The organism is Craterilacuibacter sinensis, from assembly GCF_009831765.1.
Classification (GTDB): Bacteria; Pseudomonadota; Gammaproteobacteria; order Burkholderiales; family Chromobacteriaceae; genus Craterilacuibacter; species Craterilacuibacter sinensis.
Map to the genome: position 1 here is coordinate 1 of NZ_WSSB01000003.1, position 56,512 is coordinate 56,512.

Genomic DNA, 56,512 nt, shown 5'->3' on the forward strand with positions numbered 1-56,512 from the left:
CGTGGCACGAGCAAGTGAAACTCGCCAGACGTGGTAATCGCTGTTTTCTTGATGCAGATTCCCGATTTCTCATTTGGCAATCCCTCCGGAAATTAGCTGCGGTTAAAAGTAGAATTTTCCCCAATGCAGTCCGAGGGGGTTGCATGAAGATGTCACGCTCGGCGGCATGACCCTGAAACAGAAATTCGCACTGTTAACCAACTCTACTTCTCGCATTGCTAAAAATGGGGGGATTACCAAGAGGCTGCACTGTAAACCGGAGATAGATGCCTGATCCCTCGCTCAAGCGGGGCGCTAATGATTAGCCATGTGGCTCGCTTAGTCTTGGAAGGTAGTGCATCAGGCTTGGCCCAAATTGGCCATCCCGTTATGCTTTCTATGAGCAAAGGGTGCAGATTCTTGCAAGTCGTTGCACGTATAAGTACTTGTATTTGTTTGTTTTTCATTTGTAGTCAATGGGTTGCGAAACGGTCTGCCTGCACTGTGGCCTGGACGTGGCCCTGTCCTGGCAACAAGGGTATGCAGAGCTGGAAGACGTAGATGGCGAGACACTGCGCGAGTGTCTGCTGGCGCATATGCGCGGGTGCAGTCGGGCACCCGAGTTCAACTTTATGGTCCAAACCGACAGCGCTGCTCCTTGCCCGGTGCAGCACCTTTGCAAGATTAGTCCGGCCGACTATCAGACCGCCGCGCAGGCCATGGCCGATGACCAGCGGGCCTTGGGGTTTCTGGCCGGTTTCGCGACCGATACGGTAGTGGGTAACAAGGGTTTTGTCAGCCCAACAGCGTTCGATTTTTCTTCGGGCAACCAGAAACTGGCTCAGAAATTCTGCGGCTTGGCCGCTTTGCTGGATCCGGATAGCCGGCGGGGGCGAAAAGCACTTCCGACAGAGGTTTTGCTGGAAGCCGCGTTGTTGGGCGGGGTGTACGCACGCGATCAGCATAGTCTGGGCTGGGATCCGGTTATCTTGAAAAGCCATGGCTACGCAGGCAAGGCGCCGACCAACGATACCCAACTGTCCCAGCCTTGGCTGACGTGGCTGGCTGTCGAGTCCTTGCCGTGGCATCCACTGGTGCCGGACGGGAACAATCGTGCGGTGACCACCGGCTGGCGCAGGGGAGGTGCCTATCTGTGGCCGGAGTGGACCTGTCCGTTGACGGCCCCAGAGGTGCGGTTGCTGCGCGCGCGGCCTGTCGATACGCTGGGCTATCTGCCCGGCGTACAGGGGGTATGGCTGTCACGTCGTATCGGCGTCGGCGAGTTCAACTTTTTTGCCCCCGCAACGCGAACCTGAAGCGGCCATGTTTTGCCTGTCAGGTTCGCATACACCGTCAGCTCAAGTAGGAGAAGGCATTTGCCTGTTGCTGCGTAGCAAAGGAGAGTCCGAATGGTGGACTGCGCTTGGGTTCGCGCAATGGGCCGTTTTTACCCCATCTTTACAACGGGTTATCAGGGGTTGGGTGTTATCCGGCCGTGAGGCCGGACTTCGTTGAAGCATGCCCTGCCTTTGTGGTGGGTGAACTCGACTCACTAGCTAGTTGCGCAAGATGCGCTTGTAGCGGTGGCCAACGGTGATGATCTGTCCGCTGGTTGAAACCACAACGTATGCGTTGAGCTGGTTTTCCAACTGTTTAACATGGGATGCCCCGACATGCTTGCGCAGTTGGATACGGCGCGTCTTGTCGAAATAGCGGATCACGGCCCCTTTATGGTCATAAGCCTTGCGGCCCCATTCGATCAGGTAGTGGATGGTTGACCCGGTAATGGCCCGTTGCTTCATTTGAGTGAGTGCGTGATTGCTAATCTGCATGGCGATCCCCCGACAAGCTGTGGCGATGGCGTCAGTGTGCTGGATAGTATGGCTCATGGAATGAGCCACCTGCTGAAAATTTACGAGCTCGTTCCGTGAGCTAGTAAACGTGGTAAATTCCCCTTTCTGTCTTATGACAAGGGGGTTTCATGCAACGGATAGCCGGCGAGATTGTCCTATCGGCAAGCGATCTTTCAAATTTTTCCGAGTGTTCGCACCGGACATGGCTAGATCGCCTGCACCTGGATCATCCGATGGTTAAGGCTCAGGATGACGAACAGGCACTGCTTGTACAGGGGAAAGGCTATCAGCACGAAGAAGCCTTCTTTGGTCGGATAAAGGCCGAGGCAGACAGCTGGGTCAAGATCGAGACTGACTGGCCGCTCCCCAAAAAGCTGGCTGAAACCAGGGCGGCCATCCGCGACGGGGTAGCGGTGATCTATCAGGCGACGCTTAAGCGTGGCCGCCTGATGGGCCATGCAGATTTTCTGATCAGAACCCATCGTGGCAGCAAGGGGCAATGGCTGTACGAGGTGGCGGATACCAAGTTGGCCCGGTCGACCAAGGGCAAGTTTTTGCTCCAGCTTTGTTTCTATTCGGATCTGCTCTCCGACCTGACCGGTGAACTGCCTCAGCACATGCACGTGGAGTTGGGGGACGGGCAGCGCGAGAGCTTCAGGGTGGGTGACTACTTTCACTATTACCGTGCGCTGCAGACAAGCTTGCTCGATTATCTTGCCGCCTACCCCGATGAAACCCACGCTCCATACCCGAGCCCTTGCGACCATTGCAGTCTGTGCCCATGGCGGGAGCGTTGTGCTGACCGGCGGGTCGCCGACGACCATTTGTCTGCCGTTGCGGGCATTACGCGCCAACAGATTGCCCGACTCGAAGCTGCTGATATCCGTACGCTGGCCTCGCTCGGGACATTAGACGCAAGTCAGCGCATTCCCCAGTTCACTCCCCAGACCTTGCTGAAATTGCGTGAGCAGGCACGCCTGCAACTCATGGAACGGCAGACGGGCCAGCCGCTTGTCGAATTGCTTCCGGTGGAAGCGGATCTCGTACGAGGTTTTGCCCGGTTGCCCAAACCGGATAACGGGGATGTCTTCTTTGATATGGAAGGCGACCCGATGCAGGACGGCGGGCTCGAATACCTGTTCGGCCTGTACTACTTCGATGCGGGCAAACCGGTGTTCAAGGTTTTCTGGGCACATGACCGGGCTGAAGAGCGGCAAGCCTTCATCGATTTTATCGATTTTGTGATGGCTCGCCGCACTGCCTACCCCGGCATGCACGTCTATCACTATGCGCATTACGAGAACACGGCGATCAAGCGGTTGATGACGTTGCATGGGGTGCGCGAATCTGCCGTGGACCAGTTGCTGCGCGAGCACCGATTGGTGGATTTGTACAAGGTAGTACGGGAGGGAATCCGCGTCTCGAAGGACAGTTACTCGATCAAGGCGATTGAGACGTTTTATTCGGAAAAGCGAGCTTCCGATGTGAAGAAAGCGACCGACAGCATCGTCGTTTACGAGCAATGGCGCGAATCCCAGGATCCGAGCCTGCTCGAATCCATCCGCCAGTACAACGAGGAGGACTGTCGCTCGACCTGGAAGTTGCGCGACTGGTTACTTTCACTGCGTCCCGCAGATTTGGCGTGGTTCGCGGCAGGGGCTGCGACAGAGGCAACGACGACTGGGCGAAGCAAGTCCGATAAGACGCTTGAACACGAACAGAGGCTGGAGACTTTCCACCAGCGTCTGCTTGTACGCCCAGAAAATCCTTCGCTTGATCCGGAGTTGGCTAATTTGGTCGATTCGCTGCTTGATTTTCATCGCCGGGCGGCGAAGCCACAGTGGTGGGCGTTGTTCGAGCGCCAAGAGGCGGATCTATCCGACTTGATGGAGGAGCCTGAAGTCATCGCCGGACTGTATGGTCCCGAATATGTCGATGATGGCGAGCGGCACCCGATCTACCGTTACCACTATCCTGAGCAGGATTTCAAGGTCAGAGCTGGCGATCGCGCGGTTCGCCTCGACAACCTCAAGGAGCTTGTGGTTGCAAACATAAATGAAGAAGCCAATTTCGTCGAGCTGGAGATCCCCTTGGCCAAAGGCGAACTTACGCCTCCAGTGAACATTTCTATTTCGATCGGTGCCCCGGTCAATACGAGCACGATCCAGGCTGCCTTATTCGATTTCGCGGATGCCCTTATCCGTGGCGACGGCCGCTACAAAGCCGTTATCGCTTATTTGCAGAGGCAAGCACCAACGCTTGTGGGAGTGAAGCCCGGGCAGCCGATTGTCGGTGCGACCGTTACCCCCCTCACGGCAGCCATTGCTGCGGCTGAGCGGCTTGATTCATCCTACCTGTTTATTCAGGGCCCTCCTGGTACAGGCAAGACCTATACCGGCTCGCATCTGATAGCCGGTTTGTTGCAGGCAGGGAAACGCATTGCCGTTTCGTCGAACAGCCATAAGGCCATCAACAACTTGCTGGCAGCAGTAGATAAGCGAATGGAGGCGGCGGGCTGTTCCTATTACGGAATCAAGAAAATATCGAAGCCGGAACAGGCGATCGAGAGCCGGTTTATTGAGAACTATGACTCAGACGCAGCAATTCTGAAGGCCTCGCCCGTCCCGCAACTGGTGGGAGGAACAGCTTGGACACTTGCCAAGGCAGGTTTCAGGGAGGCGTTCGACTACCTGTTCATCGACGAGGCAGGGCAGGTTTCCTTGGCCAACACCATCGCAATGGGGATGTGTGCAAAAAACATCATCTTGCTCGGCGATCAGATGCAGCTTGGGCAGCCGATCCAGGGTAGCCATCCAGGCCGCAGCGGCGAGTCGGCATTGGAGTTTCTTCTGAATGGGGAGCCGACCATCTCTCCGGAAAAAGGCATTTTTCTGGACCTGAGCTATCGCATGCATCCCGACGTATGCCGGTTCATCTCGGATGCGATCTACGAGTCGCGACTGCGCTCGGCGGAAGTTGCGCTGGGCAGAAAGCTTGTCCTGAATAATTGCGCGCACCCGGCCCTCCGTGCGACCGGAATCCGGTACGTTCCAATCGCGCACAATGCCTGCTCGCAACGAAGCGAGGAGGAAGCGACAGCCGTGCGGGACATTGTTGAAAACCTTCTTTCCCAGCGTTACCTGGACGATGCGGGAAACGAACTTCCTTTCACGCTCGAGAACATCCTGGTTGTGGCTCCGTACAACATGCAGGTCAATTTGCTGAAGCGGAGGCTTCCGGAAGGAGCGAGGGTTGGAACGGTAGACAAATTTCAGGGGCAGGAAGCCGAGGTGGTCATCGTTTCGATGGCGACCTCGAGTGCAGAGCACCTTCCCCGGAACCTGGATTTCCTGTTCAGCAAGAACCGGATCAACGTGGCGGTCTCGCGGGCGAAGTGCCTCTCCATCGTCCTTTTCAGCCCGAAGCTGCTCAACCTGCGCTGCAAGTCTCCCGAGGAAATGGCGTTGGTCAATACATTTGCCTACTTGAAGGGGGTGAGCTGAGATGACGCAGGCTGCACGGCTACGCACCATCATGGCAATCCTCGAAACAAGCAGGCATCCGGTACACAAAGATGTATTTCTGAGCGAACTGGACGTATCGCCAGCAACATTCAAACGCGATCTCGATGTGCTGAGGGATCAGTTCCAGGCGCCGATCGCATGGATGCGGGGGGAGGCTGGTTTTCAGCGTGGCTACGTGCTTGAGGACAAGGAATGGTCTTCCGGAAAGTTGGGCCTGCCCAGAGCCTGGTTCACCGCGACAGAAATTTATGCGCTATTGATGATCGATACGCTGGCCAGTCACATTGCACCTGGTTTGCTGACGGAGCACTTGCAGCCACTTATCTCGCGCATTTCCCTTGCGCTTAGTGCAGCTGAAGACGCTCCCGAGGACATTCGCTCGCGTGTCCAGCTTCTGTCTTCGTCAGCGAGAAGGCGGGAGGCGCCCCAATTCGAGCATGTAGCCAGGGCGACGGTGCGCAGGTTGCGTCTGGAGATCTTGTACTTTACCAGAAGCCGGAATGAACGAAATATCCGCACCGTATCACCTCAACGCCTCATTCATTACAAGGAAAACTGGTACCTCGTTGCCTTGTGCCACCGTGCGGAGGCGTTACGGGTTTTCGCGTTGGACAGCATAGAGAACGCGAAAGTGTTGGAGACGCCGGCCAGCGAAGTGGATAAGAAGGCCATTGATGGTGTGATTGGCAAGGACTTCGGGATCTATGCGGGTGGCGACCGGAAGTGGGCGAAGCTGCGTTTCTCCGCACTCCAGGCTCGGTGGGTCGAGGCTGAGGTTTGGCATCCGGAACAGAAGGCATCCCGTCTGGACGGTGGTTCCCTGCTGCTCGAAGTGCCATACAGCGACCAGCGCGAGTTGCTGCTCGACGTCCTCAAGTTTGGTGCAGAGGTAGAGGTACTAGAACCACCGGAACTGCGCGCGGAGGTGCGGTCACGTCTACTGCGAGCTTTTTATCAGTATGAATGATCTAGTAGCTTACTCTGTGAGCCACTAGTAGGGATAGAATCCTGTATGTTGATAGTTTCAATGGTTTATTGAAATTTTAAATATCTTTGAGAGGTTTAAATTGGCTGACATTGTTTACTATTGGAAAAATCTTGAAGATGACCTTATTGCAGGTCGCATTGGTTATCTGCAAGGTGATAAAACTAGTTTAAAAAAACACAGTGAAGATCGCTTTTCAGAATATATCTGGATTGTTCGTAAGAGTAATGATCAATTATGGTTGCTCGGTAAGCTTAAAATCACGAATAAGAAACCGAAAAATTTTCCTGAAAAAAACAAAAAAGATCATATCTATTATGATGCATCTGAATCGTTCTTTTTTAGGGATGTATCTTTTGTGAGTGATTGTGTTAAGGATGAGCTCTCTAAAGCAACTGAAAGAATGCGGAAAAGTAATTTCAGAGGTAGCGGATCTGAAGACGTTCTTGAGCCAAAGTTTGAAGTTGATTTGATTGCTAAAACTAAAGATGCAGAAAAGATCTGTTTGAATGACTTTTTAAGGTTGTTTGAGAAAGATGAGGTGCAGATGCCGCCATATCGACGAGCCATAAATCGGAGGGAAGCCATCTCAATTAAAGATCATGATGGAACTTGTGCTGTTTTGAGGTTGAAAAATTCATCCGGAAATGCAATAGATTATTCTTCGCAAAATATAAAATTAAAAGACTCTGGCGAAGAGTTACTGGTTGCTAATCTGGGTGATGCTGTGTCGGCTATAGACGTAGATGAATGTAGAAGGGAGATTGACAAGGTTTTTTTGAATCTAGAGGGCCAAGATATCGATGCAGTCGTTAAGCGAAGAGTCGGGCAAGGTATTTTTAGGAAGTTACTCTTAAAATATTTCGGCGGTGTTTGTTGTGTGACGGGGTTGAGCAATATGAGCTTGCTTATTGCATCTCATATTGTCCCATGGTCTAAGTCGGAACCAGATCAGAAGCTTTGCCCAGACAATGGGTTGCTGCTTTCTGTCTCGATGGATGCTCTATTTGATAAGGGTTTGATCTCTTTTTCGAATGAAGGAGATCTCCTGCTTAGCAAGGAACTTGATATTGCGACAATTGAAGTCCTTGGTCTTGAACGAAATTTTTCCCTTTCAACGGGGTTGTTGACGGAAAGGCGAGTGAAAAACTTGGCGATACATAGGAAAAATAATGGATTTGATTGATTTAAAACAAAGTGATGATTTTGCTTGATGGTTGAATATTTTTTACAACCCTAGCAATTCAAGTCATTTTGATAATGACAGTGCGAGTTTAGTATGTCTGCTAATAAAGCTAGCAAGAAGGTTGTTAATAAATCAGCATCTTTTAATTATTTAAATTTTTCAAACTATCGCATTGGTAGAAATGAAAGTTGGTTGAATTCATTTGCGCTATCTTGGTTGATTCCTCTGGTTTGTGGTGAATTGCTTGCGAAGCACCTACTGAGGCTTCCATTTTCACCTATTAGGGCATTGCTTGGGCTTGTTTCATTGTTGTCTTCTATTTTTCTGGTTTTTGTTTATGGATTTTTTGGTTTTGTGTATTTGTCGAGTAGTGGTAGGACTTGAATGTTTTGCTGCTGTTATTTTTGTTGGGGTTTTGAAGGTTTAGATTTATTTGTGGCGGCCATTTGTTAATATTTTGATGGTTGTTGCCACTTGGGGTGCTACTAATAATGGTTTTTTGTCGGTGCTTGTTTTTTGTGGCGTGCAAAGATTTACCTGTTCAATTAATACTTGATGGGGAGTGATGTAAAATATCACAGAATGGTTGTGGGTTTGTGTGGAGGTTCTGATTTGCTATGCAATTTATAGTAATTGTATTTATGGAGGTTTGAGTGGAAAGTTTTAAGTTAAGCGGTCAAGAAGGTTTGATTGGTACAACAATTCAAATTGTAATTGATAAAGAGGCGTGGTTGACGAGAAATAAATTTGAGATTTCTTCAGATTTTGTTGGTTTTATTCCGAAGGATGCTCTTGGGGCTCGTGGGAAAGCTGATGAAGATAAGTACCCTGCTCGAGGTGTTCCTGTTGATTTTGATTATGGGATTGTGCAGAGTAAGTGCGATATTGCGACTCGATCAAGTGGGGTTATGAGGCCTAGAGATAACTCTGGAATGAGTAAATTTTTGAAGTATTCTAATGCAAAAATTGGTGATGTTGTGTGTATTACAAAAACAGGGGAGCGAAGCTTCAAAATTGCTCTTGTTAGGCGTTAATGTGAGTCAGCCGTTTTTTGATAAGGAGATGTCTTTTAGTCAAAAAATCTCTATTAATGAGATTAGAATTGGTGAGATTGATTTCAATCTTTTGTTTCTTTCGAAGATTGAGAGATTCAAAGTTGGGGAAAACTCTTATAAGACTATTACAAATGATGGTGTTGAATTTACAGTTGGATTGCGCGATGGGTTCCCCCCTAGGATTTATGGTGATGGATTGTTGAAATGGTTAACTGGGCGTGGTGTGGCGCCTGGTGATGGGTTGGAATTATTTTTTTCAGATCCAAATGCATTGGTTATTTTTTTGGGGTTTGGTGATGATCGAGAGAATTTTAAAAATTCCGTAGATGAGATGGTGCATGTGAAGAGTGTAGATAAATTTCCTTTGAATCAAATTATGTTTGGACCTCCAGGTACGGGCAAAACATATGATGTTGTTTATGCTTCGTTGCAGATTTTGGATCCTTATTCTGTTGAGTCTTATGAGGCTGCACTGAAAGTGGCTGGTGCTCATAAAGATAAGTCTAAGGCACGTGAGGTGTTGAGAGAACGATTCGATTTTTTTTGCGATAAAAAGCAAATTAGATTTGTTACTTTTCACCAGAGCTTCAGTTACGAGGACTTTGTAGAAGGCTTGCGTGCTGAGACAGACGAAAAGTCTGGACAGCTCCATTATAGGGTTGCGAACGGTATTTTCAAAACCATGTGCATTGATGCTAAGGTTGAAAGTAGGGCCGCTTTTGATTTTATCAACAACATGGATCTAAATGAAAATCATAAATCCTCTGATCCGAATTCTGAGGAAAAGCCATACGTCCTGATCATTGATGAGATTAATCGTGGAAATATTTCTCGCATCTTCGGCGAGCTGATCACCTTGATCGAACCGTCCAAGCGCGCCGGTGCCGATGAGGAATTATCAGTGACGTTACCATACTCGAAGGAGCGCTTCAGCGTACCGAGTAACGTTTACCTGATTGGAACCATGAACACTGCCGACCGCTCATTGGCTGGCTTGGACTTGGCGCTGCGTCGCCGTTTCACCTTTATTGAAAAACCACCCAAACCTGAGCTACTGGACGGGCTAAAGGTAACTGGCGTTGACATTGGCCGCATGCTGCGGGTGATGAATCAGCGAATTACGGTGCTGCTCAACGCCGACCACTGCTTGGGGCAGGCCTACTTCATGCCGCTGCTGCGAGACCCAACACTCTCGCAACTGTCCGCGATCTTCCGCCAATCCATTCTGCCGCTACTGCAGGAATATTTCTTCGAGGACTGGGAGCGCATTCGCTGGGTACTGAATGACCAGAGCAAGCCTGATCATGCGGCATTCATTGTGGCAGACAAGTCGCTTGATCTTTCCGCTTTGTTTCCGCAGGTGCACGACAAGCTGCGCCAGCGTTCTCAATGGTGTCTGAATAGCAAGGCTTTTGATCAGCCGGCCGCCTACGCGTGGATCATTGGCATCCCATCTGTGGCACAACAGACTACAGCTCTTGTAGAGGCCACTCCCGAGGCAGCAGAAGCTTGATGGATTCCCGCATAGTAGTCCGCGAGTATGCGCGGCTGACGACCGCCAAGCTACCGAGCAATACGCTTGACGAAGCTCAGGTCAGCCCGTCGGCCTTCGCATGGCTGTGCGAACTGATGGCGGGCTACCGCCGCTCGGGGGCCCAACTGATGCAGTTGGAGGGGCGGCAGTGCCTGCGGTTGGACAGCTACGTTGGTGTGCTGGAGAGCCCATGTGGGCAGGTGATCGAGATCCTGCCCAAGCACCACGAGGAGGGCGACTGCGAGGCGGCTTCCCGCCAATTGTTGTGCAAGTTGATCGCGAGCCTACTGGATACGGACAGCCGGGAAGTGGACGAGGCCGGGCTGCAGCTCTACCAGGCGCCACTTGCGGAATGGGTGATGCGCCAGTTTCTGAGGGCGCTGGAGCAACTGTTCAAGCGCGGCCTGCGTTTTGACTACCAGCGCATCGAGGAGGAACAACGCTTTCTGCGCGGCCAGCTTGACGTGGTTCGGCAGATGCGGCAGCCCCCGGGGCGCGACCATTACTTCCAGATCCGCCACGACGTTTTCCTTCCCGATCGCCCAGAAAATCGCCTGCTAAAGAGCGCGCTGCAATTGGTATGTGAGGCCACACAGGACAGCGACAACTGGCGTCTCGCCCACGCGCTGGCCAACCTGCTGCATGAGCTGCCTGCGAGCCGAAACACCGAAGCGGACTTCAGGCAATGGCGGGACGACCGGCTGATGGCGCACTACCAGGTAGTGAAATCCTGGTGCGAGTTGATCCTTTACCGCCACATGCCACTGGCCGTCGCTGGCGACTACCGTGGCATCAGCCTGCTGTTTCCTATGGAGAAACTGTTCGAGGACTACGTTACTCGATGCCTGCGCGCAAGCTTGCAAGCAGGCGCACACCTGACTGCCCAAGTGAGCCGTCACTCCTTGTGTGTACACCAAGGCAAGCCAATGTTTAAGCTGCAGCCGGATTTGCTGATCGAGCAAGGCAACTCGTGCTGGGTGTTAGATACTAAATGGAAAAAACTCGACAGCAGCGACCGTGAGGGCAAGTATGGTCTCAGTCAGGCTGATTTTTACCAGTTGTTCGCCTACGGACAACGTTACTTGGGCGGAAAGGGGGAGCTTGTGCTGATCTATCCTGTATCCCGAAATTTTACATGTGCCTTGCTGCCATTTGAGTTCGATTCTGCACTTCGTTTGCATGTAGTGCCGTTCGATCTTGACAAGGAACAATTGTTGTTGGCAGATAGTAGCTTGCCGATTAATTCCTTAGTGCCAGCGTTAGCATGACATGCCCTTTGAGGGCGGTGCGCTCTCAAGAGTTAGTGTGTCGTCGAAGCCCGAGCACCGTCTCGGATTATGCAGGTAGTTGATGCCTTGGATCGCAGCAGAAGAAGGGCGTTAACTGTCTGGTGAGTGATTGGCCCAAATTGGCCATCCTGTTATGCTTTCTATGTGCAAAGGGTGCAGATTCTTGCAAGTCGTTGCGCGTATAAGTACTTGTATTTGTTTGATTTCCCTTTGTGGTCAACGGGTTGCGAAACGGCCTGCCTGCACTGTTAATCCGCAGGTCGCAGGTTCGAGCCCTGCTCGGGGAGCCAAGCATTACAAGGACTTAGTCGTTTTTCGACTAAGTCCTTTTTGCGTTTTGGCCCAGTTTTGCCCCAATGCATGGGCAAATGGCCTTCCGAGCAGGCGGTATAAAACCGGTCACTACACATGACTCCAACACAATTATAGAGTTGGGGCATATTTTGGGCTGGCTTCGGCAAGTTGTGCATCTGCCTTGTGCGTCGGCTGGATACGCACGACACCCCGTTCAAATTGGCTTTTTCCCTGATGTGCTTGCGCCTTGTCGACCGGTTTTGTTAGCTGCTATCGATTGCCTGTCTCGTATTCGGCCAACGGGAAGTGCCATTTGTGCGTACTATCTGGGCTTGTCATCAAGTTAAAGCCATCTGTACATGCAAACAGAAGTCAAAGAGAAGCCCCGTTACGCCCTGGTGGCATCGGTCCAGTTGCCGGATGTCAGTGATGTCGAGTTCGAGGCCTCGCTCGCCGAACTGAGCGAACTGGCCAAGACGCTGGGTTTTCAGGTGGTGCAGACCTTTGTGCAAAAGCGCAGCAGTTTCGACCGCACGGCGTATCTGGGAGTGGGCAAGCTGGAAGAAATCAGCATGTTCGTCAATCGCGGTGTCCGTAGCGACGAGCGGGACGCCGGTTCGCCAGCGCTGGACGCCGACACCGTCGAGTTCGATGTTTTGCTGGTGGACCACGAAATCTCCCCGTCGCAAGCGCGCAATCTGGAACTGGCCGTGGGTTGCCCGGTGATGGACCGCACCATGGTTATTCTGGAAATTTTTCATCGCAATGCCCGCTCGCGCGCGGCACGCGCGCAGGTGGAAATCGCCCGCCTTGGCTATATGGCGCCGCGCCTGCGCGAAGCGGCCAAACTGGCCGGTCCACAAGGGCGGCAGCGTAGCGGCATGGGGGGGCGTGGTGCCGGTGAATCGCATACCGAACTGGACCGTCGCAAGGTACGTGACCGCATCGCCGAGCTGCAACGCGAAATCATCGCCATGGAACTGGAGCGCAAGACCCAGCGCGCACGCCGTCTGGAACGTCAGGGCCTGGGGCTGGGCGGGGTGTCGCTGGTGGGGTATACCAATGCCGGAAAGTCTACGCTGATGCGGGCGCTGACCGGCAGCGAGGTGCTGGTGGCCAACAAGCTGTTCGCCACGCTGGACACCACGGTGCGTGCCCTCTATCCGGAAAGCGTGCCACGCGTGCTGGTCAGCGATACGGTCGGTTTTATCAAGAACCTGCCTCACGGACTGGTGGCCTCTTTCAAGTCCACGCTGGAAGAAGCGCTGGATGCGGCGCTGTTGCTGCATGTGATTGATGCCAGTGATCCCGGTTTCCAGCGCCAGCTGGAAGTGACCGACGAAGTGCTGCAGGACATCGGCGCCGACGAAGTGCCGCGCATTCGCGTGTTCAACAAGATCGACCATGTCGGTGATGAAGCCGAGCAGGCTGCCTGGACTGCCGAACTGCAGCAGCGCTATCCGGGCTGTGTGGTGATGAGTGCGCGCCGCCCGCAGGAAGTGGCCAGCCTGCATGCGATCATCGTCTCCTTCTTCCAGCAGGATCTGGTGGAGGAAGAGCTGCTGCTGCCATGGTCGGCACAACAACTACGCGGTGACATTTTTGGCCACTGCCAGGTGCTGGAAGAGCGTGCCGAGGAAGAGGGCAGCTGGTTCCGGGTGCGTGGCGAGCCGGAAAAACTGCGCAGTCTGCGTGAGCAGCTTAATCCGGGTGCGCAGGGCAGGGTAAAGGAAGACTGGGAAGTCTGAGGTGCGATCGCAGCATGGGCTGAGCTAAACCAGCCTTGCTGCACCAATCGGATTCAGCGTGCAAAGCCTCTTCCCTCCGGGACATGCCGGATGTGAGAGGCGTGACTTGCCAGCCAGTTGACACTCCCGCGCTGAACTGCGAACCTTCCCGATTCAATTTATTTGCATTGCCTGCCATGAAAATCACCCAAAACACTGCCGTCACGCTGCGCATGAAAGTCACAGACAACCGTGGTCTGGTCTACGAGGATGGCAAGACCCCGGTCTCCTACCTGCACGGCGATTACGATAACCTCTTCCCAAAAGTGGAAGCCGCACTTGAAGGTCAGGAAGCCGGCTTTCAAACCACGCTGGAACTCGCTACCGAAGACACCTTCGGCGAACGCGACGAGGCTCTGGTCACTACCATGCCCAAGGCCGAATTCCCGCCGGGCGTCAAGGTAGGCAGCCAGATTCAGCGCCCCGGTCCGGATGGAGAATTGCGTTACTACTTCGTCACCAAGATTAAAGGCCCAACCGTATTGCTGGACGGCAATCACCCTCTTTGCGGCAAAACCCTGCGCTTCGCCCTGAAAGTTATGGACGTACGTGTGGCAAGCGCCGAGGAAATTGCTCACCAGCATGTGCATGGCGAGCACGGGCATCAGCACTGACACCACCCCGCCATCACAAGCAAAGCCCTCCCCATTCGGGAGGGCTTTGTTTTGCCTGGATCCACGACCTGCATTTGGCGCAGGTGATTTGCTCCTGATCCGCCCGCCACTCTGAGTCCCAGGTTCTGATGGTGGCCATCCTTGATCACTGCGAATTCGTCTGCCCCATCTGCCCTGTCTACTGTGCAAAATCTGCATAAGTGATGTTCCGGTTCACTCATTTTTCAAAATCCTGCGATCCATATAATCGCACCTCATCTGCTGCAGCAAACCAAATAAAGCAATTTGAGGCGATACCTATGACCAGACTATTTGAAAATGCAGTGCTCGATGACCAGGCTCTAGTCAGCGGGCTCAAATCCATCCACCCGATCTGGGGGGACATGACGGTTCGTGTGGCCGGCGAAGCCTGGGGCATGCCGCTGCTCGATCAGAAAACCAAGGCGCTCATCACCATTGCCATCGACCAGATGGCCCTGAACGTCAACGGTGAGGGCAACCCCTTTGGAGCCCACGTCGATATGGCTCTCAAGCAGGGCGCCAGCTATCAGGAGATTGAAGAGCTGATCGTCTTTGCGTCGGTTTATACCGGCTTCAATAAAGGTGCGACCACCATGGGGGCTCTCAACAAACTGCGTCACGAACGGGGAGAGATCTAATGGCTATTCCAGGATTGAAAAAACCGGATCACATCGGCTTCACCGTACCGAATCTGGCGGAGGCGATCGCCTTCTTTGCAGAGCACTTCGACTTTGAACTTGCCTACGAATTCGGGCCGTTTGCTGCGACCGACAACTGGATGGCGGAACACCTGAACGTTGATCCCCGCGCCGAAATCACCCGCATTGCCGTGATGAACGCTAAAGGGATCAATCTGGAGATCTTCGAATACGCCAGCAATATTGAGCGCAGCCTGTCGGCGCCCAACAACGCCGATATTGGCGGACACCATCTGGCCTTCTATGTGGAGGATATGGCGGCGGCGGTGAGCTATTTGCAGGCGCAGGACATCAAGGTCCTGGGCGAGCCGACCTACATGACGGAGGGGCCGACCGCCGGCGAGTCGTGGGTCTACTTCCTCGCACCTTGGGGCATGCAGTTGGAGCTGGTTTCCTACCCGGATGGCAAGGCCTATACCCGCCACTCGCCAGTTGCGCTGTTTGATCCGCGATGAACGCACTCTTTGTTTTTCTGATCGTGATGGCCGGGATGGGCCTCTCCTTTGAGGCGGGCCTGCTGGGCCCGCTCGGGGAACAGGTGGGGCATCTGTGGGCCACCCTCAGCATCTTCGGGGTGGGCGCGGCGCTACTGTGGCTGATCCGCTTCTTCACCCCGCAGACGACGCTTCAGGGCTGGCAGAGCGTGCCGAAGTGGCAGCTGACCGGCGGCTTTCTGGGGCCGATCTATGTGGTGGCGCTGACCCTCTCGACCCCCGTGCTGGGGGTGGCGATGACAATGATCTGCGTCCTGCTGGGGCAGATCACCAAGAGCTTCGCCATCGACTACTTCGGGTGGTTCGGCATGCCGAGGCGGGCCACCCGTCCCCTCAGGGTGGTGGCGCTGGGCTGCATCGTGCTGGCACTCCTTTTTACCTATCTGGGGGCTCGTTGATGGTTCTGATTATCGTGCTGGCAATCGTTGCGGGGATGGCGCTTAGCGCACAGGCAGCGATCAATGGTCAGCTGGGGGAGAGGGTCGGTGTTGTGCAAAGCGCACTGTTGACCTTCACCGTGGGCACCGTGGTGACCGCACTGCTGATCTTTTTCTTTGAGCCGCCCTATCAGGCGACCTTGCTAACCGTACCGAAATGGCAGTTGGCCGGTGCGCTGTTTGGCATCGTCTACATGGTGGTGATGGTGGCGGCCATTCCCCGGGTGGGGGTTGCCATCGCCACGGTGGCGACCATTCTGGGCCAGATGGTGATGAGTCTGGTGATCGACACTTTGGGGTGGCTGGACAATGCGCCCATCGAACTTAATTACTGGCGCCTTGCGGCAATGCTTGCGGTGGCATGCGCGCTAGTCTGCATCTATCTGGCAAACCAACAACAGGAACACGTGAATGAGTAATCAGGCAAGAACCTTGATCGTTTTTTTCAACCTCAAGCCAGGCACGAGTGAAGCGGAGTATCTGGCGTGGGCAAGGCAGGTCGATCTGCCCACCGTCAACAAACTACAGAGCGTTAACTCGTTCGAAGTCTTTAAAGGATTGAACATCCTGGGACAGCAGAGCGCCTCTCCCTGGCACTACTTTGAGGTGATTCATATCACCTCGGAGGCCGAGTTTTTGCAAGAAATTCAAGGCAAGGAGATGCAGCAGGTCATTAGCCAGTTTCAGGCCTTTACCAGCGATGCCCATTTTATCTGCACACAGGATGTGGCGACGCTGTAGCAGATCTACTGCATGGCGAGGGGAGGAGGGCGTCCCCTCGCCAATCAAGCCCCCGCTGCATTTGTCCGGAACGAACCTGGAGACTTTCCATGAAAAAATCGTTGATCGAGTACGTTCATGTGCTGGCCGTCATCTTTCCGCTGACGCTGTTCATCCCGCGCTGGATGGCGCCGCTGCTTCAGGGATGGCAGCTTGACCCTGCCATGCCGGCAGCCATCTTGCTGATCGACAGTGTCATTGTCGCCTGCGCCGTCTTTGTGCTGCTGCCCACACTGCACAAGGTTACCGGCAGGCTCTTTGGCTGAGCCTATTGGGCATCCCAGTAACAAGGGGAGCCATATTTCCCGGCCAGGAAATCGATGACCACCCTGACCTTGGCGGCGGGCTGGTCCGTCTCCAGATAGAGTGCACGGATCACCTGCGGTTCTACGCTGGTGGAAATGTTGAACTGCCCCATGACGGGTTTGAGGCGCCCTGTTTTTAGCTCCTCCCCGATAAGCCAGGTGGGGAATACGATGATTCCGGTGCCGGCAACGGCGCCCTCTACCAGCGTTTCGGCATTGTTGCTATAGAGGGAGCCGGTTACCTCGTAAGGCTCCAATTTTTCGAGACCGACAAACCAGCGCTGCAAGCCGTTGCTGCCTTTGAAGACCAGGCAGTTATGCTGAGCCAGTTCTTCGGGCGTACGCGGCTCGCCGTGCCGGTTTATATAACTCTGGCTGGCCGCCATCACATATTTTTGTTGCCCGAATGGCTTCATTCTGAGGGAGGAGTCCTGTGAGACTCCGATGCGGATCAACAGGTCGATCGACTCGGCCGCTGGGTCAACAAACTGATCCGTTTGCTGGAGCTCGACTTTCAGTAATGGATAGCGTTCAAGCAATTCGGCAAGATAGGGCGCGATGTGAAGCCTGCCAAAGGCTACGGGTGCACTGATCTTGATGGTGCCTCGCGGGATATCTGCCCGTTGTTCTATCTGGCTGACCACGCGCTCATATTGCTGCAGGATCTCGGTGCATTGCCTGGCAAAGGCGAGCCCCTCATCGGTCAGCGAGATGGAACGGGTATGGCGGTGCAGCAATTTGGAGCCAACCTTTTCCTCCAGTTGGGCCATTTTTCGGGAGACCGACGATGGCGTCATGTCTTGTCGGCGCGCTACGTCAGAGAAACTACCAAATTGGGTAGTCATCAGAAAGAGCTTTATTTCCAATAACGAAACATCGTAGTTCATAAATGGCCTCCACCGTCACCGCCCCAAGGTTAATAGCTTTGCATCGCCCGGAGCAAACGGTGCTGTGGCTCCGCGTGCTTTGCGTATCAGGCAGGCGGGTGGGTTGGCTCCGAGCATATAACCTGAAGCTAGCAGCTCGCATAGGTGTCGCTAGCCTCTACCATTTACCCTCATCAGGAAAGTACAGATATGGCTAACATCGTCGTGGTATTTCATTCCGGCTACGGCCACACCCAACGTATGGCAGAAAGTGTCGCAGCAGGAGCCGATGCCAAATTGCTGGCGATCGACGCCGAGGGCAACTTGCCCGAGGGCGGCTGGGAAGCACTGGCCGCTGCCGACGCGATCATCATGGGTAGCCCCACCTATATGGGTAGTGTCAGCTGGCAGTTCAAGAAATTTGCCGACGCCTCGTCCAAACCATGGTTGGGTCAGCAATGGAAGGACAAGCTGTTCGCCGGCTTTACCAACAGTGCGACGATGAACGGCGACAAGCACTCGACGCTGCACTACCTGATGACGCTGGCAATGCAGCACAGCGGGCTGTGGGTCGGTACCGCACTGATGCCAAGCAATAGCAAGGCGGCCCAGCGCAACGATATCAACTACGTTGGCTCATTTGCCGGTGCGATGGCGCAAAGTCCGTCCGACGCCCGCGTGGACGAAATGCTGCCTGGTGACCTGGAGACTGCACGCCGCTTCGGCGAACGCGTCGCGCAGGCGGCTCAGCGTTGGGCTGGTGAAGTGGTATCAGCTGACTAATCCCGCTGTCGGCTTCGGCTAAAGCCCCTGCATCACTCATCATTCTGTCCGTCAGTGTACGCCCGGCCTCATGGCCGGGCGATTTCGTACCATTTTCCGCTGTAGCGCGCAGGCTCAAACCCCGTCACCGGCGTGATGCCCTGCGGCGGCAAGGTCGAGCAGGCGGCCAGCAAGCCGCAGCACAAAACCAGCAACGAACAGGGCAAGGAAAGAGCGTTCATACCAGCCCCTTTCAAGATGAGGGTACGTAGGGCGAACCTTGCCAGCTAACCCGAACCGCCACAGTCGTCACCTGAGCGAGTGGCAGAAGCGTTCTGCCACGGTCGCAAATACAGGCTGATCCTCCTTGCGCCGCCACCAAGCCTCCGGGGAGGTTTGCGGAAGAAACGACAGGCGCCGTTGATCACAATTGCTTGCCGGGACATTGCTCGGTAGACTTAAAATGTCCAATGAGTAAATGGTGGGCTGCCGGGACTTCATGGGTATGCGGTCAGATTGACTGCACGCCTGCGTTGTTCGGCTCGCAACGCGAGCCTTACTACGAAATCTCCTGATGGTAATCGAACTGCCGCGCCTTGCGCGGCAGACTTTTATGTGACGAAGTCTTGAAAGTAACGCCGATGCCAGCACAACGCATTCCTTCGTACTATAGCGCCACCATCCATCACCCCACCGATTACCCAGCCTTGTCCGGGGATATCCAGGTAGACGTCGCCATCATCGGCGGCGGCTTCACTGGCCTTGCGACCGCCGTCGAGCTGGCCGAAAAAGGCAAGAAGGTAGCCCTGCTCGAATCAGCCAAAATTGGATGGGGACAATCCGGACGCAATGGCGGTCAGGTGACAGGCAGCTTGTCGGGCGAAGGAGCCATCAAGCGCCAACTCAGCAAATTGATCGGCAGCCAGGATGCCGAAGATTTCATCTGGTTTTTACGCTGGCGTGGCCACGACATCATCAAAAACCGTATCGAAAAATATGGCATCGAGTGCGATTTGAAATTTGGCCATTTGCACACCGCGTACAAACCCAGCCACATGAAAGAGCTCCAGGCCGAGCTAAAGCTCGCCCAACAACGCGGCATGGGCGATCAGGTCGAACTGGTCGAAGCCAAAGACATCGGTCGCTTCCTGGATAGCCCGATCTACCACGGCGGAATTTACAACAAGAAGAATATGCACCTGCACCCGCTAAACTTGTGCATCGGCGAAGCCAGGGTGCTGGAGCGTCTGGGCGGGCTTGTTTTCGAAAACTCTCCGGTGACCCGCATCGTCCACGGCGACAAGCCTGAGGTGCATACCGGACAAGGCCGCGTGCGGGCCAATCAGGTCCTGCTGGCGGGCGACGTTTATCACAAACTGGAACAGGATAAGTTGGGCGGAATGATTTTCCCGGCCGCCGGCGGCATTGTCGCGACGGCTCCGCTGGGTGACCTGGCCAAAGAACTGAACCCGATGGACGTCGCCGTTTACGACTGCCGCTTTGTCCTCGACTACTACCGGATGACCGCGGACGGACGCTTGCTGTTTGGTGGCGGCGCCAATTATTCCGGCAAGGAATCACGCGATATCGCCGCAGAACTGCGACCCTGCATTGAACGGACATTCCCCAGACTCAAAGGCGTGGACATCGAGTTTGAGTGGAGCTGCAATATGGGGATTGTCATCAACCGCGTCCCGCAACTGGGCAAGCTCTCGCCGAATGTCTGGTACGCACAAGGTTATTCCGGTCACGGTGTCGCGACGTCCCACATCGTCGGTGAAGTCATGGCGAACGCCATCAACGGGCAGATGGACAAGTTCAACGTGTTCGACAAGTTCAGCCACGTACGCGTACCGCTGGGCGACTGGGTCGGCAACAAACTACTCGCCCTGGGCATGCACTATTACCTGTTCATGGAGCGCTTCCATTAAGCTTCGCAAGTAAACCAAACCGCCGAACGGCGGTTTTTTTATGCCTGCCGTGGCAAGCTAAACCATAAGCAAATTTAATCGAAACCATAACATTTACGTTATTTAAATTATGGTAACGACTTCCTAGAATGGCGGCTTCCAAACACCAGCATCAGGAAAGAGCATGAGCTACCCGCGCAACTTCAGCCATATCGGCATCACCGTCACCGACCTCGAAGTCGCCGTCAAGTTCTACACCGAAGTGATGGGCTGGTACCTGATCATGCCGCCGACCACCATCACCGAAAACGACTCCGCCATCGGCGTGATGTGCAACGACGTGTTCGGCCCGGGCTGGGGCTCGTTCCGCATCGCCCACCTGTCGACCGGCGACAAGATCGGCGTCGAGCTGTTCGAGTTCCCCAACAGCGAGCGCCGCGAGAACAACTTCGAGTTCTGGAAGACCGGTGTGTTCCACTTCAGCGTGCAGGACCCGGACGTCGAAGGACTGGCCGCCAAAATCGTCGCCGCCGGCGGCAAGCAGCGCATGCCGGTGCGCGAGTACTACCCGGGCGAGAAGCCGTACCGCATGGTCTACATGGAAGACCCGTTCGGCAACATCGTCGAGATCTACAGCCACAGCTACGAGCTGACCTACTCGGTCGGTGCGTATCAGGGCTGAGAGCGTGTTCACGATCTCGCGAGCGAGGGCGAGACAAGGCGAAAACGGCTGAGAAAGCGGAATGTACAGGTGGTACATGAGCATTTCGAAACCGTTTTCAACGCCGTATCGCTGATGCGCAGCAGATCGTGAACAGGTTCTGAGGCTGAAAGCAGCCCCACCGTCGCCAGCGGTCTTGAGCCTCGCGCCAATGCCGCTGGCGGACTTGTTGACCACGCAGACCTAGCAAGGAGTTCACATGGGCATTCCGGCCATCGGTGTCGGCACCTTCCGCCTCAAGGGGCAAACCGTCATCGATTCGGTGACGCAGGCGCTGTCACTGGGTTACCGCGCGATCGACACCGCGCAAATCTACGACAACGAAGCGGACATCGGGCAGGCGATCAGGGCGTCCGGACTCTCGCCCGACGCGCTGTTCATCACCAGCAAGGTCTGGGTCGACAGCATGGCGCCGGGCCAGTTGCAGGCGAGCCTGCGCGAGAGCGCGGACAAGCTGGGGGTCGACCGGCTGGACCTTGCGCTGATTCACTGGCCGGCGCCGAACGGCCCGGTCAGGCTGGAAGACAGCGTGGAAGCGCTGGCCGACGCGCAGGCGCAGGGGCTGACCCGGCTGATCGGCGTGTCCAACTTCAATATCGCCGACACCACGCGCGCGCTGTCGGTAGTCGGCCCGGCGGGCCTTGCCACCAACCAGATCGAACTGAGCCCCTATGTGCAGAGCCCGCGTCTGGTGCGCTTTTTGCAAAGCCAGGGCGTGCACGTCACCTCGTACATGACCCTCGCCTACGGGCAGGTGATGCAGGATGCGGTGCTGCAAGGCATCGCCGCCAGGCACGCGGCCACCGTCGCGCAGGTCACGCTGGCCTGGGCCATGCAGCAAGGCTTCTCGGTGATCCCTTCGTCCACCCGCGCTGCCAACCTGCAAAGCAACCTGGCGGCAAGCGAACTGGTACTGGACGAGGAAGACATGGCCGCCATCGCCCGTCTCAACCGTCAGGCAAGGCTGGCCACCCCGCCCGGCATTGCCTCCGCCTGGGATGACTGAAAGGACGCAGCCATGACTGACACCAACATGCAGGCCTTCGTGCTGCCAAGCGCACAAGCTGACTTTGCGCTGCAGGCCGCTACGCTGCCGCGCCCCGCGCCGGCTGCGGGCGAAATCCGGCTGCGCGTCGCCGCCGCCGCGCTCAACCCGGTCGACGCCAAGCTGTGCGTGGGCGGCCATCCGGCCTGGCGCTGGCCGCATGTGCCCGGCGTCGACGCCGCCGGGGTGGTCGACGCGGTAGGCGAAGGCGTGGACGCTGCCTGGCTTGGCCGGCGCGTCATCGCGCATACCGCGCTCGCCCGCCCCGGCACCTTTGCCCAGTGGGTGGTGACGCCGGCGCACGCGGTAAGCACAGTGCCGGATGAGATCGACCTCGTCACCGCCGCCAGCCTGCCGTGTGCAGCGCTGACGGCGTGGCAGGCGCTGTCGCGCCGGTTGCACCTGCAATCGGGGCAGAGCATCCTGATCGAGGCGGCCGCCGGCGGCGTCGGCGGCTTCGCGGTGCAGATGGCCAAGGCACTGGGCGCGCGCGTGATCGCCACTGCCTCGGCACACAACGCAGACTATGTCGCGTCGCTCGGCGCTGACGCGGTCATCGACTATCGCAGCGAAGACGTGGCCGCGCGGGTGCGCGCGCTGACGGAAGGCGCTGGTGTTGACGCAGTGCTGGATGGCATCGGCGGCGAAGCCGCGCATCGCGACCTGCAACTGATGAAATTCGGCGGGCAGTTTGCCAGCCTGCTGGGGCTGCCCGACACCGCCGGCATCGACCTGTTCGCGCGCGCCCCAGGCATCCACGTGATCGCGCTGGGCGGCGCGTGGATCAGCGGCGACCTCAACGCACAACGGGACCTCGCGCGGATGGGGGACGAGGTGCTGGCGATGCTGCAGCAAGGCAGGATCGCCCCGCTGCCGATCGAAGTGATCCCGCCGGATGCGGCGCAGTTGACCGCCGCCTTGCACCGGCAACTGGCCGGACGGGTGCGCGGCAAGCTGGTGCTGGCGTTGGGTGGCCAGCATTGAAACGGCCAGTCAGCGCGCTCTCGCCAGTCAGCCGACGACCTGCTCGCAAGATGTTGAAATCGGCCAGCTAAATGGGCTCAGTGCGCCAGTTTGAGCGTCACCACCCCTGCGATGATCAGCCCGACCCCCATGAAGCGGGCAAAAGTTGCCGGATCTCCGTAATACAGAATCCCGACAAGGAAAGTGCCTGCACCTCCGATGCCAGTCCAGACAGCGTACGCGGTACCAATTGGAATGTGCTTCTGTGATAGCCAGAGCAGGACTCCACTTGCTGCCATGAAAAAAATCGCTGTGGCGATGCCAAGGACCCGTGTGGCAGGATCCTGTGCCATTTTCAGGCCGACCGGCCAGCCTATTTCAAGAAGACCGGCAAGAAAAAGGTAAATCCAACTCATGAACATCACAGAAGCTTTCCTGTTAAAATACGATCGTATCGTAACAGGGAAAAGGAGCAATGGAAAGTGACGAGACCCCGAACCGTAGACCGTGAACGCTTGCTGGAATCTGTAGAACAAGTCGTTTCTACCTTGGGCCCCTCCGGGCTCACGTTCGGCGCCGTGGCGACGACATCCGGCCTTTCTAAGGCCACGGTGCAATCGGTGTTCGCCAGCCGAGAAGGCATGATCGAAGCGCTGCTGGAGCGATGGTTACAACAAGAGAGGATGGAATTCGAGCAGCGTGCCGGTGATGCCCCGACCTTGCGAGATCGCGTCCGCGCCCATATCCAGACCGTGCTGGCACCGGCAGAGGACACGAACAGTCGCTTGGCTGCGTCTCTCGCAGCACTGGCAAGCACCAACAGCAGGATGGAAGGGGTCATGCAGTGGTACGCGGACCGCATGGGTGACTTTTCGGCAAAGACCGACGAGGAAAGGCATCTGCGTATGCTCTTTCTGGCGGCTGAAGGCGCTTTTTTTGTCCGCTATCTGGCCAAGGTCCCGATCAGCGCCGAACGGTGGCAGGAGATTGCCCAGGACTTACAGGGCTTCGCACAAAAATAGGACTCAGTTGTAGAGCCCAAGGCTAACAGCCCTGTATAAATAGCGGCAGGTCTTACAACACGCGCCCTTGCACTGCCGTCAGATGCGCGCGCATCTGCGCCAGTGCGTGCGATGCGGCCGCACTCAGCGGCCACTCGCGCCGGGTGACCAGCCATAAGGTGTCGACCACCGGTGGATCTTGCTCAACGATATAAAGTTCGGACGGACGGCCGAACGCGCTGACCGCGAATTGCGGCAGCACGGTAAAGCCGAGTCCGCGGGCAACCGGCTCGAGGATCAGGCCGATCTGGTTGACGAAGCCGCGCTCGGAGAGCATCGATACCCGCTGTCCCTGGTAGCAGCGGCCGAGCAGGCGTGCGGCCATGTCGGCGCCGTCCGGGTGGCCGATCATCCCCAGATGCATCAGCGCATCCCAGTCGGGCTTGGGGTGGCCGGCCGGCAACACCAGCCGCAGTGCCTCGTCGACGAACTCGCTCGCCTCAAGCCGCGTGTCGTCCGGCGGCCGCGTAGACAGGCCGAACTCGATCTGCCCGTCCAGCAGCAAGGCCGGGATCTGCGCACTGGGCGCGAAACGGTGGCTGATCTGCAAACCCGGGTGGAGCGCTTGCAAATCGAGCAGGCAAGGGTAGAGCGCCAGCCCGATGCTGCCGGGGGTGGCCAGCGATATCTTGCCGCGGGTAGGGTCGTCGTCGGTCAGACGCGCGTGCAGGCGGGCAGTTGCCGCCGTCACCTCCTGCGCGTACGCGAGCAGCAGCCGCCCCTGTGGCGTCAGCTCGATCTGGCGGCGCTCGCGCAGCAGCAAACGCCCGTAGCCGTCCTCCAGGTGGCGGATATGCTGGCTGACCGCCGCTTGCGTCAGATCAAGCTGCTCGGCCGCACGCGTGAAACTGCCGGTCGCCACCACGGCCAGCAAGGAGCGCAGCCACAAGGGGTTGATCAGCTCGAACTCTGCCACGGTCTTATCTCCTCAAAAGTCCATATATCGACGAGCTGGCGTCATGCTCAGCCCTGCGCCATTACCAGCACCGGCCGTGCTGCCATTTGTCCGTCCTTTATCGCCTGCAGTGCTTCGGGCAGCGCGTCAAAGGGCAACGCCTCCAGAGGCACGCCCTGCAGGCGCTGCTGCGCGACGTCCTCCAGCAGCGCTTCACCGGTTGCCATCAGCGCGGCGCGGGCGGCAGCATGCGCGTGTTCGTGCACGCTGTTCAGGGCCACCTCGTGCAGCGAGAGTGCGCTCGTGAACGCAGGCAGCGGCGGCACTTCCTGCCGATCCTGGATGCAGACCAGGTGTCCATTGTAAGCGATCAGCGGCGCAAGCCTCGCCGCCTCAGTACCGCTCGCGCTGTCGATCACCGCGTAAAACGGCGTGCCCGTTTGCTGTAGTTGCGCGCGCCAGTTTGGCGATCGCTCATCCACGCAGTGATGGGCACCGAGGCTGGCCAGACGGTGGTGGTGGCGGTCGCTGGTGGCAGCCCATACCTCAAAGCCGGCTCGGGCGAGCAGTTGGACGAGCAGTGTGCCGACGGCACCGCCGGCGCGGGTCACCAGCACTGGCGCGCCTGCTGCCGGCGGCAGCTTGGCGATTGCCTGGCTCGCGGTCAGCGCCGGGCAAGGCAAGCTGGCGGCCGTGGCAAAATCGAGCCCGTCGGGCACGCGCATCACCATGTTGGCGGCCAGCACGCTATGGCTGGCAAAGCTGCCATCACGGAACAGGCTCTGATAGTAGGCGACGCGACTGCCCACCGGTAGCGCGACACCCGCGCCGGTGGCGATCACCACGCCCGCGCCGTCGACGCCGGGGATATGACCGTCCTGCCAGCGCGGGTGGCCCCAGTCGATGAACTTCCAGTCGACCGGGTTGAGGCCGACCGCATGGTTTTCGATCAGTACTTCGCCCGCTTGCGGCTGTGGCCGCTCCAGGTGGCGCAGGATCAGGTCGGTCGGCTGACCCGGCTGTGTCCAGGTCCAGGCTTGCATACAGTTTTGCATGATGTGTCTCCCTAGTGCAGGGCAGCGGCGTTCAGTCGCTGCGAATGTCGCCATTGTCCCCGCCCGGTGACGGCAGAAAAAGCAGGTGCCGGGCAAGAAGCTATTGTCGTGGCAGCAATAATCGCCAGACGGCAGTGCCGTATGTCCCGGCCGGGCGCGGCATAAAAAGGCCTCCGCCAATTGGCGGAGGCTGGTCTGGCCTATTCAGACTTATTGATTAATGCGCACTGACGGCGTGGGCCGGTTTGGCCAGCGGGTCAATGCCGGCTTTTTTGTCGAGATGGCCTGCCAAGGTGGTCAGCCCCAGCGAAGCAAGAACGATCAGCGCGCCGATCCACGGTGTGGCCAGCAGGCCCAGGGTGCTGACAATGATGCCGCCAATCCAGGCGCCCAGCGCGATGCCGACGTTGAAGGCCGCGATATTGAGGCCGGAAGCGACGTCGATCGCTTGCGGTGCTTCACGCTCGGCTTGCTGTACCACATAGACCTGCAGGCCTGCCACGTTACCAAAGGCAACTGCGCCCCAGGCCAGTATGGTGGCCACCACCAGCGGGGTCGATGGTGCGGTAAAGGTCAGCGCCAGCAGCACCAGTGCCAACAGGGTGAAGATGATCTGCAGTGCGCGGATCGGGCCTTTCTTGTCGGCCAGTTTGCCGCCCCAGATATTGCCGAAGGCCACCGACACGCCGTACACCAGCATCACCAGCGTGATGCTGGAGGCACCCATCCCGGTCACCTGTTCGAGGATCGGAGCCAGATAGGTGAAGGCGGTGAACGAACCGCCGTAGCCCAGCGCGGTCATCGCGTAAACCAGCAGCAGGCGGGGTTTCTTCAGTACGGCCATCTGGGTCAGGATAGACGCAGGTTCAGGCTGCGCGATGTTTTTGGGCACTAGCAACAGGCTGCCGACAAAGGCGACCACACCCAGCAGCGCCACGGCGAGGAAAGTCGCCTGCCAGCCAAAGCTCTGGCCGATCCACGTTCCCAGCGGCACACCGGTCACCAGCGCGACCGTGAGGCCGGTAAACATGATGGCAATGGCACTGGCTGCCTTCTCCTTGGGCACCAGGCTGGTGGCGATGGTCGAGCCGATCGAGAAGAACACGCCGTGTGCGAGGCCGGTCAGCACGCGGGCGGCCATCAGGGCCTCGTAACCCGGCGCCATCCAGGCCACCAGATTGCCGACGGTAAACAGCGCCATCAGCCCCAGCAGCAACTGCTTGCGCGGTACGCGCCCGGTCAGTGCGGTGAGTACCGGCGCGCCGACGGCCACGCCCAGCGCGTACAGGCTGACCAGAAGGCCGGCCGACGGCACGGAAACGCCCAGGCTCTGGGCAATGGTCGGGATCAACCCGACGATCACGAATTCGGTAGTGCCGATGGCAAAGGCGCTGAGGGTCAGCGCCCACAAGGCGAGTGGCATGATGAGCTCCTTTGATGGTGGGGGGATATCTCCCGTGACAGGCTGCGCATTGTGGGCACTTGCCAGCGGCAGATAAATAGGCTGTACTGGCAAATACTTGTGAGCTGGAGTCAATAATGTTGAATGTCGATGCGCTGATTGCGTTTTGCACCGTCATTGATGCAGGCTCGTTCTCGGCAGCGGCCGAACGCCTTGGCCAGACGCCATCCGGCATCAGCCGCACCATCTCGCGACTGGAGAGCCAGCTGGGCATCAGCCTGATCACCCGCACCACGCGCCGGCTCGACCTGACCGAAGAAGGGCGCTGGCTGCTGGAGCGCGCCCGCTCCATCCTTGCCGAGCTCGCCGCAACCGAGGCCCAACTGGCAAACAGCCGCGCCCAGCCCTCCGGCCTCGTCCGCGTCAACGCGGCGACGCCGGTTCTGGTCCATCTTGTCGCGCCGCTGGTGGCTGGTTTTCTGGAGAGTACCCCGCAGGTGCAGCTGGAACTGAATCATGGGGAAACCGTCGTCGATCTGATCGAAGAGCGTGCCGACGTGGCGATCCGGCTGGGGACGCTCTCGGACTCGACCCTCAACGCACGCAGACTGGGCGAAACACCGCAGCGGCTGGTCGCTGCGCCCGCCTATCTGGCGCGCTGCGGGACGCCCGCCAGCGTCGAGGCGCTCGGTGTGCACCGCTTGCTGGGGTTCACCCAGCCGGCCTCGCTCAACCTGTGGCCGCTTGGGCACGCCGGTGGCGACGGCTGGCCGGCCCGGCCGTCGCTGGCGGCCTCCAGCGGGGAGACGCTGTACCGCCTGGCGCTCGAGGGCGTCGGCATTGCCTGCCTGTCCGACTTTCTGGTTAAGGACGCGCTCGCCCAGGGGAAGTTATGCGAGGTATTAGCGCAGGCAAGGCTGCATTGGAGCTTGCCGGTGTGGGCTGTGTTTTACCGGCAAGGGGGGCTGGCGCCGCGTGTTGCTGCCTTTGTCGACTATCTGGCGCAGCATCTGCCCGCGCGGCTGGGCTGACGCCGCCACGCACCCGCGCCAAGGTGCCGCCGTGATCGTCGAAAGCCGTACCATTCAGCCCGTCGAGCAGACGATGGCCCAGCCGGAGACCCTGGCCGCCTGCGCTATGTACCAGTACATCGACCAGGCCCGGGTCAGCGGGGGCGGCACGCAGCGAGTAGGCACCCAGCGTCGCCCCCATGGCACTTGCGATCAGGATGGGGGGTGCTCTTTCATCGCCATGGCCCTTCGATTTGCGCGCGTGTCTCTTCGACCGCAATCGCCCACATCTTCAGCACATCTTCGTCCGGGCGCTGATAGGCCCCGCCGAAGTTGCCGTCACCGATATATTCACGCGCCAGTGCGGGGTTCAGTACCGCGTAGCGCGCAAAGTCGATCAGCGGCTTGACGCCGGCAGGCGGGTTCGCGCCGGCCACCCGGGTAAACGGCAGGTTTTCCATCCATGAAGCATGCGAGCTTTGCGGATCTATGCTTTTCACGCAGGCTAAGGTGCCGGGCGCATTCCACCAGTTGTGAAACTTCACCTGCACTTCGGGGTTGGCCGCCATCCATTCGGTCGCAAGCCCTGCTGCCGGCGAGTTGCCGCCGTGGCCGTTGACGATCACGATGCGGCGAAAGCCTTGGTTTGCCAGGCTGTCGAGCAGGTCGCGCACCAGCGAGAGATAGGTGGCGAGTTTCAGCGTGACCGTGCCGGGAAAGGCGCTGAAATAGGGCGCAATGCCGTAATTCACCACCGGAAACACCGGGATGCCCAGCGGTTCTGCCGCATCCAGCGCCACCTGTTCGGCCAGAAGTGCATCGGTCGCCAGGCTCAGGTAGGCATGCTGTTCGATGCTGCCCAGCGGCAAGATGCAGCGGTCGTCGTTTTGCAGATAGCTTTCCACCTGCATCCAGTTCATGTCGGCAATTTTCATCTTCAGCTTTCTGAGTCGCGGTAGATGGCGACTTCGATTTCGCCGCCGGCGACCAGTTGGCCGCGATACATGCCTTCGGTGTTGAAGGGCAGGGTGATATGGCCCTGGGCATCGATCACGATCAGCCCGCCCTGGCCACCCATTGTGCCCAACTCCGCCATGACGGCGGCGGCGGCGGTAGCGGCGTCTTCGTTCAGGTAACGCATGCGCGCGCTGATTTCGTGTGCGGCGCAGGCGCGCAGGAAGACTTCGCCGGTGCCGGTGCCGGAAATGGCTACCTTGTCGTCAGCCCAGGTGCCGGCGCCAATCACCGGACTGTCTCCGATCCGGCCCCAGCGTTTGTTGGTGAGTCCGCCGGTCGAAGTGGCCGCGGCCAGTTGTCCGAAGCGGTCCAGAGCGACGGCACCGACAGTGCCGAATTTTTTGTCGGCAAAAGCCAGCTTGTGCGCGCCATCATGGTCGAGCACGGCAGCGTTGCTGTCGCGTACGGCCAGCAATTGCTGGTAGCGCGCTTCGGTGTGGAAATATTCGGCGGGTGCAGTTTCCAGCCCGGCATCTTCGGCAAAGGCGCGAGCACCTGCGCCGGCAAGCATGACATGGTTGGATTTTTCCATGACGGCGCGTGCTGCCAGTACCGGGTTTTTGATGCCGGTGATCTGGCAGACTGCACCGGCGTCGCGTCCCTGACCGACCATGACCGCCGCATCCATCTCGTTATGCCCTTCATGGGTAAAGACGGCACCTCGTCCGGCATTGAATAAAGGGCTGTCTTCCATCACCGCGACGGCGGCACAGACCGCATCCAGTGCATGCTGGCCACTGGCCAGGCAGGCTTGGCCTGCGACCATGGCCAGATGCAGCGTTGTGCGGTATTCGGTTTCCTGTTCCGGCGTCATGGTGCTGCGGGTGAGGGTGCCTGCGCCGCCGTGGATGGCGAGTGCGAATTCTGGGCGTTGCATATATCTTCCTAATGTTTTGTTATGAGTCAGAAGCCCGCCAGGCCTGATGGCGCCGGCGGGCTGGGCTGTTGTCAGGCGAAGGCGAAATGGCGGTTCAGGACTTCACGCTTGACCGGCTGGGTCGCGAGGCTGACCACCACCATCAGCACCATGGTGGCCATCCAGCTGATGATCAGCGGATCGAAGCCCATGGTCAGATCCTTGCCCCACAGTGCCAGTGACACATAGATCACCTGACCTACGATGGCGGCACTAAAAGCTGCAGCGAGCGTCGCCCGTTTCCAGTACATGCCAAGGATGACCGGCGCGACCCAGATGCCGAGGCCGCCAAAGGAGAAGCGGATCAGCTCAAAGATAGAGGCAGGCTTGGTGATGCCGACGATGATGCCGGCCACGCCGATGGCCACGGTCACATAGCGCGACAGGCGGAAAATCTGCTCGTCGCTCGCCTTGGGGTTGATGCCGTGCTGGTAGATGTCGCGGGTGATGCCGCCGGTGGCGACCACCAGTAGTGCATCAATGGTCGACATGCCGGCCGAAACGATACCGGCGATCAGGATGGCGGCCAGATAAGGGTTGAGGTTTTGCTGCAGCAGTATCGGTACGATAAAGTCGGTTTCCTTGCCGGTCAGGCCCGGCAGGCTGACGATGCCCATCACACCCGACCATTCGATCAGCGTGGCGGAAACCAGCATGCCCAGCGTACCCAGAATCACCGCCTTATACATGGTGCGGTAGTCGCGCATGGCGTAGAACTTGGTGAACAGCGTCGGCTGGCCGATGGTGAAGAAGCTCCACATCACTATCATTGAGAAGTAGGCCGTCCACGGGTATTTTCCGGCGGCCCCGGGGTGGGCCAGATACTGCTCGCCCTTGGCCAAAAGCGCCGCGTTAATGTTTTCCAGTCCGCCGCCGGCCTGTACCGATACGACAAAGGTCACGACGGCGGTGACGACCATCAGGCCGCCTTGCAGCACGTCGGTCAGCATGGCGCCCTTCATGCCGCCTGTCATGCAGTAGAGGATCACCATGATGCCCATGCCGACCACGCCGACCCACTCGGGCAGGCCGGTAAAGGTATGCACAATCACGCCGGCGCCGACCGTCTGCGCGCCGATCATGCCTATCAGGAACACCACCATCATGCTGGCGTGCAGGATGCCCAGTTTGCGCGAGTCATAGCGGCTGGCCAGATAGTCGGTCATGGTCAACAGGCCATGCTGGTGCGACAGCTGCATCAGTTTGCGCCCTACCAGCAGTGCCGGAATGATCATGGAGAAGGCCAGGCCCGGCACCGAAATGGTCAGGCCGGCATAGCCGTTGGCGTAGGCGACTGCCGGCACGCCCATGAAGGTGCTCATCGAGTACTGGGTGGCGAAGTAGGCGATACCGCTGACGACGGCACCGGCTTTGCCCCCCATGACGAAGAAGTCCTGCAGTGACTTGGTGCTCTTGGCGGCATACCAGCCGATACCGCCGATAATGGCGAAGTAGACCAGCAGCGTCATGAAGAACGGCAGCGGCGTTGGCTGAATCAGTGCGGAAACCGGGGCGCTCATTGCTCGTCTCCTGTGCTGGCATCAAGGCTCTGGTATTCGGGGCGGGCCAGGCACTGGCGGGCAAAAATCACAACGGTAACCAGCACTACGAAGCCGTGGCCGATCCAGCCCCACAGGAACATCGGTACGCCCAAGGGGCCGGGCAGGTAGCTTTCGTTGTAATACCACGGCAGGGGCAACATGATCAGCCCGTACAGGGCCAGAATGATGGCGGTCCATCGTCGCTCGAAGGCGTTGCTTAGGCAGTGCATGGGTGTGGTCCTTTGTAGTGCGGCTTGCTAATAAATATTAACTTTTGCTTATATAAAATGCATTTTCAGTGCTTTTTTATTACTTCATAGGCGTGTAAATTCTGTATTGATAGAGATCAAAGGCTTTTTAATTTGGAAGGAAAGTCGCAGCCACTGCTGGGTAGCGTTGAATGGCGGCTATCTGCATGGCGCCAGATGGCTTGAGTGTGGCTTTGGTCGTGTGGGCGCGGCGGTGTCGGCAGGGTATGGCTGCTGCCTGGGGGGGACTGCGCAGTGAGGCGGGAGTGGGGGGGCGGTTGAATCAGAGGGGCTTGGGGTGCAATCAGCCGTCGGACAGACGACGCAAAAATGCCCGGCAGTGCCGGGCATCGAGGGTGTCACAATCCAGAGGCATCAGCCGCCGATTTTGTCCTTGCCACCCATGTACGGACGCAGCACTTCGGGGATGGTGACCGAGCCATCGGCATTCTGGTAGTTTTCCAGCACGGCAACCAGAGTGCGGCCAACGGCCAGACCCGAGCCGTTCAGGGTGTGTACCAGCTGGTTCTTGCCGTTTTCATCCTTGAAGCGCGTCATCATGCGGCGCGACTGGAAGGCTTCGCAGTTGGAGCAGCTGGAGATTTCGCGGTAAGTGTCCTGCGCCGGCAGCCATACTTCGATGTCGTAGGTCTTGGCCGCGCCAAAGCCCATGTCGCCGGTGCACAGCGTGATCACGCGGTACGGCAGGCCCAGCCCCTTGAGGATGTTCTCGGCGTGGCCGACCATTTCTTCCAGCGCGGCGTACGAGTCTTCCGGCTTTTCGATGCGTACCATTTCGACCTTGTCGAACTGGTGCTGGCGGATCAGGCCACGGGTGTCGCGGCCGTAAGAGCCCGCTTCTGAGCGGAAGCAAGGCGAGTGCGCGGTGAATTTCAGCGGCAACTCTTCAGCCTTGAGGATTTCGCCGCTCACGGTATTGGTCAGGGTGATTTCCGAGGTCGAGATCAGGTACTGGTCGACCGTGCCTTCTTCGCCGCCCTTGGTCACCTTGAACATGTCTTCGGCAAATTTCGGCAGCTGGCCGGTGCCCAAAAGGGCGCTGTCGTTGACGATGTACGGGGTGTAGTGCTCGAGATAACCATGCTCGCCGGTATGGGTGTTGAGCATGAATTGCGCCAGTGCGCGGTGCAGGCGGGCTATATCGCCCTTGAGCACGGTAAAGCGCGCGCCGGAGAGCTTGGCGCCGGTGTCAAAGTCCAGACCCAGCGGGGCGCCGACGTCGACGTGATCCTTGATCTCGAAGTCGAAGCTGCGCGGCGTGCCGACACGGCGTACTTCTACGTTGTCGTTTTCATCCTTGCCGGATGGCACCGACTCGTGCGGCAGGTTGGGGATGGACATCAGCCAGTTGTCCTGTTGCTTTTGTACCGCATCAAAGCCGGTTTCGGCATTTTTCAGCTCGTCGCCCAGACTGGCGACTTCGGCCATGATGGCGCTGACGTCTTCGCCATTGCGCTTGGCAATGCCGATTTGCTTGGAGGACGCATTGCGCTTGGCCTGCAGTTCCTGCATGCGGGTTTGCAGTGCCTTGCGTTCGGCTTCCAGGGCATTGAAAGCCTGCACGTCGAGTTGATAACCGCGGGCCGCCAGACGGGCGGCGACGTCGTCGATATTGCTGCGCAGAAGTTGGATGTCCAGCATGTGTCAGTCCTGTTTTTTTGCTTGATTGTCCAGCTCGCGCAAGAACGCGAGCTTTTCACCGATTTTTGTTTCCAGGCCGCGCGGCACCGGCTGGTACCAGTGCGGCTCTGCCATGCCATCGGGCAGGTAGTGTTCTCCTGCGGCGTAGGCGTCGGGCTCGTCATGGGCATAGCGATAGGCGTGCCCATAGCCCAAGTCCTGCATCAGGCGCGTAGGCGCATTGCGCAAGTGTACCGGTACGGCTTGCGACGCGTCCTGTTTTACAAAGGCTAGGGCGGCATTATACGCCTTGTAGCCGGCATTGCTCTTGGCGGCGATGGCCAAGTACAGGGTTGCTTGCGCTAGCGCAAGTTCTCCTTCCGGGCTGCCCAGCCTTTCATAGGTGGTGGCGGCATCGTTGGCGATCTGCATGGCGCGCGGGTCTGCCAGGCCGATATCTTCCCACGCCATGCGGATCAGGCGCCGCGCCAGATATTTGGGGTCGGCGCCGCCGTCCAGCATGCGCGTCAGCCAGTACAGTGCCGCATCCGGGTTGGAGCCGCGTACCGATTTGTGCAGGGCCGAGATCTGGTCGTAAAAAGCGTCGCCGCCCTTGTCAAAGCGCCGCGCATTCAGCGTCAGCACTTCGGCCAGAAAGTCGCAGCCTATCTGGGTGACCGCGCGCGCGCGCGCAGCGGTGCGGGTCTGCTCCAAAAGGTTAAGAAAGCGGCGCGCATCACCATCGGCGTAGCCTGAGAGCATGGTGATGGCCGCTTCGTCGAAAACCAGTCCGTCCAGTGCGCCCTGCGCCTTGGCGCGCTGGAACAGGGCGTGCAGCTCTGCCGTAGACAGCGACTCGAGCACATAGACTTGTGCGCGCGACAATAGCGCCCGGTTGACCTCGAACGAGGGGTTTTCCGTCGTGGCGCCGATAAAGGTCAGCAGTCCCGACTCGACAAAAGGCAGGAAGGCGTCCTGCTGGCTCTTGTTGAAACGGTGCACCTCGTCGACAAACAAGATGGTGCGCCGGCCCGAGCCCGATAGCGCCACATGGGCGCGCTCGACGGCTTCGCGTATGTCCTTGATGCCGGCAAATACCGCCGAGATCGGAATAAATTCGGCATCGAAGCTGGCTGCCAGAATGCGCGCCAGCGTAGTCTTGCCGACGCCGGGCGGCCCCCACAAGATCATCGAGTGCGGTGTCTTGGCGTCGATCGCCAGCCTGAGCGGCTTGTTGGGGCCAATCAGGTGCTGCTGGCCGATCACGTCGGCCAGTGTTGTCGGGCGCAGCATTTCGGCTAGCGGCTTTTCCGGTTCGCGGGCAAAAAGGTCGTTCACGAGAGATGGCCGCTGGTGTGGCGGCGGGGGAGGGTGGCCATGCGCGCTAGGCTAGCGTGCATGGCTGGCAAAGGCAATCGGCAGGGCACGCCTTCTTGTTAATTACGCCGGCCCGGGCCGTGTGCGGAGGGGGTGTCTATAGTCAGCGGTGCGCTATACGAGGCGGCTTCTTCGTCACTGACCTGCTGCCAGTGTGCTTTGCGCAAGGCGCTGAAAACAAAGGGCGGCAGCGCGGCCAGCACCAGCCCGCTGGCCAGCACCAGCATGTAGTGGCCGCTGGACAGCGGGAAGGTTTCACCGCTTGGCGGCAACAAACCCAGCAGCAGGGCCAGCAGCGATGACAGCATGCCAATGCCGGCCACCAAAGGCAGACGTGCCAGCGTGTAGCCGCGCGGGGTTGCCGGCTGGCTTTGGCGCAGGCGGATGGCGGCCATGAACATCAGCAGATAAATGACCAGATACATTTGTGCGGCCAGCGCGCTTAGCATCCAGAAGGCGGCGGACACGTCCGGCACCAGCACATAGATCAGCGATAACAGCGAAACCAGTGCCGCCAGCAGCAGCATCACATTGGCGGGCATATCGTGGCGGTTGGTCTGCTGCCACCATGGCGGCAGCAGCCCTGCCTTGCCGACATACTGGATTTCCTTGCAGGCGCCGGCAATCCAGGTCAGCACCCCGCCCAATACGCCGATGATGAGAAATAGCGCCATCACCGGCGTCAGATAGCCCACGCCCAGCGCATTGAAAAAATCGCTATAGGCCTGCATCACGCCGACCGTCAGGCTGATCTTGTCCGAGGGGACGACCAGAGCAATGGCCAGCGTCGGGGGAATAAAGATCAGCAGGATCAGGATCACCGACAAGATCAGCGAGCGCGGCATGTCGCGCTGGGGGTTGGGCAGGTTGCGGGCGTAGACGGCATTGATTTCTATGCCGGCATAGGCAAGGAAATTGCTGACAATCAGCACCAGACCCGACAGTTCACCATCGAAGCGTTGCCAGATGCTGGTGTGGGTTTTGCCATGGCCGGCCAGCACGCTTGAATCATGGCTGAAGACATGGGGCAGCAGCGCGTGCCAGTCTAGCGGGCTGGCCGAGGGCTGGCCGCGTAGCAGCCACAGCGCGCCCAGTACGATCAGCAAGAGTGCCGGCAACAAAGTGCCCAGCAACATGAAGAGCGACGACAGGCGGGCCAGTGCGCCGACGCCGCGTAGTGCCATCAGGGTGATGCTCCAGACCAGAAGCGTGATGACGCAGGCGGTGAAAACGCCATTACCGGCCAGGCGCGGATCGATCAGATAGGCCAGCGTGTCGGCGCCAAACGCCAGCACCACCGGCAGCAGCATGGCGACTTGCAGCCACAGATACCAAGCCGAAAAAAAGGCGGCGCGGTCGCCATAAGCCTGACGCACCCAGCCATAAATGCCGCCACGCCAAGTGGTGCCAAGCTCGGTGGTCACCAGCGCCGCCGGCAGGAAAAACAGGAGTGCCGGCAGCAGGTAAAGCAGGATGGAGCCTAAACCGTAGATTGCCATCCCCGGCAGCGCCCGGATGCTGGCGACGGCGGCGACGATCATCAGCGCCAGTGTGACCCAGCTTATTTTTTCGGGAGATGTTTGCGCCATGGTGAATCCGGTGTATGCGTTAAGAATGCGCCACATGCATCACGCAGCACCATGGTTTAAATCATATACGCTGGGGCGCATTTTGCTGCTGATCGCCCGATTTTGCCTGTATGGCATGTCTTGCCGTGGATATTGGTGGCGCTCTCTATCCGGTCGTTCTGGCGACCCCGCAGGAGCAAGGCTGCCGTCGTATTGCATTGACGCGTACTGATCATGCTCAGCATAATCCGTCCTTCTTTTGAATGTGACTCGGGGTGCCGCGCCTGGCGTGGCTGAGAGAGACCCGCAGTACCTGATCTGGGTTATGCCAGCGTAGGGAGGTCACGATCAGGCCGGCGCTCGCCTGCCTGTCGTCTGCTTCTGCGGCATGGCCGGGGAGTAGCCTATGAATAGCTTGCCTTTTGACAGTCGCGCAGCGGCCGTCGCACTGGATGACCTGCGTGCGGCTACGCCGCTGGTGCATTGTCTGACCAATCAGGTCGTCGCCAATTTTACCGCCAATGTCTTGCTGGCCAGCGGCGCTGCGCCCGCCATGGTGGTTGCCCGCGAAGAAGTCGCTGAATTTGCCGCGCTGGCCTCGGCCTTGCTGGTCAATGTGGGCACACTGGATCGCACTCAGGCTGATGCCATGCGTCTGGCGGTCTTTGCCGCGCGCCGCGCCGGCACGCCCTGGGTGCTGGATCCGGTCGCGGTCGGGGCCTTGTCGTTCCGCCGCGATTTTTGCCATGAACTTTTGATGCAGAGCCCGGCGGCCATTCGTGGCAATGCCGCCGAAATCCGCGCGCTCGCCGGGGAAGCCGGACAGGGGCGCGGGGTAGACAGTCTGGATGCCAGTGAACAGGCGCTGGCATGTGCCGGTCAGCTGGCTCGCCAGTACGACACGCTGGTGATCGTGACCGGTGCGACCGACTATCTGTGTCTGGACGGGAATGTATTGGCCATCAGCGGCGGCGATGCGCGTTTGCAGCAAGTCACCGGTACCGGCTGTGCCTTGTCGGCGCTGGTGGCGGCCGCCTGCTCGCTTAAAGAGAGGCGTCTTGATGCCGCCGCTGCCGTGTGTGCGCTGATGAAGCTTGGCGGCGAACAGGCGGCACTTCACAGCCGGGGGCCGGGCAGTTTTGCCGTGGCCTTGCTTGATGCCCTGTCCACGATAGATGGTGCGATGCTGCATGCACGGTGGCCGGCATGAAGCTTGTCGATTACCGCGTGTATCTGGTGCTTGACCCCGATCTGTGTGGCGGTCTGGCCGGCATGCTAAGGGTGACGCAGGCGGCGCTGGCCGGAGGTGCTGGCGTCGTGCAACTGCGTGCGCCGCAGTGGAAAAAGCGCCAGTGGGTCGAGGCCGGCCTTGCCTTGTTGCCGCTATGCCGGGCTGCGGACGTGCCGCTGATTATCAATGACCATGTGGATGTTGCTCTGGCAGTGGGCGCCGATGGTGTGCATGTGGGGCAGCAGGATTTGCCGGTGGCGCTGGTGCGCCAGTTAATGGGGCCGGATGCGCTAGTTGGCTTGTCGGTCAGCGATGCTGCCGAGATGACGGCGCTTGAGGGTGGCGCGGTCGATTATCTGGGGGTGGGGCCGGTGTTTGCGACAACGAGCAAACCCGATGCTGCGCCTGCGCTGGGTCTGCCCGCCTTGAAGCATTTAATGCCGGGCCCCGGTGTGCCCTTGGTGGCCATTGGTGGCATCGCTCAGCACAACGCGGCTGACCTTATCGCCTGCGGTATCGATGGTCTGGCCGTTATCAGTGCCATTTGCGCGGCAGCCAACCCCGAGGCCGCAACCCGCGAGCTTGTTTCCCTGTTTGGAGTGAATGCATGATTCCCCGTGTTTTAACGATTGCCGGCTCGGACTGTAGCGGCGGAGCCGGCATACAGGCCGATTTGAAAACCTTTTCCGCACTCGGTGCCTACGGTATGAGTGCGATTACGGCGCTGACGGCGCAGAACACGCAGGGCGTGCAGGCAGTCAGCGCGGTAGCGCCGGATTTCGTGCGCGCGCAGTGCGAGTCGGTGTTCTCCGATATCCGCGTCGACGCGGTGAAGTGCGGCATGCTGGCCAACGCCGGCATTATTCATGCGGTCGCCGACGTGGTGGCACAGTGGCAGCCGGCGTTTTTCGTGCTCGACACGGTCATGATCGCCAAGGGCGGTCATGCCTTGCTCGCGCCCGACGCGGTCGGTGTGCTGCGCGAGCGCCTGCTGCCGCTGGCCTCCATTATCACGCCCAATCTGCCCGAGGCTGCCGCGCTGCTGGGTGAGGCTATGGCAAGCTCCGAGCACGAAATGCTGGATCAGGCCGACAGGCTGCTGCAGTTGGGCGCACAGGCGGTATTGATGAAGGGTGGCCATCTGGCCGGTACGGCCGAGAGCCCGGACTGGCTGGTGACGCCAGAGGGGCGGGTGCGTTTTGTCGCACCGCGCATGGCGACGCGCCACACCCATGGTACCGGCTGCACGCTCTCGGCTGCGCTATGTGCGCTACGACCACAGCGCGAGAGCTGGCAACAGGCTGTCGGCGACGCCAAAGTCTGGCTAGGTCATGCGCTGGCGGGTGCAGACCGGCTGCAACTGGGGCAGGGCATCGGGCCGGTGCATCATTTTCATGCCTGGTGGTAAGTCTTAGCATGCATTAAATGCCGTCGCGCGCGTGGCCTACAGTGAATGGGTGTTGTCCGTGGCGGCTTGCCGCCTTCATTCCTGATCGAGGGCCCAGTCATGACTCAGCGTGCGTCTGCGAAAAAAAGCGGCAAGTCCAAAAAATCTGCTCCGGCGACAGGTCATGGCGGATCTTATCGTACCCCTATCGATGCGGCTTATCTGAAAAAGCCGGCGCATCTGCGTACCCGCGAGGAGCGGCATGAGGCGGGGCGTGCGCTGCGGGTCAGTTGTCCGCGCGAGTCGCATACCGGCTTTACGCCGCGTACGGACCGCCCGGATCCGGTCGGGATCCTGATTGCCTCCGGTGAAGGGCGGGAGTCTGCGCTGCTGCCTATCCGTTACGGACGCATGCTGGCTTCGCCGTTTGCTTTTTATCGCGGTGCGGCTGCCATCATGGCGTCTGATCTCTCGGAAACGCCTGTGACCGGATTGGCTGTGCAGGCTTGCGGGGATTGCCATCTGATGAACTTCGGCGCCTTTGCGACCCCCGAGCGGCGCATCATTTTCGATATCAACGATTTTGACGAAACTTATCCTGCGCCATGGGAGTGGGATCTCAAGCGTCTGGCCGCCAGTTTCGTCATCGCCAGTCGTCACAATGGGCACAAGCTTTCCGATGGCCGGGCGGCGGCAGCTCAGGTCGTTAATTGCTATCGCGACAAATTGCGTGAGCTGGCGCAGATGTCGACCCTGGATGCCTGGTATGCCTATCTCGATTACGAGGAGCTGATCGCGCAGACCGAAGATGCCTCGCTCAGGCGCCGGCGCAAAAAAGTGCTGGAAAAGGCTATGGCGCATGATTCGGCGACCGAGTTTGTCAAGCTGGCGCATATGGACAAAGGCCAGCCGCGCATCAAGGATATGCCGCCTTTGATCTACCATCTCGATAATATGCGCGAGGCTGAGTTCGACGAGGTGGTGCGTGAAAACCTGCGGCGTTACCGCGAGTCGCTGCCTCCGGAGCGGCGGCAGCTGTTCGACCGCTACGAGCTGGCCGATATCGCAATCAAAGTGGTCGGCGTCGGTAGTGTGGGAACGCTGTGTGCGATTGCCCTGTTTTTTGCTGCCGAGGATGATGCGCTGTTTTTGCAGGTGAAGGAGGCGCGCGCTTCGGTGCTGGAGCCCTATGTCGATGTTGAACCTTTCGCCAGTAACGGCGAGCGGGTGGTGTTTGGCCAGCGCCTGATGCAGGCGGCGTCCGATGTGTTCCTCGGCCATCTGGTGGGGGTGCAGGGCCGGCAGATGTATGTCCGTCAGCTGCGTGACGTCAAGGTCAAGCCTATGGTGGAGATCTTTACCCCGGGCAATATGCTGGGTTTTGCCCGCAATACCGGTTGGGCGCTGGCGCGTGCTCATGCCCGCTCGGGTGATGCCGCCGTGATCGCAGGCTATATCGGCAAGGGGGACGTATTGGCCGATGCAATCGCCGGTTTTGCACTCGACTATGCCGCACAGAACGAACGCGATTTTGCTGCTTTGCGGGAGGCTGCCCGCTTGGGGCGTATCGATTTTATGTCCGAAGATATTTAGTTTATGTTTTTTGTGTGCCGATCAGCATGATTTTTGTATTTCAATTGCTATCCTGAATAATCGGAAATTTATCGTATTTAAAGGCGTGCATGAACATTCAGCCGTGGTGGGTTTTGCTGGCTTTGGCTGGGCATGGGGTGGCATGGGCTGGCGACGTAGCCGAGTGTCGGACGATTGCGGATGATCAGGGGCGGCTCGCCTGCTATGACCGGCTAAACGGGGTGATCCAGCCGGCAGGTACGGTGGCTGTGCCGGCATCAACCATGACCGCGCAGGCTTTACCGCTAGCGACGGCCGGCCATCCACTGGCGCAGCATGAGGATAGCTGGGGGGATGCGGAGGGGATGGGGGCGCAGACGCTGGCGCAGCGTTGGGAGCTGGAGCCGCAATACCAGGACGGCACCTTCCGCATTAAGCCTTATCAGCCCATGTATATCCTGCCCTTGTCGTGGCGTAAAAACACCAACAATGACCCGTGCTCTCCCAATCCGCTCAATTGCTCGCGCCGTGGCAGCCAGGATTACGACCGTCTGGAAACCAAGATCCAGCTGTCGCTCAAGACCAAACTATGGCAGGACATATTGGGTTCGGATGTGGATTTGTGGGGGGCGTATACCCAGCAAAGCTTCTGGCAGTCGTACGACAGCCGTAATTCGTCACCGTTTAGGGAATCCGACTACCAGCCCGAGCTCTGGGCCACTTTTCCGCTGAATACCGGGCCGGATTGGCTCAAGCTCAGGATGGTCAATCTGGGGGCCGTGCATCAGTCAAATGGCGAGACCGATCCGCTGTCGCGCTCATGGAATCGGTTATATGCGAGCTTCGGTCTGAGTTCGGGGGACTTGTCGGTGGTGATCAAACCGTGGTGGCGCATTCCGGAGAGTGCGAGCGGTGACAATAATCCGGATATCAGTGATTTTGTCGGCCGCATGGAGACGGTTGCCGTCTATCCCTGGCAGGGCAATGTGTTTTCGCTGACCTGGCGCAACAACCTCAAGTTTGGCAGCAGCACGCCCAACCGTTCGTTCTTCCAGTTCGAATGGGCATTCCCGATCTCGGGCAATCTGCATGGCTATGTGCAGGCCTTTAACGGCTGGGGCGATTCGCTACAGAATTACAATTTCCATAATCAGGGCATCGGGCTGGGGATCTCCCTGATTGAGTGGCGCTAATCAGGCCGGCTGGGGGCGGCACAGCTGTGCGCCGCGCTGGATCAATGGTGTCAGCGGCAAATTGACACCGCTGGCCATGTCTTCGTCGTATTTCCAGATGGCCAGAGGTGCGCGGTAGCCGCCTCCCAGCGCTTTGTCGTTCAGCGCATATTCGATGCCTTCCGCGCTCTTGAGTGTGATGGCACCATTGTCATGGCAGGCCAGATCGCCTCCGGACAGTGTGAGTGGCCATTCGCTGCCGTATTCCATTGCCGTCACGTGCTGCATGTCGTCCTTGGGCAGACCCGCAGCCAGCAGCAAGCCGGCGCTGAGCAGAAGGCTGGCGGCGACGATGGCCAGCCCGAGCTGGGTGCGGCGGCGTTGCGGCAGATCGTAACGCGCCTGGCGACGGGCAAGGCGGGCAGAATAAGACAGGCTGTAGGACATCGCATTTCCTTTCGTCCGGCTAGACTTCAGAATTGTTTGACGCAACTGGTAACCACACCCCAGATCAGTAACTCCTGACCCTCGTTCAGCTCTATAGGGGTATAACTGCTGTTTTCGGGTAGCAGCGCCAGGCGGCCATTGCGCCTGAACAGGCGCTTGACGGTCGGCTCGGCATCAATGGCCGCCAGTACGATATCGCCATGGCGGGCTTCGCGCTTGCGGTCCACCACCAGCAAGTCCCCCTCGGCAATGCCGGCTTCTATCATCGAGTCTCCCTTGACCCGCACCATAAAGCGCTCGCGTGCATCGTCCAGCAGCAGGCGGTTCAAATCGACCATATCGTCGATCTGGTCATCGGCAGGCGAGGGCAGTCCGGCGCGCACCCGGCTGGTGAATACCGGCACTTCGGCGGTCTGCGCCTGCGGGTTCGGCAGGAAAATCACGCCCGGATAGCGCATGGCCAGCTCGGCCGGTGACAGCATCTGTGCCAGACGGGCGGCCAGGCGGCGCTCGACAAAATTGATTACGGCCGGCTTGTCGCAGGCGGGAACGCGTATCTGCACCAGGGGCTCGTCGGTGCTGAAACGGCCGCTGCCTTTTTTGCGCCCGGCACCCATGCGTGCACCGCCATGCAGCGGGGGAGGGGTGATGTTGTCGTCGTTTTCCATGGCTTGAATATTGCACCAAAAATCAAGAAGTGACAAGTGCGTATGCCGGGACAGGCTAAAAATGGCAACAGGCAGGCGGGAAGAGCCGGGGCGGCAAGGCTTGCCGCTGGGTTTGGGACTGTCGCAAAAAACCAACGCCGCCGGCGAAAAAACGCGGGCGGCGTGGTGTGTGCTGCTTAAAGAGCGGAATAAAGCGCTTTATTCGGCCGCAGGTGGCGCAGCGTCTGTCGTGCTGTCTTCGGCTGGTTTGGCAGCCAGGGGCTTGGCAGTCTGGGCCGCCAGCTGGGCGCGTGCTTCTAAGTCTTCGCACTGTTTGTGGGCGGCGGCTTTTTCTTCGTCGCTGACCACGCCTGCGGGTTTGCCATCCAGTGCAAAGCGCTTGCCGCCACGGGCAACCGATTTCAGGTAGCGCGGTTTACGGCAGTGATTGGACAGCACGCGGCCGATCAGCTGGGCTTCGTACTGGGGCAGTGCCGCGCCCAGTGCCTCATGGATACCGATTGCCAGCGGCTTGAACTGCTTGAAAACCGGGTAGCTGGTGTAGAGGTGGCCGGCAATCATCTCGGTTTGCTTCTTCTTGCTAATGGATTGCACGGCAGCCTTCAGGGCTTCACCCAGTGCAGTTTCTTTGGTTTGAGCCATGGTGATGCTTGTTGCCTTTTGCTAGAAAATACGCCTGACGCCAGCAGCGCCAGCGACAGGGAAAGCGTCATTTTACACGTGATTGCCGCAGATGGCGCGACTTGTGTGTTTTCCCGCAGCTGTCTGATGGTGTGGCGGGGCGGTTGCTGCTGAGAACGACTTGGCTTTTTGCGACATCAAATGTCGATATCGTGTTATGGCTATTGTATCAAATATAGTGATTTGCTAATATTCATTTGCTTCATATGGTTTCTCCTTTGTTGTTTGCATTGTGTGCCTCGGGTTTTTCCCGGGGCATTTTTTTTGCCTGCCATTCTCGGCGTTGTTACTCGTCGATACGCCTCTTGTCCTGCCTTTGTGTATCCCATGGTGCGTTTATGGATGCTCGCCCAAATATTGCGCCTGTTTTTTCCTTGGCCAGACCTCATTGCTACTGATTGACGCTTTGTGACCCAATGGCGAGCGCGCGCACAAGCACGCAGCCCAAGGTGGCGAGCTGGTGATGGACATCTGTGAAGCGAAGGGGCAGGCGCTGGCTGCACCGCTGAAAAGCGTGGCCGCCATGACCGGATGCGGGCAGCACTATTTAGGCGCAGGCCGGTGCGGGCTGTTGTGCCAGACGGAACAGGCGCTGGTTATCCGAGCCGCGCCACGGTTTGGTCGTCGGCAGGTCTTGTTCATACTTGCCGTCGATCAGTACATCGATATAGCGCAACAGCGCCAGTGTACCGATGTCTTCATAGCGGTAGCCGGTCCACAGCCAGATATCCTTGTCCGGATAGCGCGCCTTGAAGGCGCGGCACAGTGATTCGATGGCGGCACGGTTGTGCGGATGCAGCGGATCGCCGCCGCTCAGGCTGAGCCCGTCGTGACTGGCGCACAAATCCAGCAGCTCGGCCTCGACTTCGGCGGTGAAGGGCTGTCCGGATTTGCGGTCCCAAGTGCTGCGGTTGTAGCAGCCGGCGCAGGCATGCAGACAACCGCTGACGAACAGGGTGACGCGTATGCCTTCGCCATTGACAAGATCGCAGCCGTAAAAGCGGGCGTAATGCATGCGGAGGCTCAGCCTTTGTGGTGCTTGACCCGGCGCATCACTTCTTTTTGCTTGCCGGCGTTGAACGGGCGCGCATTGGGGCTGCCCAGATAGCCGCAGACGCGGCGCGTGACCGAGAGCGAAGCGCTGTCGGTGTTGGCGCAGGCCGGGCAGCAAAAGCCGGTTTCGGTTGCCAGCGCCTCGCCCATAAAGCCGCAGGCACCACAGGAATCCACCGGTGTGTTGGTGCCGAAGTAGGGCACGCGCGCCAGCGCATAGTCCCAGATGCTTTCCAGCGCCTTGAGGTTGTGTTGCATATTCGGCAGCTCGACATAGCTGATATGGCCACCGCTGGCATGGCTGGCATAGCCGGCCTCGAAGTCCAGTTTCTCGAACGGATTAGCTTTGCGGTACACGTCCAGATGGAAGGAATTGGTGTAATAGCCCTTGTCGGTGATGCCGGCGATGTCGCCAAAACGTGCCTGGTCCAGTTTGCAGAAGCGGTGGCACAGCGACTCGCTCGGGGTGGAGTAAAGCGAGAAGGCATAGCCGGTTTCGCGGCTCCACACTTTGGTGGCGGCGCTCATGCGCGCGACGGTGTCGTGCAGGAACTGCCGACAGGCTTTGCTCTCCAGCGGGTGCTGGCCGAACAGCAGGCTGCCGACTTCGTGCAGGCCGATATAGCCCAGCGAGATCGAGGCGCGACCATGCTCGAACAAGGCCGTGATGTCGTCGTCGGGCTTGAGGCGCACGCCGAACGCGCCTTCGGTATACAGGATGGGCGCGACGCTGGCCTTGACGCCCTTGAGGCGGTCTATGCGCGTCATCAGCGCGCGCCGGCATAGTGTCAGGCGCTCGTCGAGCAGGGCGTTGAACAATGCCGTATCCCCCTTGGCCAGCAAGGCAATGCGCGGCAGGTTGAGGCTGACCACCCCCAGGTTGTTGCGCCCGTCCAGCACTTCCTCGCCGTCTTCATTTCTCCATGCCGACAAAAAGCTGCGGCAGCCCATGGGCGACACTGGCGCGCTGGAACCGGTGATCTGGCGGTTGAGCGCGGCCGAAATAATGTCCGGATACATGCGCTTGGACGCGCACTCCAGCGCCAGCTGCTTGATGTCGTAGTTCGGGTCCTGCGGCGCGAGGTTGATGCCGGCATCGATAAAGAACACCAGTTTGGGGAACACCGGTGTAATGCCGTCCTTGCCCAGACCCTTGATGCGGATGCGTAAAATGGCTTGCTGGATGATGCGTTCTTCCCAGCTGACACCCATACCGAAGGAGAAGGTAACGAAGGGCTGCTGGCCATTGGAGCTGAACAGGGTGTTGATTTCGTATTCGCACGCCTGCATGCCGTCGTAGGCTTCTTTTTCGGTGCGTTCGCGCGCATAGCTCTCCGGGTCCGGAATGCGGTATTGCGCAGCCAGTTCCAGGTTCTTGCGGTAGGTCTTGGCGACATACGGTGCCAGCGTCTGGTCGATATTGGGGATGGTGGTGCCGCCATACTGGTGGCTGGCGACCTGGGCGATGATCTGGGCGGTGACGGCACAAGCCACGCCTATGGATTTAGGGCTCTCGATCTTGGCATTGCCCAGACGGAAACCGTTGGCCAGCATGCCCTTGAGGTCGACCAGGCAGCAGTTGGTAAACGGCAGGAACGGCGCGTAATCCAGGTCGTGATAGTGCAGGTCGCCTTCGCGGTGCGCCTCCTGGATGTCCTTGGGCAAAAAGGCGCTGGCAAACTGCTTGGAGACGATGCCTGCCATCAGGTCGCGCATCACCGGGAACACATTGGCGTCCTTGTTGGCGTTTTCGGTGGTGACTTCCAGATCGGTCTTGTGTACCAGCCCCATCAGCTTGGCGTGCAGCTCCGAACCCTGCGCGCGGATAGTGTCGCGGTCATGGCGGTACTGGATATACACCCGCGCCACATCCGGTGCGGTCTGCATCAGCACATCTTCGACGCGCTGCTGGATGGCGGGAATGTCCAGCTCGCCCTCGTGTGCGCGGCATTGATCTTCTACCTGCCGTGCCGTGTCTTGTGCCAGCGCTTCGGCGTGCACATGGTGGACGGCTTGCGCTGCGCGCAGGCAGGCATTGGCGATTTTTGCGCTGTCATAGGCCACGATAGCGCCATCGCGCTTGATCACTTGCAACATTCGGGTGTGCTTTCATTGTGTCAGCCAGCAGCAGGCCAAGGGCGGCACTGGCGAAAATAGGGTGTGCGGGCGCGCGGTGTTGGTGCCGGGCCGGTATGGAATCGGGGCGTAATTTACGTCAATCCTTGGGGCCAGACAAGCCGTATTTCACTACCAATAGTGTGTTATGTCTATTGGGTAGCTAGATGTGGTGGTAATCCCCTGTCTGGATTGGGGTTTGTCGGTCAGCGGCGTATGGCCGGCATGGTTGCCGGTCGAATGTTAGGCGGGCAAGGGGGCGGGCAGACGATCCGCTGCATCCTGTATGGCGTCGGCCAGCAATTCACCGGCCAGAGAGCCGGCGTCGGCTCCCCGTACGCGCATTCAGTTCGTGCGTGAGTGCAATCGGGATCAGGGCCTTGAGATGCTTATGGCCGGGCAGTGAAGATCGCAACAAGCGCTGTCTGGGAGCGGTGCCTGTTGCCAGATGCGTTCCCATCGCGCATCTCTTGCTGATGCCGTGCCGGAGGTGGCCGCCGGGCAGAGGCCGGGCCGCCATCCATATGCGCCTTACTACAGGCTGGCGGCGGCAAAGGTGTCGCACTGCTGCATCTGGCCTGTGTCGAAACCGCGGCGGAACCAGCGTACGCGCTGCTCGCTCGTGCCATGGGTAAAGCTGTCCGGCACCACCGCCTGTCCTGCCGAGCGTTGCAGGTTATCGTCGCCTATCCTGGAGGCCGCGTTCAGGCCTTCTTCCAGATCGCCCGCTTCCAGCAGCGAGCGCGCCCGGTCGGCGTGGTGGGCCCAGACCCCGGCCAGACAGTCGGCCTGCAACTCCTGCCGCACCGATAGTGCATTGCCTTCGGCCTCGCCCATTTTGCTACGCAGCTGGCGCACCTTGTCCGAAATGCCCAGCTGGTTTTGTACATGGTGGCCGATTTCGTGCGCGATCACATAAGCCTGGGCGAAGTCCCCCGGCGCCCCCAGTTGCGTGTGCAAGGTGCGGTAGAAGTCCAGATCGATATATACCTTGCTGTCCAGCGGGCAGTAGAACGGCCCCATCGCCGCCGAGCCCTGGCCGCAGGCTGTGGGCGTGCGGCCGGAGAACAGCACCAGCGTCGGCGCCTGATAGGTCTTGCCCTGCTGGCGGAACAGTTCGCCCCAGACATCTTCGGTGTCGGCCAGTACCACCGAGACAAAGCGGCCCATCTCGTCATCGGGAGCCACCTTGCTCGCCGGCACGTGCTGTACCTGCTGCGGGCCATTGCCGACCATGCCGAGTATCTGCATCGGGTTGATATCGAACAGCCACCACGCCAAGAGTGCGATGGCGATGGTGCCAAGGCCGATCTTGCCGCCGCCAAGGCGGGGAGCTGCGCCCATGCCGCGGCGGTCTTCGATATTGTCGCTTTCACGCTTGTCTTTCCAGCGCATGCTGTTCTCCCTGCCTGCTATGCCTGCATCAGTGTGGCTTATGAGCGCATTTTTTGCTGGGCGGCAGGGCAGGATCGCAGATGATCATTGACGACGCCGGTCGCCTGCAGGAAGGCGTAGATGATGGTGCTGCCGACAAAATTCATTCCCGCCTGCTTTAGCTCGCGGCTGATGGCATCCGACAGCGGGGTACTGGCCGGCACTTCGGCCATGCTCTCAGGGCGGTTGACCAGCGGTTTTCCATCCACATGTGCCCACAGCCAGGCAGCAAAACTGCCATGCGCCTGCTGCATGGCGACAAACACGCGCGCATTGCGCCGTGCGCTGGCGATTTTCAGCCGGTTGCGCACGATGGCCGCATCTTGCTGCAGTGCAGTCAGTTCGGCATCGCTCATCGCGGCCACCCGTACCGGATCGAAACCGTGAAAGGCGCGGCGGTAGCCTTCGCGTTTTCTGAGAATGGTGATCCACGACAGGCCGGCCTGTGCGCCTTCCAGTAGCAGCATCTCGAACAGATGATGGTCATCATGGCTGGGCACGCCCCATTCGGTGTCGTGGTAGGTGATATATAAGGGATCGTCCCCGCACCATGGGCAGCGCTGTGTGTTCATTTGTTTTTTTTCCGGTTAGATGCTTCGCATATTGTAGTGCCGTCGGCTGTTGTCCATGGGCGACAGTGGCGTATTTAAATTAGCCAAAACATGACAAAAGCGAGCAAAATATTACCAATTGGATACAATCTTCAATATCGACTCGGATCGCTTTGCCTACTTAAGGACGCACCATGCAATTTTTGCCGTTTGCCCATAGCCAGACCCCGCTACGCGATGCCATCACTTCCGCCTACCGCCGCGACGAGCGTGAGTGTGTGCAAAGCCTGTTGCCGCAGGCGGCCATGTCCGCCGAAATGGTCGAATCGGTACAGGGCCTGGCCAGCCAGCTGGTGGGCGAGGTGAGGCGCGAACGCAGCAAAGCCAGCGGGGTGGATGCGCTGATGCACGAATTCACGCTGGACTCCGAAGAGGGCGTGGCGCTGATGTGCCTGGCCGAGGCGCTGTTGCGCATTCCGGACAAAGCCACCGCCGATCGCCTGATCCGCGACAAGATCGCCAAGGGCGACTGGAAGCGCCATCTGGGCAATAGCGCCTCCTTATTTGTGAACGCCGCAGCGTGGGGGCTGGTGGTGACCGGCAAACTGGTGGGCTCGCATAGCGAGCAGGGGCTGGGTTCGGCGCTGACGCGCATGATCGCCAAGGGCGGCGAGCCGCTGATCCGCAAGGGTGTGGACATGGCAATGCGCATGCTGGGCAAGCAGTTCGTCACCGGCGAGACCATAGGCGAGGCACTGGAAAACGGCAAGGCACGCGAGGCGCGCGGCTACCGCTTCTCTTACGACATGCTGGGCGAGGCGGCGCTGACCGAGGCCGATGCCCAGCGCTATCTGGCCGACTATGTGACGGCCATCCACGCCATCGGCCAGGCTTCAGCCGGGCGCGGCGTCTATCAGGGGCCAGGGATTTCGGTCAAGCTGTCCGCCATCCACCCGCGCTACAGCCGCATGCAGCACGCGCGCATGATGGCGGAACTGTTGCCGCGCCTGAAGGGGCTGTTTTTGCTGGCCAAGCAGTACGATATCGGCCTCAATATCGATGCCGAAGAAGCCGACCGGCTGGAAATCTCGCTCGACCTGATCGAGGCGCTGGCGGCGGACCCTGATCTGGCCGGCTTTGCCGGCATCGGCATCGTGGTACAGGCCTACCAGAAGCGCTGCCCGTATGTGATCGACTATCTGGTCGATCTGGCGCGCCGCACGAATCACCGCTTTATGGTGCGCTTGGTCAAGGGCGCGTACTGGGACGCCGAAATCAAGCGCGCCCAGGTCGACGGCCTGTCCGGCTTCCCGGTGTATACGCGCAAGGTCTACACCGATGTGTCCTATCTTGCCTGCGCGAAAAAGCTGCTGGCAGCGCAGGACGCGATCTATCCGCAGTTTGCCTCACACAACGCCTACACCCTGTCGGCCGTCTACCATCTGGCCGCCGGCAAGGACTACGAATTCCAGTGCCTGCACGGCATGGGCGAGACGCTGTACGACCAGGTGGTCGGCAAGGACCACCTGGACAAGCCGTGCCGCATCTACGCGCCGGTCGGCTCGCACGAGACGCTGCTTGCTTATCTGGTGCGCCGCTTGCTGGAGAACGGAGCCAACTCGTCGTTTGTGAACCGCATCGTCGACGAGAATGTTTCGATCTCCGAACTGGTGGCCGACCCGGTCGTGCAGGCCGCCGAGCTTGGCGGTGCGCCGCACGGCAAGATCGCGCTGCCGGCGGCGCTGTTTGCGCCAGCGCGCACCAATTCTCGCGGGCAGGATCTGGCCAATGAACAGGTGTTAGCCAGCCTGCAGATCGCACTCTCTAACGCCGAAGCGCAAAGCTGGCAGGCATGTCCGATGCTGGCCGACGGCGATGTGCGCGACGGCACGGCGCTGGCGGTGGTCAACCCGGCCGAGCGCAGCGACGTGGTCGGCAGCGTGATCGAAGCGAGCGTGGCTGACGTCGGCCGTGCGCTGGCGTTTTCCGCTGCCGCCGCGCCCGAGTGGGCGGCAACGGCGCCGGCGGCACGTGCGGCATGCTTGATGCGCATGGCGGACTTGATGGAAGAAAACATGCCGGCCCTGATGGCGCTGGCGGTGCGCGAGGCGGGCAAGACGCTGGCTAACGCCATTGCCGAAGTGCGCGAGGCGGTGGACTTCTGCCGTTATTACGCCAGCGAAGTAGCGGCGAATTTCGACAACGCGGCCAACCCGGCGCTGGGGCCGGTGGTGTGCATCAGCCCGTGGAACTTCCCGCTGGCGATCTTTACCGGTGAAGTGGTGGCGGCGCTGGCCGCCGGCAATACCGTGCTGGCCAAGCCGGCCGAGCAGACACCGTTGATTGCCGCGTTTGCCGTGCGCCTGCTGCACGAGGCCGGCGTGCCGCGCGATGTGCTGCAATTGCTGCCCGGCCGCGGCGAGGTGGTCGGTGCCGCGCTGACGGCAGACGCGCGGGTACAGGGCGTGATCTTTACCGGTTCGACCGAGGTGGCGCAGCTGATCAACCGCACGCTGGCCAAGCGGCAGGACGAAGTGGCGCTGATTGCCGAAACCGGCGGCCAGAACGCGATGATCGTCGACAGCTCGGCCTTGCCCGAGCAAGTGGTGAGCGATGTGTTGAACTCGGCCTTTGATTCGGCCGGTCAGCGCTGCTCGGCGCTGCGTGTGCTTTATCTGCAGCGCGATATCGCCGACAAGGTGATCACCATGCTCAAGGGGGCGATGAACGAGCTCTCTATCGGCAACCCGGCGCGCTTCAATACCGATATCGGTCCGGTGATCGACGAAGAGGCGCGTGCCGGCTTGCTTGCGCATATCGAGCATATGCGCGCCGTAGCGCGCGACGTGCACCAGCTGGCATTGCCGGACGCGTGCGCGAACGGCAGCTTTGTCGCGCCGGTGCTGTTGGAAATTTCCGATTTGTCCGAGCTTAAGCGCGAGGTATTCGGCCCGGTGCTGCATGTGCTGCGTTACGACGCATCGGAGCTGGATCGCGTGATAGCCGAGATTAACGCCACCGGCTACGGCCTGACCCACGGCGTGCATACCCGCATCGACGAAACCATGGCGCGTATCGCGCAAGGGGTGAAGGCCGGTAACGTCTATATCAACCGCAATATCGTCGGCGCCGTGGTCGGCGTGCAGCCATTTGGTGGCGAGGGCAAGTCCGGCACCGGGCCCAAGGCCGGCGGCCCGCTTTATTTGTACCGCTTGACCCGTGGCGCGTGGAACCCTGAACTTGGGCAGCTTGCTCCTGTCGCCTTGCCGGCGCTGGATGCGCTGCAAGCGGCCTTGCCGGCACTGGCGCCGACCGAGGCGCAGACGGCTTTACGTGCGCGCTTGAATTGGGCTCGCGCGAATAGTCCGCTGGGCCTGAACTGTGTCCTGCCCGGACCGACCGGCGAGCACAATACCCTGCGTTTTGCGCCGCGCGGGGTCGTGGCTTGTCTGAGTGAAGATAGGGAGAGTTTGCTGGGCATGCTGGTGGCGGCATTTGCCACCGGTAACCGGGTGCTGGTGTTGCGTCATGCCGAGAATGCCGTACTGGCCGAGGCATTGGCACCGTGGCTTGGGCTGGCGGATGCGCCGCAACAAGCAGAAGTTGATGCAGTGTTGCATGATGGCAACAGCGCAGGGGCAAGTGCCTTGCGCCTCGAGCTGGCGGCACGCGATGGCGCGATTATCCCGCTGATCGAAGCCAAAGCGGGTGTTTGCAACCTTTACCGTCTGCTGGTCGAGCGGGCCTTGTCGGTCAACACCACGGCAGCGGGGGGCAATGCCAGCCTGATGAGCTTGACCGAGTAAACAGCATCTTGTTTTTTGCCGCCGGTCAGCGCAATATGCCGGCGGCGTTATCGGCGCTGCAGCCATATAAAAGTCTGCATAACAGACATTTGCATCTAGACAAAGAGGAACACCATGCATTTCACCCGACGTTCGACCCTGACCCTGGCCGTTGCGGCCGCGCTGGCCCTGACCGCTTGCGGTAAAAAAGACGAAGCGGCCGCGCCGGCTGCCGATGCCTCGGCCGCAACTGCTGCAGCGGGCGCGACTGTGGTCCAGATCGGCTTTGCCGCGCCATTGACCGGCCCGCAGGCGCATTATGGCGAAGAGTACAAAAATGGTGTGACGCTGGCGATTGAAGACGCAAATGCTGAAAAGCCGGTTATCGGCGGGCAGCCGGTGACGTTTGAACTGGTGGCGGAAGATGATCAGGCCGACCCTAAAACAGCCACCCAGGTTGCGCAGAAGTTTGTCGATAGCAAAGTGAGCGGCATGGTTGGCCACTTCAACTCCGGCACCTCGATTCCTGCTTCCAAGATTTATGCCGATGCTGGCATTCCTATGGTCGCGATGGCGACTGCGCCGGCGTTTACCCAGCAAGGCTACAAGACCACCTTCCGTTCGATGACGTCCGATACCCAGCAAGGCTCGGTCATGGGCAAGTTTGTCGTTGAAAAGCTGGGCGCCAAGAATATCGTGATCATTGATGATCGCACCGCCTATGGTCAGGGCCTGGCCGACGAGTTTGAAAAAGCGGTACAGGCTGCCGGCGGCAAAGTGGTCAAGCGCGAGTTTACCAATGACAAGGCCACCGATTTTGCCGCGATTCTGACCAGCATCAAGGGCCAGAACCCGGATGTGGTGTTCTTTGGTGGTGCCGATGCGCAGTCCGCGCCTATGGCCAAGCAGATGAAGCGCCTGAGTATCAAGGCACCGCTGGTATCCGGCGAAATGACCAAGACGCCGAACTTCGTCAAGCTGGCCGGCAAGGAGGCTGAAGGCACCATCGCTTCGCTGGCCGGTTTGCCATTGGCCGATATGCCTAAGGGCAAGGATTACGAAACCCGCTACAAGGCACGTTTCCAGAGCGATGTGGCGACCTACTCTCCATATGGCTATGACGCGGCGCGCGCCATGATTGCCGCCATGAAGAAAGCCGATTCCACCGAGCCTGCCAAGTATCTGCCGGAGCTGGCGAAAAATGCCTACACCGATGGCGTGACCACCAGCAACTGGGCGTACGATGACAAGGGCGATCTGAAAGATGGCGGTATTACCGTTTATCAGGTGAAAAACGGCGACTGGGTCGTACTGGAAACCGTAGGCGGTGGTGTTAAGGCTGGTAACGCATCCGCAGCCCAGTAAACGCTCCGCACTGCAATCACGCCGTCAGGGTAAAGCCTTGGCGGCGTTTTTTTATTGTGCGAGGGCTCAATGCGCGAGCAGCAACGGGCAGTCTGCTTTTGCCTGCAGCATGTTGGCCGCAGACAGTGTGCTGCCGATTGCGACGTGTGTGGCCTCACGGATTCCGGTGGTGCGTCACCTGTGGCGAAGTTCATGCCTGGCAGACGCACGGATTTTCACAGGTATAGCGGACAAGCTTGTGGATAGGCTGTGGACACATGGCTGCAGGTGTAGTCCTGGTGCTGCGCCGCGTGTGGCTGCTTAAAAAACGGGCAGTCGCTGCGGGTGTCATGTTTTCCCACTTTATTAGGCCGGTTCGTCATTGCCATATCCGGCGCGTGCTACTGATGGTGTAGCCGTCCAGGGCCGGGATATCGAGGGCATGGCTGGCGCAGGGGCGTGCGATGTGTCGGCGTGGTAATAGGTACGGTCGTATTTGCCACTGTAAGTGGCTGAATCCTATCGGGAACTAATCTAAATGGCTACAGACGAACGGGCATGACAAAGTCGTTATGGAGAACGAAATGCCTGCACTCGAACGTATTCTGGTCACCACTGATTTTTCTCCGCTGGGCAACGCGGCGGTGCGCCGCGCTGCCCGTCTTGCCGCGCGCGACGGCGCCAAGCTGCTGCTGGTGCATGCCTTGCCGCGCTTTTCCACTTTGCAGGCGGTGTTCGGCGCTCACGCTCAGGTCGCGCAGCAGATGCGTGCCGCGGCCGAGGCCCATATTGGTACGCTATTGGCCGAGGCCGATGCGGCCGGCGTCGTGGATGTGCGTGGCGAGATCGGTGAGGGTGCCGCACACCGTGTGGTTGCCGATGCCATTGAGACTTTCCATCCCGACCTTGTGCTGATCGGTGCCCATGGCAAGGGGCTGCTGCAGCAGTTTTTCCTGGGCGGCACGGCGGCACGCATTCTTGCCCAGTCGACCTGCCCGGTGCTGGTCGTGCGCGAACTGGTCGAGGCGGACTATCAGCATGTGGTGGCTGCGGTTGATCTCGGCCCGCGCTCACCGGTGGTACTCGCTGCGGCACACCGGGTTGGCGGGTGCGCGCAACTGACAGCCGTATATGCGTATACGGCGCCTTTCGAGGCATCGCTGCGTTACAAGGGCTTTCCCGAGGAAGACATCCGCCGCTATGTGGAAAAAGAGGCGCAGGCTGCACAACCGCGCATGGATGCACTGCTTGCTGCATCCGGGCTGACTCAGGATGCCCGCATCGTGTATGGGGATATCAATCCGGCCTTGCCCGAAGCTGTGCGCGAACTGGGCGCGGAGTTGATCGTCGTCGGCAAGCATGGTGGCCGACGCGTTGAAGAAGCGATCATGGGCAGCGTGCCGCGCTTTTTGGCCTACTACGCGCCGTGTGATGTGCTGGTGTGCTGAAGGACTCATCCCACATCCATAGAAGGATCTGGATGTCTGCTGCTGATGGCCTCGCTTTGCTGGGCGCAGTCTTGTTGGCTGCGTTCGGCGGCGAGGCTTTTTTGCGGGCCATTATCGGCGCGGCAGGGGCTTGGCCTGCCCAAGGCGGGGGTTGCGAGTACGCTGCTGTTGGAGGAGGTGCACAAGCTGTTGCGGTGCGTATTCACGCGCGGAAAATAAGCGCGCTTTTAGTACCTGTTTATATCTGCAGCGTGTCTGTGATACGGCGTTAAAGACGGCTTCGAAAATGCGCATGTGCCCTATGTGCATGCTGCTTTCTCCGTCGTTTGCGCCTTGTCTCGCGCGAGCTCGCGAGATGGTGAGCAGGCTCTTGCTAACTACAGAATGATTCCGTGCAGTGATGCAAGCTCTTGAGTCAGTCATTGCCTGAATGCCTGGCGTGCTATTTGCGCGGCATGGCGCTTATCGGTAATGTCCATGGTATTATTTGGTTGTTAAATAAAAGCCTTATGTATAAATTGGCTATGCCATTGTTGCGGCATGTTCTGATTGTCATGCGTTTGATGTTGCCGTCCTTGTGCCGGCCGGTAGAAAGCCGATATGAATTTAGGTCGCCTCCAGTGGCGCTCGCTCAAGACACGGGTCACTTTTACGGCTCTCTTTGTACTGATGGCCGGGATCTGTTTGCTGACGTTCTACGTCAGCCGGATGCTGCGTGAGGATATGCAGCAGCAGCTGAGCCAGCAGCAGCTGTCGGCAGTCAGCTTTATAGCCAACCATGTCAACCATGA

53 protein-coding genes and 1 riboswitch (1 of these 54 cut by a window edge) are annotated in these 56,512 nt (G+C 59.1%); of the genes, 32 read left to right on the plus strand and 21 right to left on the minus strand.

Annotation, left to right across the window (positions count from 1 at the left end):
- Positions 1-494: 494 nt before the first annotated feature.
- Positions 495-1,295 carry a type I-G CRISPR-associated protein, Cas3-extension family gene (locus GQF02_RS03855; RefSeq protein ID WP_160794986.1) on the plus strand — a complete coding sequence of 267 codons (801 nt, stop codon included), beginning with the start codon at positions 495-497 and terminating at the stop codon, positions 1,293-1,295.
- 240 nt (positions 1,296-1,535) lie between these two features.
- On the opposite strand, the gene GQF02_RS03860 is transcribed toward GQF02_RS03855, so the two are convergent.
- Positions 1,536-1,868, minus strand: a complete 333-nt coding sequence (locus tag GQF02_RS03860) for a hypothetical protein (protein WP_160794988.1) — start codon at positions 1,866-1,868, stop codon at positions 1,536-1,538.
- A 92-nt stretch (positions 1,869-1,960) separates the two neighbouring features.
- On the opposite strand from GQF02_RS03860, the gene GQF02_RS03865 reads away from it, so the two are divergent.
- From GQF02_RS03865 to GQF02_RS03935, 15 genes are all read left to right on the plus strand, one after another.
- Positions 1,961-5,335 (plus strand): TM0106 family RecB-like putative nuclease, encoded by a 3,375-nt coding sequence (locus GQF02_RS03865; protein WP_160794990.1) that lies wholly within the window; start codon positions 1,961-1,963, stop codon positions 5,333-5,335.
- Between the two features lies 1 nt (position 5,336).
- Positions 5,337-6,323 carry a helix-turn-helix transcriptional regulator gene (locus GQF02_RS03870; protein WP_160794992.1) on the plus strand — a complete coding sequence of 329 codons (987 nt, stop codon included), beginning with the start codon at positions 5,337-5,339 and terminating at the stop codon, positions 6,321-6,323.
- 100 nt (positions 6,324-6,423) lie between these two features.
- A complete protein-coding gene (locus GQF02_RS03875) occupies positions 6,424-7,527 on the plus strand; it encodes an HNH endonuclease (protein WP_160794994.1) in 1,104 nt (367 codons plus the stop codon).
- 93 nt (positions 7,528-7,620) lie between these two features.
- Entirely contained in the window at positions 7,621-7,911 is a 291-nt protein-coding gene (locus GQF02_RS03880; RefSeq protein WP_160794996.1) for a hypothetical protein, read from the plus strand.
- A gap of 269 nt (positions 7,912-8,180) precedes the next feature.
- Positions 8,181-8,561, plus strand: a complete 381-nt coding sequence (locus GQF02_RS03885; RefSeq protein ID WP_160794998.1) for a hypothetical protein — start codon at positions 8,181-8,183, stop codon at positions 8,559-8,561.
- Positions 8,485-10,095 carry an McrB family protein gene (locus GQF02_RS03890; RefSeq protein WP_160795000.1) on the plus strand — a complete coding sequence of 537 codons (1,611 nt, stop codon included), beginning with the start codon at positions 8,485-8,487 and terminating at the stop codon, positions 10,093-10,095. The genes GQF02_RS03885 and GQF02_RS03890 overlap by 77 nt, the downstream gene beginning before the upstream one ends.
- Positions 10,095-11,384, plus strand: coding sequence for an McrC family protein (locus GQF02_RS03895; protein WP_160795002.1), 1,290 nt, complete (start codon positions 10,095-10,097; stop codon positions 11,382-11,384). The genes GQF02_RS03890 and GQF02_RS03895 overlap by 1 nt, the downstream gene beginning before the upstream one ends.
- Before the next feature lie 674 nt (positions 11,385-12,058).
- Entirely contained in the window at positions 12,059-13,447 is a 1,389-nt protein-coding gene (hflX, locus tag GQF02_RS03900) for a GTPase HflX (RefSeq protein WP_160795004.1), read from the plus strand.
- Positions 13,448-13,623: 176 nt separating this feature from the next.
- Positions 13,624-14,100, plus strand: coding sequence for an FKBP-type peptidyl-prolyl cis-trans isomerase (locus GQF02_RS03905; RefSeq protein ID WP_124736349.1), 477 nt, complete (start codon positions 13,624-13,626; stop codon positions 14,098-14,100).
- A 299-nt stretch (positions 14,101-14,399) separates the two neighbouring features.
- Entirely contained in the window at positions 14,400-14,759 is a 360-nt protein-coding gene (locus GQF02_RS03910) for a carboxymuconolactone decarboxylase family protein (protein WP_160795007.1), read from the plus strand.
- Entirely contained in the window at positions 14,759-15,274 is a 516-nt protein-coding gene (locus GQF02_RS03915) for a VOC family protein (RefSeq protein WP_160795009.1), read from the plus strand. The genes GQF02_RS03910 and GQF02_RS03915 overlap by 1 nt, the downstream gene beginning before the upstream one ends.
- Positions 15,271-15,711 (plus strand): DMT family transporter, encoded by a 441-nt coding sequence (locus tag GQF02_RS03920; RefSeq protein WP_160795011.1) that lies wholly within the window; start codon positions 15,271-15,273, stop codon positions 15,709-15,711. Before GQF02_RS03915 ends, GQF02_RS03920 begins: the two co-directional genes overlap by 4 nt.
- A complete protein-coding gene (locus tag GQF02_RS03925; protein WP_160795013.1) occupies positions 15,711-16,169 on the plus strand; it encodes a DMT family transporter in 459 nt (152 codons plus the stop codon). Before GQF02_RS03920 ends, GQF02_RS03925 begins: the two co-directional genes overlap by 1 nt.
- Positions 16,162-16,491, plus strand: coding sequence for a hypothetical protein (locus GQF02_RS03930; protein ID WP_160795015.1), 330 nt, complete (start codon positions 16,162-16,164; stop codon positions 16,489-16,491). Before GQF02_RS03925 ends, GQF02_RS03930 begins: the two co-directional genes overlap by 8 nt.
- 89 nt (positions 16,492-16,580) lie before the next feature.
- Complete coding sequence (locus tag GQF02_RS03935; protein ID WP_160795017.1) at positions 16,581-16,796, plus strand: hypothetical protein; 216 nt, start codon at positions 16,581-16,583, stop codon at positions 16,794-16,796.
- 2 nt (positions 16,797-16,798) lie between these two features.
- Here GQF02_RS03935 and GQF02_RS03940 read toward each other — a convergent pair whose 3' ends face one another.
- Positions 16,799-17,722 (minus strand): LysR family transcriptional regulator, encoded by a 924-nt coding sequence (locus tag GQF02_RS03940; RefSeq protein WP_160795019.1) that lies wholly within the window; start codon positions 17,720-17,722, stop codon positions 16,799-16,801.
- 189 nt (positions 17,723-17,911) lie between these two features.
- Here GQF02_RS03940 and GQF02_RS03945 point away from each other — a divergent pair, with 189 nt between their 5' ends.
- A complete protein-coding gene (locus GQF02_RS03945; protein ID WP_160795021.1) occupies positions 17,912-18,484 on the plus strand; it encodes a flavodoxin family protein in 573 nt (190 codons plus the stop codon).
- A 68-nt stretch (positions 18,485-18,552) separates the two neighbouring features.
- On the opposite strand, the gene GQF02_RS03950 is transcribed toward GQF02_RS03945, so the two are convergent.
- The gene (locus GQF02_RS03950) at positions 18,553-18,705 is read right to left on the minus strand and encodes a lipocalin/fatty-acid binding family protein (protein ID WP_235930048.1); all 153 of its coding nucleotides are present in this window, start codon (positions 18,703-18,705) and stop codon (positions 18,553-18,555) included.
- 384 nt (positions 18,706-19,089) lie between these two features.
- Between GQF02_RS03950 and GQF02_RS03955 the strand changes: the two genes are divergently transcribed.
- The 4 genes from GQF02_RS03955 (at position 19,090) to GQF02_RS03970 (ending at position 23,123) form a co-directional block, all read left to right on the plus strand.
- The gene (locus GQF02_RS03955) at positions 19,090-20,394 is read left to right on the plus strand and encodes an NAD(P)/FAD-dependent oxidoreductase (RefSeq protein WP_220789323.1); all 1,305 of its coding nucleotides are present in this window, start codon (positions 19,090-19,092) and stop codon (positions 20,392-20,394) included.
- A 163-nt stretch (positions 20,395-20,557) separates the two neighbouring features.
- A complete protein-coding gene (locus GQF02_RS03960; RefSeq protein WP_160795023.1) occupies positions 20,558-21,055 on the plus strand; it encodes a lactoylglutathione lyase family protein in 498 nt (165 codons plus the stop codon).
- 238 nt (positions 21,056-21,293) lie between these two features.
- Complete coding sequence (gene dkgB / locus GQF02_RS03965; RefSeq protein WP_160795025.1) at positions 21,294-22,100, plus strand: 2,5-didehydrogluconate reductase DkgB; 807 nt, start codon at positions 21,294-21,296, stop codon at positions 22,098-22,100.
- Positions 22,101-22,112: 12 nt separating this feature from the next.
- Positions 22,113-23,123: a zinc-binding dehydrogenase gene (locus tag GQF02_RS03970; protein WP_160795027.1), complete on the plus strand. Its 1,011-nt coding sequence runs from the start codon at positions 22,113-22,115 to the stop codon at positions 23,121-23,123.
- Positions 23,124-23,200: 77 nt separating this feature from the next.
- On the opposite strand, the gene GQF02_RS03975 is transcribed toward GQF02_RS03970, so the two are convergent.
- Positions 23,201-23,524 carry a DMT family transporter gene (locus GQF02_RS03975; RefSeq protein WP_456236732.1) on the minus strand — a complete coding sequence of 108 codons (324 nt, stop codon included), beginning with the start codon at positions 23,522-23,524 and terminating at the stop codon, positions 23,201-23,203.
- Positions 23,525-23,743: 219 nt separating this feature from the next.
- Between GQF02_RS03975 and GQF02_RS03980 the strand changes: the two genes are divergently transcribed.
- Complete coding sequence (locus GQF02_RS03980; RefSeq protein WP_220789324.1) at positions 23,744-24,124, plus strand: hypothetical protein; 381 nt, start codon at positions 23,744-23,746, stop codon at positions 24,122-24,124.
- 52 nt (positions 24,125-24,176) lie between these two features.
- Here the strand turns inward: GQF02_RS03980 and GQF02_RS03985 are convergent, their stop codons facing one another.
- The 3 genes from GQF02_RS03985 to GQF02_RS03995 all read right to left on the minus strand — a co-directional run bounded on the left by GQF02_RS03985 (position 24,177) and on the right by GQF02_RS03995 (position 27,536).
- Positions 24,177-25,079, minus strand: a complete 903-nt coding sequence (locus GQF02_RS03985) for a LysR family transcriptional regulator (protein ID WP_220789325.1) — start codon at positions 25,077-25,079, stop codon at positions 24,177-24,179.
- A 47-nt stretch (positions 25,080-25,126) separates the two neighbouring features.
- Entirely contained in the window at positions 25,127-26,113 is a 987-nt protein-coding gene (locus GQF02_RS03990; protein ID WP_220789326.1) for a zinc-binding dehydrogenase, read from the minus strand.
- 217 nt (positions 26,114-26,330) lie between these two features.
- A complete protein-coding gene (locus tag GQF02_RS03995) occupies positions 26,331-27,536 on the minus strand; it encodes an MFS transporter (RefSeq protein ID WP_160795031.1) in 1,206 nt (401 codons plus the stop codon).
- 116 nt (positions 27,537-27,652) lie between these two features.
- Here GQF02_RS03995 and GQF02_RS04000 point away from each other — a divergent pair, with 116 nt between their 5' ends.
- Positions 27,653-28,546 (plus strand): LysR family transcriptional regulator, encoded by an 894-nt coding sequence (locus GQF02_RS04000; protein ID WP_160795033.1) that lies wholly within the window; start codon positions 27,653-27,655, stop codon positions 28,544-28,546.
- Positions 28,547-28,758: 212 nt separating this feature from the next.
- On the opposite strand, the gene GQF02_RS04005 is transcribed toward GQF02_RS04000, so the two are convergent.
- From GQF02_RS04005 to GQF02_RS04035, 7 genes are all read right to left on the minus strand, one after another.
- Complete coding sequence (locus GQF02_RS04005; protein WP_160795035.1) at positions 28,759-29,460, minus strand: creatininase family protein; 702 nt, start codon at positions 29,458-29,460, stop codon at positions 28,759-28,761.
- A gap of 2 nt (positions 29,461-29,462) precedes the next feature.
- The gene (locus GQF02_RS04010; protein WP_160795037.1) at positions 29,463-30,419 is read right to left on the minus strand and encodes an isoaspartyl peptidase/L-asparaginase family protein; all 957 of its coding nucleotides are present in this window, start codon (positions 30,417-30,419) and stop codon (positions 29,463-29,465) included.
- A gap of 71 nt (positions 30,420-30,490) precedes the next feature.
- Positions 30,491-31,978, minus strand: a complete 1,488-nt coding sequence (locus GQF02_RS04015) for a sodium:solute symporter family protein (RefSeq protein WP_160795039.1) — start codon at positions 31,976-31,978, stop codon at positions 30,491-30,493.
- Positions 31,975-32,229 (minus strand): hypothetical protein, encoded by a 255-nt coding sequence (locus tag GQF02_RS04020; RefSeq protein WP_160795041.1) that lies wholly within the window; start codon positions 32,227-32,229, stop codon positions 31,975-31,977. The genes GQF02_RS04015 and GQF02_RS04020 overlap by 4 nt, the downstream gene beginning before the upstream one ends.
- Before the next feature lie 393 nt (positions 32,230-32,622).
- The gene (gene serS, locus GQF02_RS04025; RefSeq protein ID WP_160795043.1) at positions 32,623-33,909 is read right to left on the minus strand and encodes a serine--tRNA ligase; all 1,287 of its coding nucleotides are present in this window, start codon (positions 33,907-33,909) and stop codon (positions 32,623-32,625) included.
- Between the two features lie 3 nt (positions 33,910-33,912).
- Positions 33,913-35,226: a replication-associated recombination protein A gene (locus GQF02_RS04030; RefSeq protein WP_160795045.1), complete on the minus strand. Its 1,314-nt coding sequence runs from the start codon at positions 35,224-35,226 to the stop codon at positions 33,913-33,915.
- A 98-nt stretch (positions 35,227-35,324) separates the two neighbouring features.
- Positions 35,325-36,854 carry an amino acid permease gene (locus tag GQF02_RS04035; RefSeq protein WP_220789327.1) on the minus strand — a complete coding sequence of 510 codons (1,530 nt, stop codon included), beginning with the start codon at positions 36,852-36,854 and terminating at the stop codon, positions 35,325-35,327.
- 240 nt (positions 36,855-37,094) lie between these two features.
- Positions 37,095-37,190, plus strand: a riboswitch (TPP riboswitch).
- A 49-nt stretch (positions 37,191-37,239) separates the two neighbouring features.
- On the opposite strand from GQF02_RS04035, the gene thiM reads away from it, so the two are divergent.
- From thiM to GQF02_RS04060, 5 genes are all read left to right on the plus strand, one after another.
- Positions 37,240-38,043 (plus strand): hydroxyethylthiazole kinase, encoded by an 804-nt coding sequence (thiM, locus tag GQF02_RS04040; protein WP_160795047.1) that lies wholly within the window; start codon positions 37,240-37,242, stop codon positions 38,041-38,043.
- On the plus strand, positions 38,040-38,675 hold the full coding sequence (gene thiE / locus GQF02_RS04045; protein ID WP_220789328.1) for a thiamine phosphate synthase: 636 nt from the start codon (positions 38,040-38,042) through the stop codon (positions 38,673-38,675). Before thiM ends, thiE begins: the two co-directional genes overlap by 4 nt.
- Positions 38,672-39,472 carry a bifunctional hydroxymethylpyrimidine kinase/phosphomethylpyrimidine kinase gene (gene thiD / locus GQF02_RS04050; protein WP_220789329.1) on the plus strand — a complete coding sequence of 267 codons (801 nt, stop codon included), beginning with the start codon at positions 38,672-38,674 and terminating at the stop codon, positions 39,470-39,472. Before thiE ends, thiD begins: the two co-directional genes overlap by 4 nt.
- Before the next feature lie 99 nt (positions 39,473-39,571).
- On the plus strand, positions 39,572-41,044 hold the full coding sequence (locus GQF02_RS04055; protein ID WP_160795051.1) for a DUF2252 domain-containing protein: 1,473 nt from the start codon (positions 39,572-39,574) through the stop codon (positions 41,042-41,044).
- An 89-nt stretch (positions 41,045-41,133) separates the two neighbouring features.
- Positions 41,134-42,216: a phospholipase A gene (locus GQF02_RS04060; protein ID WP_160795053.1), complete on the plus strand. Its 1,083-nt coding sequence runs from the start codon at positions 41,134-41,136 to the stop codon at positions 42,214-42,216.
- On the opposite strand, the gene GQF02_RS04065 is transcribed toward GQF02_RS04060, so the two are convergent.
- From GQF02_RS04065 to GQF02_RS04095, 7 genes are all read right to left on the minus strand, one after another.
- Positions 42,217-42,642 carry a DUF2511 domain-containing protein gene (locus GQF02_RS04065; RefSeq protein WP_124736033.1) on the minus strand — a complete coding sequence of 142 codons (426 nt, stop codon included), beginning with the start codon at positions 42,640-42,642 and terminating at the stop codon, positions 42,217-42,219. It lies immediately after the preceding gene.
- 26 nt (positions 42,643-42,668) lie between these two features.
- On the minus strand, positions 42,669-43,310 hold the full coding sequence (locus GQF02_RS04070; protein WP_235930049.1) for a LexA family protein: 642 nt from the start codon (positions 43,308-43,310) through the stop codon (positions 42,669-42,671).
- 198 nt (positions 43,311-43,508) lie between these two features.
- Positions 43,509-43,952 (minus strand): ProQ/FINO family protein, encoded by a 444-nt coding sequence (locus tag GQF02_RS04075; RefSeq protein ID WP_124736032.1) that lies wholly within the window; start codon positions 43,950-43,952, stop codon positions 43,509-43,511.
- Between the two features lie 586 nt (positions 43,953-44,538).
- On the minus strand, positions 44,539-45,006 hold the full coding sequence (nrdG, locus tag GQF02_RS04080; RefSeq protein ID WP_160795055.1) for an anaerobic ribonucleoside-triphosphate reductase activating protein: 468 nt from the start codon (positions 45,004-45,006) through the stop codon (positions 44,539-44,541).
- Between the two features lie 8 nt (positions 45,007-45,014).
- Positions 45,015-47,141, minus strand: coding sequence for an anaerobic ribonucleoside-triphosphate reductase (nrdD, locus tag GQF02_RS04085; RefSeq protein ID WP_160795057.1), 2,127 nt, complete (start codon positions 47,139-47,141; stop codon positions 45,015-45,017).
- A gap of 552 nt (positions 47,142-47,693) precedes the next feature.
- The gene (gene ypfJ / locus GQF02_RS04090) at positions 47,694-48,554 is read right to left on the minus strand and encodes a KPN_02809 family neutral zinc metallopeptidase (RefSeq protein ID WP_160795059.1); all 861 of its coding nucleotides are present in this window, start codon (positions 48,552-48,554) and stop codon (positions 47,694-47,696) included.
- Between the two features lie 38 nt (positions 48,555-48,592).
- On the minus strand, positions 48,593-49,165 hold the full coding sequence (locus tag GQF02_RS04095) for a DNA-3-methyladenine glycosylase I (protein WP_160795061.1): 573 nt from the start codon (positions 49,163-49,165) through the stop codon (positions 48,593-48,595).
- A gap of 173 nt (positions 49,166-49,338) precedes the next feature.
- Between GQF02_RS04095 and putA the strand changes: the two genes are divergently transcribed.
- The 4 genes from putA to GQF02_RS04115 all read left to right on the plus strand — a co-directional run.
- The gene (gene putA, locus GQF02_RS04100; RefSeq protein ID WP_160795063.1) at positions 49,339-52,950 is read left to right on the plus strand and encodes a trifunctional transcriptional regulator/proline dehydrogenase/L-glutamate gamma-semialdehyde dehydrogenase; all 3,612 of its coding nucleotides are present in this window, start codon (positions 49,339-49,341) and stop codon (positions 52,948-52,950) included.
- Between the two features lie 114 nt (positions 52,951-53,064).
- On the plus strand, positions 53,065-54,294 hold the full coding sequence (locus GQF02_RS04105; protein ID WP_160795065.1) for a branched-chain amino acid ABC transporter substrate-binding protein: 1,230 nt from the start codon (positions 53,065-53,067) through the stop codon (positions 54,292-54,294).
- 563 nt (positions 54,295-54,857) lie between these two features.
- The gene (locus GQF02_RS04110; protein WP_160795067.1) at positions 54,858-55,721 is read left to right on the plus strand and encodes a universal stress protein; all 864 of its coding nucleotides are present in this window, start codon (positions 54,858-54,860) and stop codon (positions 55,719-55,721) included.
- A gap of 600 nt (positions 55,722-56,321) precedes the next feature.
- Positions 56,322-56,512: the 5' end (the start) of a bifunctional diguanylate cyclase/phosphodiesterase gene (locus GQF02_RS04115; RefSeq protein WP_160795069.1), read on the plus strand. It continues 3,865 nt past the right edge of the window; only the first 191 of its 4,056 coding nucleotides appear in the window; it begins with the start codon at positions 56,322-56,324; its stop codon lies beyond the right edge, outside the window.

Bases quoted from the DNA above. Each gene is read 5' to 3' on its own strand.
- GQF02_RS04000 (WP_160795033.1), top strand. From the start codon at position 27,653: ATGTTGAATGTCGATGCGCTGATTGCGTTTTGCACCGTCATTGATGCA.
- GQF02_RS03930 (WP_160795015.1), top strand. From the start codon at position 16,162: ATGAGTAATCAGGCAAGAACCTTGATCGTTTTTTTCAACCTCAAGCCA.
- GQF02_RS04075 (WP_124736032.1), bottom strand. From the start codon at position 43,952: ATGGCTCAAACCAAAGAAACTGCACTGGGTGAAGCCCTGAAGGCTGCC.
- GQF02_RS03935 (WP_160795017.1), top strand. From the start codon at position 16,581: ATGAAAAAATCGTTGATCGAGTACGTTCATGTGCTGGCCGTCATCTTT.
- GQF02_RS04065 (WP_124736033.1), bottom strand. From the start codon at position 42,642: ATGTCCTACAGCCTGTCTTATTCTGCCCGCCTTGCCCGTCGCCAGGCG.
- GQF02_RS03990 (WP_220789326.1), bottom strand. From the start codon at position 26,113: ATGCAAAACTGTATGCAAGCCTGGACCTGGACACAGCCGGGTCAGCCG.
- nrdD (WP_160795057.1), bottom strand. From the start codon at position 47,141: ATGTTGCAAGTGATCAAGCGCGATGGCGCTATCGTGGCCTATGACAGC.
- GQF02_RS04070 (WP_235930049.1), bottom strand. From the start codon at position 43,310: ATGGAAAACGACGACAACATCACCCCTCCCCCGCTGCATGGCGGTGCA.
- GQF02_RS03950 (WP_235930048.1), bottom strand. From the start codon at position 18,705: ATGAACGCTCTTTCCTTGCCCTGTTCGTTGCTGGTTTTGTGCTGCGGC.
- GQF02_RS03890 (WP_160795000.1), top strand. From the start codon at position 8,485: ATGCAAAAATTGGTGATGTTGTGTGTATTACAAAAACAGGGGAGCGAA.
- GQF02_RS04020 (WP_160795041.1), bottom strand. From the start codon at position 32,229: ATGCACTGCCTAAGCAACGCCTTCGAGCGACGATGGACCGCCATCATT.
- GQF02_RS04015 (WP_160795039.1), bottom strand. From the start codon at position 31,978: ATGAGCGCCCCGGTTTCCGCACTGATTCAGCCAACGCCGCTGCCGTTC.
- GQF02_RS03865 (WP_160794990.1), top strand. From the start codon at position 1,961: ATGCAACGGATAGCCGGCGAGATTGTCCTATCGGCAAGCGATCTTTCA.
- GQF02_RS03915 (WP_160795009.1), top strand. From the start codon at position 14,759: ATGGCTATTCCAGGATTGAAAAAACCGGATCACATCGGCTTCACCGTA.
- GQF02_RS03980 (WP_220789324.1), top strand. From the start codon at position 23,744: ATGATCGAAGCGCTGCTGGAGCGATGGTTACAACAAGAGAGGATGGAA.
- thiE (WP_220789328.1), top strand. From the start codon at position 38,040: ATGAAGCTTGTCGATTACCGCGTGTATCTGGTGCTTGACCCCGATCTG.
- GQF02_RS03880 (WP_160794996.1), top strand. From the start codon at position 7,621: ATGTCTGCTAATAAAGCTAGCAAGAAGGTTGTTAATAAATCAGCATCT.
- GQF02_RS04110 (WP_160795067.1), top strand. From the start codon at position 54,858: ATGCCTGCACTCGAACGTATTCTGGTCACCACTGATTTTTCTCCGCTG.
- GQF02_RS03925 (WP_160795013.1), top strand. From the start codon at position 15,711: ATGGTTCTGATTATCGTGCTGGCAATCGTTGCGGGGATGGCGCTTAGC.
- GQF02_RS04005 (WP_160795035.1), bottom strand. From the start codon at position 29,460: ATGAAAATTGCCGACATGAACTGGATGCAGGTGGAAAGCTATCTGCAA.
- GQF02_RS03920 (WP_160795011.1), top strand. From the start codon at position 15,271: ATGAACGCACTCTTTGTTTTTCTGATCGTGATGGCCGGGATGGGCCTC.
- putA (WP_160795063.1), top strand. From the start codon at position 49,339: ATGCAATTTTTGCCGTTTGCCCATAGCCAGACCCCGCTACGCGATGCC.
- thiD (WP_220789329.1), top strand. From the start codon at position 38,672: ATGATTCCCCGTGTTTTAACGATTGCCGGCTCGGACTGTAGCGGCGGA.
- GQF02_RS03910 (WP_160795007.1), top strand. From the start codon at position 14,400: ATGACCAGACTATTTGAAAATGCAGTGCTCGATGACCAGGCTCTAGTC.
- dkgB (WP_160795025.1), top strand. From the start codon at position 21,294: ATGGGCATTCCGGCCATCGGTGTCGGCACCTTCCGCCTCAAGGGGCAA.
- nrdG (WP_160795055.1), bottom strand. From the start codon at position 45,006: ATGCATTACGCCCGCTTTTACGGCTGCGATCTTGTCAATGGCGAAGGC.
- GQF02_RS03995 (WP_160795031.1), bottom strand. From the start codon at position 27,536: ATGCCACTCGCCTTGTGGGCGCTGACCCTCAGCGCCTTTGCCATCGGC.
- serS (WP_160795043.1), bottom strand. From the start codon at position 33,909: ATGCTGGACATCCAACTTCTGCGCAGCAATATCGACGACGTCGCCGCC.
- thiM (WP_160795047.1), top strand. From the start codon at position 37,240: ATGAATAGCTTGCCTTTTGACAGTCGCGCAGCGGCCGTCGCACTGGAT.
- GQF02_RS03905 (WP_124736349.1), top strand. From the start codon at position 13,624: ATGAAAATCACCCAAAACACTGCCGTCACGCTGCGCATGAAAGTCACA.
- GQF02_RS03860 (WP_160794988.1), bottom strand. From the start codon at position 1,868: ATGAGCCATACTATCCAGCACACTGACGCCATCGCCACAGCTTGTCGG.
- GQF02_RS04105 (WP_160795065.1), top strand. From the start codon at position 53,065: ATGCATTTCACCCGACGTTCGACCCTGACCCTGGCCGTTGCGGCCGCG.
- GQF02_RS04060 (WP_160795053.1), top strand. From the start codon at position 41,134: ATGAACATTCAGCCGTGGTGGGTTTTGCTGGCTTTGGCTGGGCATGGG.
- GQF02_RS04055 (WP_160795051.1), top strand. From the start codon at position 39,572: ATGACTCAGCGTGCGTCTGCGAAAAAAAGCGGCAAGTCCAAAAAATCT.
- GQF02_RS03940 (WP_160795019.1), bottom strand. From the start codon at position 17,722: ATGAACTACGATGTTTCGTTATTGGAAATAAAGCTCTTTCTGATGACT.
- GQF02_RS03970 (WP_160795027.1), top strand. From the start codon at position 22,113: ATGACTGACACCAACATGCAGGCCTTCGTGCTGCCAAGCGCACAAGCT.
- GQF02_RS03960 (WP_160795023.1), top strand. From the start codon at position 20,558: ATGAGCTACCCGCGCAACTTCAGCCATATCGGCATCACCGTCACCGAC.
- GQF02_RS03945 (WP_160795021.1), top strand. From the start codon at position 17,912: ATGGCTAACATCGTCGTGGTATTTCATTCCGGCTACGGCCACACCCAA.
- GQF02_RS04010 (WP_160795037.1), bottom strand. From the start codon at position 30,419: ATGCAACGCCCAGAATTCGCACTCGCCATCCACGGCGGCGCAGGCACC.
- GQF02_RS04035 (WP_220789327.1), bottom strand. From the start codon at position 36,854: ATGGCGCAAACATCTCCCGAAAAAATAAGCTGGGTCACACTGGCGCTG.
- GQF02_RS03895 (WP_160795002.1), top strand. From the start codon at position 10,095: ATGGATTCCCGCATAGTAGTCCGCGAGTATGCGCGGCTGACGACCGCC.
- GQF02_RS04095 (WP_160795061.1), bottom strand. From the start codon at position 49,165: ATGAACACACAGCGCTGCCCATGGTGCGGGGACGATCCCTTATATATC.
- GQF02_RS03975 (WP_456236732.1), bottom strand. From the start codon at position 23,524: ATGTTCATGAGTTGGATTTACCTTTTTCTTGCCGGTCTTCTTGAAATA.
- GQF02_RS03870 (WP_160794992.1), top strand. From the start codon at position 5,337: ATGACGCAGGCTGCACGGCTACGCACCATCATGGCAATCCTCGAAACA.
- ypfJ (WP_160795059.1), bottom strand. From the start codon at position 48,554: ATGCGCTGGAAAGACAAGCGTGAAAGCGACAATATCGAAGACCGCCGC.
- hflX (WP_160795004.1), top strand. From the start codon at position 12,059: ATGCAAACAGAAGTCAAAGAGAAGCCCCGTTACGCCCTGGTGGCATCG.